Origin of the sequence: Kerstersia similis, assembly GCF_965139615.1 — a bacterium.
Lineage (GTDB): Bacteria > Pseudomonadota > Gammaproteobacteria > Burkholderiales > Burkholderiaceae_B > Kerstersia > Kerstersia similis.
This window is the reverse complement of record NZ_CBCSIQ010000021.1, coordinates 1-57,671: the sequence shown is the minus strand read 5'-3', so window position 1 is coordinate 57,671 and position 57,671 is coordinate 1. Positions and strand designations below refer to the sequence as shown.

The following is a 57,671-nucleotide window of genomic DNA, read 5'->3' as shown; positions in this document are numbered from 1 at the left end:
GAAACTCAAATATTTTTCCCACAAAAGTTTAATCGCGACCTGGCACAACTCCTTACCCAGTCCAGCTCATTGGATAACTATCGGCTGACAGCGGTTGACCAGGACTACACCATCACAGATGTCGTCAACCAGTCAAACACCAGCGGTTTGCAAGCCAAACTCATGGGAATCGAAGAAGGGTTGATTATCAAAAAAGGCGATAGCCTGGATTTCAGCCTGGTGCGTCCAACACTGGATAATGAGCCAGCCATTATTGCCGCCCTGCGTAGCAGCAATACCACCGAACGCGATGCACAACTTGCCATCCTGAAAGAATACAAATTCTCTACCTCTTTCAAGATCAAGGAACGTGCAGGATTTGAGTTCCGGATAGGCATCAATCAGTAAGTATCCATGGCGGGCTTGCTGCACAGGCAAGCCCGCTAAACACCCGATCATCTTCTAACCCGTCAACGAATCATACTCATGGAACAACGAACTTCCTGTAGCCCTTGCTGGCACCACGCTATGTAAAGCGCTGCGCCTTTATCGACCGGTAAAGGCAGATGAGGTATGCCTGTGGATCGCACAGGCTTTTCATTCAGGAGCAGTTCATGAAGCATGTCATTCTTGCTAGTGCATTGATCGCCATCTTTGGTGCCGCCCAGGCACAAACGGTTCCCCCATTCAACAGCGTCGGCAACACGACCAGCGACCTGCCTGACAACCAGGCCCCCTTGCGCGTCGGCGGCGCTACCTTGACGGGCTTCCACGGCCCACTGGATGCGCCTGGGATTGGCTTCAATGATTCATCTCGCCCTGATGGTTATTACATCATCAGCCTGCAAAGCATCAATAATTTCAGCGCCAACGGCAGCGTTTCCTCTGCCGGCAAGATATTCAATCAGTACCGGCTGAATGGCTATGCACACGCTGGCAATCCGCCTACAGGTCCCGCCATCTCAACCAACTTCAATTGGGGCAAGGTCAATGCCTCGGCCAGGCAGGTGTACTACGGGATTGCCACCGATCATGCAGACAGCAAGCCCACGCGCGTTGACACGGCCTTCGAGGTAGGTGACAACATCGGCTTCGTCGTGCCAGTGGCGAAGACGGAGTACGCGGCGGCAGGCTTTGTCGCATTGGCTTCGCGCGCAGCATCCGTTGCGCCCACCACGCTGACGGGTACGCTGACCCTGGAAGCCAACTACCAAAGCCTGCACGGAGAACTCGCTAGGACTGACGGCACGGGTGGCCTGGAAATCAGTGCAAACAATATCAATGCCACCGCTGGTACATTCGACGGCACTTCCCACTATACCAATACAGCACTGGGCTACATCATCGACGGTACGACCAAGGGCCACTTCTATAGCTCGGGCGATACCAGCTCCCTGGCTGGCGTGGCCAGCGGCAGCAACAGCGCCGACAGCTTCGTTGCCTCCTTCGGTGCCACGAAGAAGTAAGCAGACTGCGTAACTGACCTGTCAGTCTTTACGCAATAGCCCCTTCAAGCACAGCGGATGTGCTTTCCCGGAACCTGTTCATGCGGACAGGTTCCGTTTCTGCTTTACAACCCGGCCCGCCCATGTCCTATCTTTCCGTTACCCGAGTCATGGTTTTTTGCTGCCTGTCTTACTGCGTTAGCACCTACGCACAACAAGATACCAGCGACCGGCTTTGGATGCAGTCCGAACAGAATTCTCAACGCTTGCAACAACAGCTGCTGCCTGACGACACAGACTCTCAGGCCAGCGAAGCCTACCAGGCGGCCATAGATGCCATGACACTGACCCCCGAAGGTCGTCTGCAACGATTGACGCTTGAAATACTCAAAGCGGTTAATCACAAGGACTGGTTCGGCGCCAGCAGGTTATTGAGCCAGTACGCCAGAGTACCCCACCATGACCCGGCATTATTTGACTTTGTCTCAGCCAGCCGGCTTGCAGCCAGCGGCGACTACAACCACGCCGTCGATCAATACCGCAAAGTCCTGGAAACCAACCCTTATTTTTCCAGAGGCAGTCTGGACCTGGGGCGAGTCCTGTACACGGACAATCGGCTGCACGATGCCGGCATCGTATTCCGCCAACTAAAAACGCAGGCGCACCCCGATGACATCCGACAATATATCGACCAGTACACCAAGGCCATAGAGGAACGTCAGCAACTGCACGTATCGCTATCTGCCTCATGGGTGCACGAAGATAACCTGAATCAGGCTTCTACTTACGTTGACTCTTGCGCCATGATTTTTGACGGCGCTTGTCACACGAATATCCCCGTCGCAAAAAAAGGGGACAGTGGTCTCTACTATGAAGCCAGTGCGGACAAGCTCTGGTCCCTCGCCGGACACCATAACATTTTGTTCCGCAGCATCAACTACGGCAACCATTACTACCATGAGAACAGCTACGACAATTTCGTGTCCACCAACTATCTGGGTTATCAGTTCAATTCAGCGCGTAATCAAATCCAGGTGTTGCCGTCTTTTGAGTACGACAACGAAGGAGGTCATAAGGCGTACCATGCATTCGGCATGCGTACGAGCTTCCGCCGCCAACTCACGCCTCGCGCACTGGCAGAATTGAGCTACGAATACAAGAACAGACACTTTTCCCACAACTTCTCTTATCTTCAGGGGAACTATCAAGGTATTTCGTTGTTCGGTGTGTATTGGCTGCACCCCAGCACACAACTGTACGGCAATCTGATGTGGCGTGATAACGATGCAAAACAAAAGGTTTTTGCCTATCGTGAAAAAATTGCGCGCGTTGGTATTTTCAAATCTTTTCAGAACCAGATAACGCTCAATATCGCCTATACCTTCCGGCACAAAGAAGCAGAAAGTTCGAATGCTTTCTTCGGTGGGCGGCGTCAGCGGGACAATGAAAATGGTATTTACGTCGGACTCACCGCCCCCTACCTTTCCTGGCACGGACTGACGCCCACTTTCAGCTATGAGTACCGGAAAAACCGTAGCACGATCCCGCATGCCTACACATTTGAAAAAAGCCGCACAATGCTAGGCGTCTCCAAAATCTTCTGATCAAGCGCGATCTACACGATAGCCACACAGAATACTCACAGGCCATACAGAATCTATACACAGGGTTATACACAAGCGTTCCTTGTCCCAAACACACCTAGCCTATCACCCCAACTTCACCACCTTCCCCGTCGCTGCCGCCTGAATGATCGCTTCGGTCACGCGCAGGTTCTGCACGCCGTCGCGCACCGTCACCAATGGCTCGGCTTCGCCGCGCACCACGGCCGCGAAGTGGGCAAGCTGGAAGTCAATGGGGTCGCCACGGCGGACGGCTTCTTCGGAGACGTCAAACGGTTTCCACCACGACCGGTCGGCTTCGCGCGCATAGGTTTTCATGCGCATGGTGGGCACGGCCAGCGAACCCATGGTGCCGGCCAGGGTGTAGCAGTCTTCATCACCATAGGTGGAGTAGGCCGGGTTTTCCTGGCTGGTCTGTTCCCAGCTGCGGGCACTGGCAGCCGTGTCCGACAACATGAACACACCCAGCACGCCGTTGGCAAAGCGCAGGTTGATGGCCGCCGTGTCTTCCACTGCGAAGCCGCGTACCGCGTTCGATGCGAAGGCCTGCACGGCAATGATTTCGCCGCACAGCATGCGCAGATTGTGCACTTCGTGGATCATGTTCAGTAGCACCGGCCCGGCGCCGGGCGCCTTGCGCCAGGGTGCGCTTTCGTAATATTCGTCGGGCTTGAAGAACTGCGCGCTGCCCATGACGGAAACCAGGCGGCCCAGGCGGCCGGACTGCACGATTTCACGCGCCTGCGCCATGATCGGGCTGTGCGTGCGATGGTGGCCGACCAGCACCTTGGCGCCTTCGGCTTGCACCCGCTGCATCAGGGCTTCGCCTTCTTCCACGGTGGCGGTCACCGGCTTTTCCAATAGGATGGGCAGGCCAGCGTCCAGGCACTCATTGGCATGCGCCAGGTGCAACTGGTTGGGGGTAGCCAGGATGACGCCATCCGGCCTTGCCTGCGCCAGCATGTCTTCCAGCGATGCGAACCAGCGCGCCCCCGCCATGTTCGCGAGTTCCTGCGCAGCAGGGGCTGGGTCGATCACAGCCGCCAATTCGCAATCCGCATTGCGCCGGATGCTATCCATATGTGCCTGGCCGATATAGCCAGCGCCAGCGACTGCAATACGGGTCTTGCTCATTACACACTGCTCCTGTTGCTCGGGTTCCTTAGCCTGGTGCCGTACCTGGGGTAACGACACTCGCAGAAGTGTAAAGGCATGGCATCGCAACACCATCTACGCAGCATGAATCCGGATATCACACTGCATTGATAATTCAACCATGAAGCACGCTGGCACCAAGACTGAAGCTGCTGCACCGAGCCGCCTGCATGCCGCTCGGATTTGCCAGGCACCAGACAGTCCATGAGGGCTGCCTGGTGCCTGGGTTCAACCAAGGGGAGTTTCACCGGGCGGACTTTGCGCATTTTCCGCCAGCCGGTTCCGGCGCAGACTGTTCCCTGTTTTCGTTTCATCGAAGCCACAGGATCAGGCATGGTTTTTCCACACACTCCCTCGGGCTTTTCTGAATTGCCGGTCTCTGCACACACCGTTTCTGGAAATGCAGGCTACCGCCCATCCCCCAACGCACCGGCCTGGCGCTGAACAATGATCTCGTGTTCAAGATGCTGTTCTCGCGCCGGCTTGATTTGCTCTCCGACCTGATCAATGCGGTGCGCTACCACGCAGCGCCCATCCGGGTCGTGGAGGTGCTCAACCCGTCCATCCTGCCGGAAGACCTGGAAGGCAAGCAGATCGTGCTCGATATCCTGGCGCAGGACGCAAACGGCCACCGCTTCATGGTTGAAATGCAGTTGAGACGCTACCTGCACTGGCCCGAACGCAACGTCTATTATCTGGCGCGCAATCTTTCCGACCAGCTTCAGCATGGCCGCGACTACCGTCACTTGCGGCCCGCCATCGGTATCAGCCTGCTGGACCATGAACTGTTCCCTGACTACCCGCAACAGGCCGACTGGCACTTCACACTGCGCGATACCCGTCACCCTGGTGTGCAGTTGGGCCAGGCCATGCAAGTGCATATAATCGAATTGCCCAAGGCAGAACGGCTGCACGGCTATCCCTCAGCACTGCCCGATTGGGTTGCCTGCCTGCGCCATAACCTGGATGACGACCGCATGAGCCAGATTACCCATCCTCCCGTGCAGGATGCCTTGAAGCACCTGCAGGGCATGTACTCCGACGAAGCCTTGCGCCTGGCTGCCGAACGCCGCGAACTTGCGCTGATTGATGAACAGGATGCACTGGATTATGCGCGCCTGGAAGGCGAGGGGATCGGCCTGCACAAAGGTGAGCGCATCGGCTTGCATAAAGGCCAGGCCCTCATGCTGAAACGCCTGCTCGAACGACGCTTCGGCCCGTTGCACAAGCATGCCCTGGCCAGGCTGGAAACTGCCAGCGCAACCGAGATCGAACGCTGGTCTGATCAAGTGCTGGATGCCCCATCCCTGGAAATGCTCTTCCAATAAACACAAGAACGCCTATCATTCATTGACAAATCCCCCCTGGCCCTCTACGCTTGCCAGCGTTCCTGGGGGGGCCCACTCAATGGGCTGAGATTCCGCTGTATCGCGGTGACCCTTAGAACCTGATCCGGATCATGCCGGCGAAGGGAAGGGAGTCTGCCCACGCGCGCGCCTGTCCGCTTCTTCAACCCATGGTTGCGCGCCGGGTTGCTGTGCCTTTCCGGTACACGCCTGTTCCCCTTTTTGCGCGCAGCCAGATTTTGCGGCCATCCTGAAGGATCGCCGCAGGAGATGCGCTGTCATGCTCACTGAAAACGCCACCCTGGCCTGGCTGCTGGGTTTCTCGGCGCTCTATGCGCTGGCCGGTGTGGTTTATGCCCGCCGCCAACGCGATAACCTGGAAGACTTCATCGTCGCTCGCAACAGCCAGGGTTCCTTTGCCACCATCCTGACGCTGATGGCCTCCTCGCTGGGCGCCTGGATTCTGTTCTCGCCCCCGCAAGCTGCCACCTGGGGGGGCCTGGCCGCAGTGATCGGCTATGCCCTGGGCTCGATGTCCCCACGACTGATCATGATTCCGCTGGGCCAGCGCATGCGTGAACTCAGCCCGCGCGGCCACACGCTGACCGAGTTCCTGATCGTACGCTATGGCCGTCCGATGTACGTGCTGACGCTGTTGATCATGCTGTTCTATATGTTCATCTCGCTGACGGCGGAAATCACGGCCATCGCCAAGCTGGTCACGCTGCTCGCCCCCATCCCGCTGTGGGTCACTGCGGCCATCGTCATGGGCTTCACGCTGCTCTATACGGCCTATGGCGGCTTGCGCGCCTCCATCTTTACCGACAAGGTGCAGATCGTCATCATCGTGCCGCTGTTGCTGGTCATGCTGTGGCTGGGATGGAAGGCTACCGGCGGCATCAGCGCCACGGCCGAGATACTGCGCCAGCAGGCGCCGCAACTGCTGGATCTGACCAACGCCACCGGCCTCAAGGCGGGCGTCACGTTCTTCGTCGCCATCCTGCTCACCGGCATCTTCCACCAGGGCAACTGGCAGCGTGTTTATTCTGCCAAGGATATCCCGTCTATGCGGCGCGGTTTCCTGCTGGGCGGCGTGCTGGTGGTGCCCTTCATTTTCGTGATGGGCCTGTTCGGCCTGGCCTTCGTCGCCTATCACCCCCAGGGCGATAGTTCGATCGCGCTCTTCACCATCATCATGCCGGATGTGCCGCTCTGGTTCGCCATTGCGCTCATCCCGCTGGGGCTGGCGCTGGTCATGAGCAGCGCCGATACCGTGATCAGCGCGGTCTCCAGCATCATTGCCGTGGATGTCAAACGCCTGGCCCCCCATACCAGCACGACCACGCTGCTGCGCCTGGCGCGCTGGCTCATCATGCTGCTGGCCATTCCCGTGATGATTGTCTCGGCGCAAGGCTATAGCGTGCTGTACCTGTTCCTGCTGGCAGACCTGCTGTGCGCCGCCGCCGCTTTCCCGGTGTTCTACGGCCTCTACAGCCGCCGCCACGACGGCCGCACCGCCACGCTGGGCACCCTGGCCGGCCTGGCAGCTGGCCTGACCTATTTCCCGTCCCCCACGGGCAACATGAATACCCTGCTGGAATCCTTCCTGCTGGCCGCGCTGGTGCCGGTTGCCGTGGTCTGGGTGCTGCAGTTCGTGCTGCCGAAGCGGCAGGAGTTCAAGCTGGAAGAGTTGCATCTGGCGGTGCAGCGACTGGATCAGGATTGATACGCCTCCGGATCCCGCCTCCTGGCTGCCAGTCAGAATCGCCACGGCAATGAAAAACCGCCTGGAGGGATAGCCCTCCAGGCGGTTTCAGACTCACTCTGCAAGCCGTCGTACGGCCCTCGTTCAGTTCTTCTGCGCTGCCTTGAAGATGGTGAATCCATCCGTCGCAGCAGCCAGCAAGCGAACCTCCTTGGCTACCTTCTTGCCGCCAACAGTCGTCACGCTATCGACGATCAGGACACCATTCTGTTTCAAGTGAGACACATAGGCGCAACTGCCGGAAATCACATCGGTATAACTCAGCCCATAGACACCGAACATATTCGATGCCCGATCTGAGGGCAGGTTATCCAGCAATGCTTCCGCCTTGCAGCCCTGGGTGGCGTCCCCAACAATGCGGTAGTTGCCGGTACCGACCGGATTGTTGTCCGTGTCCACCGTCATGACTTCCTCTACGGTCAGGGATTTCAGCACCGGACGGTTGCCAAAAGACAGCCAACCGCCTTCGCCGCTATAGCTCCCGCCATTCAGCACGGCCTGGAACAATTCCGTGCCGGTTTCCGGCGGCGGTTTCACAAAGTTCATCTCCGTCGCGGTCGGCAGGCCACGAATGGCCGTCGATGAGAAATTATTGGAGGGATCATCGTACAGGCCACGCAGCTTGATGGTATCCCCGACGTTTTCCCGACGTAGCGTGCCTGCGAAATGGATACCGCTATAAATGGTATCGCTGTAGCGACGCCAGAACAGCGCGTCATTGGCGTAGAACTGGCCGCTGCTGCCTTCCATCCCCAGGCGCGTGATGCTGTAGAGCACATCGCCATCGCCATTGCCCCGGTACATCAGGTATTCATGGTTAGGCAAGACCACCATATTCACGACCTGGCCGGTAAACGGATCCGTACCTGTCCACGAACCGATCGGATTGTTCTCCGCACTCGCCGTATTATTGGCAAACGTATTGTAGGTACGCGGAATAGAAGTATTGTTTGCCTGCGGCAGGTAGCTGCCGTCCAGAATATAGGTATTGATGTTGCCCAGGCGCGTCGCCAGCCAGATACCGGATTTCTGATAGCTGTCGTCATAACGCACAATTGCCGTACCCGTCAGCACATTCCCGGTCTGTTCGCAGGTATTGCTGGTCGTGGAGCCGAAGTCGTTGTAAAGCGTCATCGTGACGGAATAGAACGGACTGGTCGAGCCGGAGTTGGCGGCGTCGCTGCGCGGCGTCACCGTGCCATAGAAACGGCAGTTACCGCTGCGGCCACTCAGACGTCCGGCCCAATCCACATACAGTGCCCAGCCACCGCCATCCGCCGTGTCGCCTCGATAGGCTCCCTGGATACCGTTGGCGATGAACAGGTTCGAATCCTGGCTGGACAACAAGCCGTTGTACTCCATGCCGAAGGTAATGAACGTCGAAGCAGAATAGGGCGAAGTAAAGCGCCCATCCATCGTGCCGGTTTCGGTATTCCAGGTGGCCGTGGTGCGGCCAGAGACCGTGGCCGTGACCGATGCAATGGAGCGGAATGCGCCTGTTCCCGTCGAAACGGCAGGACGCATGTAATACGTCGCATTGCTGGCGGAGAACCTGGCACCGGATTGAGTCCAGTTGCCGTACAGGCCGTCATAACCGGTTTCGTCGGTACCGCCACGGGCAAAGAAGAAGTTCCCACTGCTGCCCGTCACGCCCGCATTACCTGGGTCAACGATGCCGAACATCGTCTGTCCATCACCGCTTTTCCCCGACCAGACACCTGCCGGATACTGCCGCGTCGTTGAAATAGGCCCTTCACCGATATCGCTGTCATCGCCATCGCCGCCGCCACAAGCAGTCAGCGCCAAGGCGCAAAGAGATAGGGCGGCACTTCGGCTTGCTGCCATACGGAAAATTTCCAGTCCGCTCACATTGACTCCAGATTTTGCTGTCCCGCCGTTCGGATACATAAACAACGGCGGGATCTAGTGTTCACAAAAAAACAAACTACCCATTTCAACGACTAAGGCCCTCAATCGCTATAAATCGACCGGAGCTGCTGAACTGGCATGGCCAGGGGACGGCTTTGCGGTTCGAAGGCATAACGCAGATACAAACCGCCAGTGAATTGACGGTAATCCTTGGCATTATCCAAGCCCAGGTGACCGCCAAAGAACAACTGCGGTGCCACCTGATACTCCATGGCGCCAGAGAAGTTGTAGCCCACGCCAGTCTTGGATTGACCCGCGTAACGTGCCCTGGCGGCATCATCATTCAGATCCGCCAGCGACGCCATGTTCTGCGCCGCCTCATACGCCGCCATTTGCCGCGAGCTGCTGGTCGGGAAATAGTTGGCGGGGTCTTCCTTGAAGTGCTGCAACCCGATACTACCGGCAACACGGTAGCTGAGGCGCTCCTTACGCTGCGACCAGTCTATCGGCACAGACACCGACACAAAATTCTGCGGACTGAAATAACCGCCATGGCCATAGGTGAAGAAACGCCTGTTCTTGCCATAGCCCATGCCAGTCACGTTCACCCCTGTGGTCAGACGGGCATCTTCCTCATCCATCAAATGCACGTACATGCCACCGCCACCTTCGATACGCGTGTTGCTCGCAACATTGTGGCCAGTCAGATAATGGTAGGACCCATAACCATAGAAACCATAGCCTGGCTCGGGTTCATAGGTCAGGTCAACCCGCCCGCCGGTGGCCACGACACCGCCCCATTTATCTCCGGTACGCTCATCCTTGGTGCCGGCGTAGGACAGTACGCTATCCGTGACCGGACGGCGCGACGCCGTGGCCTTATAGGCGAACTCGTCGCCCAGCGGCCCCTGGATCGACACGCCGCCGACGATATTGTTTTCCTGAAAGCCCAACGGGGTCGTCCCGACATCCGCCCGTAGATAATCGTTCTCGTACTTCAGCGCCAGACCCACGCCCTCTTGGCTCTGTGAACCGGGCGAGACCGGCCGGCCGCCGGATTCTGCGATCAGATAGGATTCGTAAGCGGCTTGCGGGCCGCCGCCAAACCGGCTGCTGGCGTCGTAGGTGGCCAGGCTGCGCGCGGTTTCCGGTGTTCCGGCGTCTATGCTGACCATCATTGCATGGACGGAAATCTTGCCGTCGCCCAAAGGCATGCTGGCTTCGATGGGGACACTGTACTCATCCATCTTGCCCAGGCCTTTTTCCCCATCACGCTGGCGTGTATTGACGCCCATCGCAATCGTGGGCGTACGCTCCTGCTTGAGATCCGCAAACTCTTCGTTCAGCGAGCGAGGCCGCTGGGGTGCGACCGGAATGCCGTCCATAGACTCGTCATATTGCCAGCCCGAATCCAGTGGCTGCCCAGCCGAGGCATAGTTATTGCCATAAGCACCGTATGCGCCGGCAGCAGCCACTGCTGGCGCATTGTTCATGGCCATCGCTTGCGCCGCAGGCATCTGGGGCGTGGCCTGTGCCGTACGCGCCGCCTGTGCCGGCCGGGCAACTGCCGCATTGGCTGGCAGGCTACGTGAGCCCGTTGCTGCCGCTGTGCGTGTCGCCGCAGGCGCCACCGCCTGAGCCTGCCCACCCCCGGCGTAGTTCCAGCCCGTGCTGCCCGCCACGGCGCCCCCCGCCTGTACGGGCGGGGGAATGTACGCAGCGCCGGCAGCATAAGGCACGGCCTGGAATGCCGGGGCAGTACCCGCCCTGGCTGCTTGATTATTGACAGGCGCGGGCACCGCCATGGCCGTCGCCGCGCCGCCGCGACGGAACGGATTGCCACCGGCAGCACCTTGCGTGCCAGCGAAGCGATTGCCAGATGCCGCACCCATATTGCCGCGCCGCTGTGCCGCCACGGCCTGATCGTAGTATTTGACCGCCTGGGAATTCTTGCCACGGGCACGGTAGTAGCGTGCCGCAGTGGACAAAACCTCGTAATCATCGGGTGCCTGCTTGAGCGCATTCTTCAATGCGGACTCAGCATAGCGATAATCCTTGGCTTGCTCTGCCACCATGGTGACCGCCAGCAGGGTCGGCACATCTGCCGCATTGATTTCCAGCTCATCCTTATAGATGGCCAGAGCATCGTTGTAATCGCCGTTGTCGGAATACATGCGCGCCAATGCGCTACGGGCATCCTTGCTGACAGACGGTTCCTGCAACAAGGGCTGGAGTACATCGTAAGCACCCGCCAGGTCGCCAGACAGGCGCAAGGCATCGGCCTGGCGCACCACATACGCATCACGCAGCGACTTGAAGCTGGCCTGGTCGGCACGCGACAGCGGCTGTGATGACAGCTGTTGCAAGATACCGGCAAGCTCCGCATCCTGGCCTGTCTTCAGCAACACTGCGGCATATTGCAGCCACAATCCCGGCGGCGGCGCGACCGACCCCACAATGGACTGGCGCAACAATTCCGTTGCCACAGTCGGCTGGCCGACATCGGCATACGCACTGGCCACTACACCCAGCAGCTCCGTATCGCGCCCGGCAACGCCGCGCAGTTCCGAGAGCAATTGCTCGGCCTGCTGTTGCTGGCCTTGACCGGCCAGGGCCAGGGCGCGCTTGCTCTGCTCGTGGATCCAAGCCCGCTTGTGCAGATTGGCCAGATCCGTATTGCGTGCATTGCCAGGCACCCGCTCAAGCAATTGCAGTACCGTCCGCCAATCCTCCTGGGCAGCAGCGAACAGCGCGCTGGCATGCAGGGCATCGGCCGTCGGCGTGCCACTGCTCAGCAAAGCCTGCATCAGGCCCTGGGCCTGCTCAGCCTGACCGATATCCATGTAGAGGCGGGCCAGTTCAAGACGAATCCAGGGGTTGGTCGGATCATTCGCAATCGCGCGCTCCAACGCCACCTTGCCGCTCTGCACATCATTTTGCTGTAACGCCAAACGGGCCTGCCGCATGGCTTCCTCGGCACGCAAGGCCCCGAGATTCCCCATGCCTTCCTGCTGCTCTGGCGTCAGTCGCGCCACCAGCTGCATGGCTTCTTCGGATTTGCCCACCTGCGGCAGCACGGTAATCAAACCGCGCAATGCCTCCGGCTGATCCGGCGTTTGCTTGAGCACATTGCGATACAGGGTTTCAGCCGCCGGATAATCCCCCTGGATATAGAGCACATCTGCCAGATTGTTCTGGCCGGTCGGTTCCTGGCGGTCTATCCGCACAGCCTGGGTCAGCAAGCGCTGCGCCTCGGACAAGCGATTATCTGCCCGTGCCTTGTCAGCGCCACGCACCAGCGACCAATATGTCGCGCTGTCCAGCGCTTCCTTCCAGCGTCCCGCATTGCCGCGCTTGGATGCCTGCGCCAGCAGTACCTGGGCTTCCTCGAAGTTCTTCTGTTTCAGGCGCACCAGCCCGAGCCCGCCTTGCGCATCACCATCATTGGGCCGTGCCGCGAGAACAGACTTGAATTCGAGTTCCGCATTCACCAGGTCATTCTGATCCAGCAGCCGGAAACCCGCTGTCGTACGGTCACGATAGGGATCTCGATTGACCCGCTGTGCCGCTTGCTGCGCTTGTTGCGCCTGCTGGCGCTCCCGGCCTGCCTCGGCGACTTTCTGGCGTATGCCCTGATCATCCGGATAGCTGGCGAGATAGGCATTGTAAAGACGCACATCCGCCGGGCTACCGCCCAGCCATTCCAAAGCCTGGCGCCAGGCCTGACGCGCATCCTCACGCACCGCAGGTTGCTTGATCAGTTCGGACAAGCGCCGAATCCCTTCGGCACGCGTCGAATTGCGGTAAGTCAGGTGGCGCGCCAATGCCAACGCCTTGGATGAATCATTGGGGCTGGCCTGGGCCAAGCGTTCAAAACCTCGTCGCGCTTCTTCCCACCCATCGGCGCTGCCGCCCAGGGTCTGGTAATACTCCATGGCCAGCTCGCCGCTGGGAGGTTGGCCACCGAACGCCTGGCGATACTCATTGGCCGCTTCTTCAACGCGCCCTTGCTGCGCCAGATTACGCGCAGCCTCCAGCTGTCCGCGGTTTCCTGCCAGCTGAATGCTTTGCTCCAACCTGCGAATCAGGCTGCTGCGAGGGTGGGCGCTACGCAACTGGCGCAAATAATCCTCAGCCAGAGAGACATCATTGTCGTCCAACGCCAACTCAGCCATTCCTACCAGGGCATCAGGCTGAGTCGGATCTATGCGCAGCAGCTTCTCCCAGCTTTCCTTGGCGCGCACGGTGTCGTGCCGGCTTTGCCAATAACGGCTCTGCTCAATCAAAACCTGCACGGGATCAGTCGCTTGCTGTGCCAATCCAGGCGCGGCATACCCCAGCACTGCCGCTGCGACGCAAAGACGACCGGCAAGACCGGTAACACGCCTGTTTTTCCTGGATGTTTTCTTGACAGACATCGTCATACGCTCAAAGAAGGAGGGATTGATCTGACACTATAGACGCGCCGGTGACGCCTGCTTATTTCTTGGCCAGGACCAGGGTGCCATCAGCGGCAAAATGATACCGCTGATCCACCCAGCCCAATGCAAAGAGCGCCAGCACCATATCGTAGTAAGGCGGAAAACTTGCGGGAACGCCAGCGGTTTGCGGAATCTGCTGCTCCACGCGTTGCCATTGGCGCTGATACGCCGGTTCATCCTTGAACGCCCGCAAGTACGGCAACAACGCTGCCGAAAAGCCCACCGGGCCATCACCGGAAACTTCTCCGGTCAGGGCCCGCACCTGCTCCGGCGGCCATTCCCTGGATGCCAACACGCGCCGCATGCCGCCCAGGGCATCGAGCGCCCCCTGGAAATAGGGGTCTCGGGGAGACGTCATGCCTGCCCACATGTAGCAGCGAATCGCGTCATAGCTCCCCAGATCCCCCTTATAGGGGTCCAGAATAAACATGCCAGTATCCGGCGCGGTAGCTTGATAGCCCACCCAGTCCGCAATGAAGCCCTGCCGGCAGCACTGGCTCAGCATCGTCATGGTATTTGCGGCAATATCCCGCCACGGGCCTGTTGCATCTGCGCCAGCCAGCCGCCGCAATTGCGGAATCATCAGATAGCTGGGATTCAATCGCCAGACACCTTGTTCCGGATAGGCAAACCCTGTCGGGCCAGGCAACAACATGCTGCCCAGGCCAGGCAGTTTGACGACTTCCTTCTTTTTGACATTGGCCAGCAACTGCTCTGCCGGCTTTCTCAATTCAGGGCGCCGCCACAAACGGGCCGCTTCCAGCAAGGCGTAAACGAACCAAAGATCTGCATCGGAAGCGGCGTTGGCATCCAACACCCCCCAGTTGCCGTCCTCTCGACGCCCCCACTGCCAGGCTGGCAGGCGGTCGTCCAGGCTGCCCTCGAACAGGTTCGCAACACTCCAATTCCAAATAGCGTCGAAACGTTCCTTATCACCAGCGACCAGGGCGAAGAACATGCCATAGGATTGGCCTTCCGATGTCGAATGCATCTGCGGCACGCTGAAATCGACGATGCGGCCATCCGCCTGCACGAATGTCGTCGCAAAATGCTGCCATAGCGGCCACGCATCGGTGGCTTGCGCAGCACCAGCCACCTCTGGCGCAACGAACCAGGGCAGGGCGGCCAACGCCAGCCCCTGGCCCATGAAGCGGCGACGCGCCGGGCCGGAAACCGGCTTGATTTCACCTTCCTCGATTACGCCTGGCGCGGCGCAACCGGCGCGATGGCCGACATCCATCATTATTCTCCCTTCAGTCTCGCCTTAGCTTTGGCACGCATGATCACGTAAATCAGGAAGGCCAACAGCAGGGCGCAACCGAGCGCCAGCAACAGCATCAGCAAAGGCCGGGACGACATGTACCATTGAATGTACTGGAAGAAAGGCAGGCTGCCGGTGTAATAACTAGGCTCGGCCAGCAGACTGACAGCATCCTTGTCTTTCACAATCACCAGGCTGCCCTGGATTTTTGGAATGACATTCACATCCAGCAGGGCTTCTGCCGTTTTCTGTACGCTGCCATTGCGGCCGCTCGATACCAGAACCACGCTGCGGCCCGAACTCAACGGCGATTCGAACCCTGCGATGATGCCATCAGTGGAATCACTCCGGTAGGACAGATTGGCATTGACGTCACGGCGCACGGCCTCGCCATCCCGGTTCCACCATACCAATGCATCACTGACGAAATCCGCAATGCCGAAGCGGCTGGCTTTACCGTCTTCAGCAGCAGGGATGTAGGCCGCCCACTCGCGCAACAACGGCTGATTGGCGCTATTCCCGAACACCAGCAAATCACGGTTTTGCAAAATCCCCAGGTCATTGCCTTGCGCCACCGTCACGCCAACCACGGGGTAGCCGGTCGATTCGCCCATGCGGCCCATCAGGGTCAGATAAGCGGAAAAATCGGAAAGCCCGGGCTGTTCCGGCATGACCACGACCGTCTCGGACAAATCGGCCAGGCGCGTGAACGGAAAACCGGTGTTGCTGAATGCCGCCAGGTCAGGCATGGCGATGAAATGCGAAAAACCGGAGATATCTATCGTTGAGTCCGGCTCTACGCTGCCCTTGACGTTATCGAGCACCACATCGCGGCAGCTGCCTTCCTTCAAGGGGTCGTAGTAGTAATGGAACTGCAACTGAGCGCGCGCCGGCAGCTTGAACAGCGGAATATCGAATTGCTCTTCGACCGGTTGCGAATCCGCCGGCAAAATACGGTTGACCAGACGATCCAGCGAACTCTCGCCGACCTGTCCGGCAGCAGCCAGGGGATAGGATTTCAGGAACTGGTCGCTGACATTGACGTTCAGGCTGGCCTTATGCGACGACATCCGCGGCGTATAGCGGTACTTGAGATCGACGGGGATCCCTTTGTCACGCCAGGCGAACAGATCCGGCGGCAAACGAAAATCCACGCGGATCAAATCCGGCGAATATCCGCTCACCTGCAATTCTTCCAGGTCAGGCACCAGCTCGCCGAACTTCACCGGACGATCGGTACGCAGCCAGTTGGGAGCATCGTAAGGCACGCGTGGCTTGACCTGATCAATCGATGTGATGGTCGCGGTCTGCCCCGACAGCGACACGCCACCCAATGTCAGCGCCTGTGCTGCCAGCTTGATCTCGTTGCTGTCACGCCCCATCACCAGCAGCAGCTTACCCGTGCTGTCACGCGGATTGGTGACGACGGAAAGCGTCGGGCCGCTGATATTCGCAGGTACCGCCACGCCAGCCAGACGCTCCCGGCCCGTCATGAATACCACCGCATTCCCTTGCTCGGGGATGCTGCGCGACACATTGAAACGTGCGCCACGGTAAGCGGCGAGAGAGCCGAACCAGGATGCCGTCGCACCAGCAGCTTCCAGCACGCCGTTGTCCGGGGTGTCAGGGAAGATGAAGGGCAAATCCAGCATATTGATATCGCGCCGGTCAAAAAATGGCAGCGGCAACAGGCTCAAGTCATTCTTCAGCGCAACCGGAATCACATCCAGCGTCAACACGCTGTTATTGCTGACATTGGCCCAGAGCGTCGAATTCAGCGGATCTTCGCACTCAAGCGTGTAATGCCCGATCAACTGTACCGCCAGACGATTGTAGTCAGCGAAATTCTGCACAGGAACGGGCACCTGGCGTTCCAGCACCTGTCCCGCCGTGCTCTTGGGCACCGGAATGGTATCGATCACATCGTCATTGACGATAACCTTCAAGTGGGACAGATCCGGCAAAAGCGCCGGCGAATAGGTGTAGGAAAGATCGACCTTGGCCCCGACAATCACTTCATCGGACCGTACTGAAAATGGCACGCTGTTGATGCCATCCACCCCGCGCAACTGCATGGGGTACACCAGGCCCAGATCCTTCAGCGTCAGCTTGTAAGTCTTGGTACGCGTGCTGGCGACCGCTCGGGAAACAGGTTCCGCGCCATCCTCCGTCACTGTCGGCGGAACGAAAACCCCTTGCTGAGCCTGAACGGCCAGCGACGCTGTCGTCAGCGCCACGGCGGCCAACAGTCGGCGGACATTGCTGCTTGAATTGAATTTCATGGACATGGGCGATGGGCCTGCGACATAGATGAATTTTGGCGAACAGTGACAGTTAATCACCGGTTTCCAACTTGGTACGCTTGGACTCGACCCGGTTGCCTTTCACCAGATCCACCAGCATATTCTTGGTATGAATGAACAGCAGGGCAACTCCCCGCATACTGACACGCAACAAGGAACCCAGCGATGTCAGCGGCTTATCGCGCTTGAGCTTGCCCCAAAACGTCGTCCAGATATCGGCGCGGGCAAAAGTCATGCGGGCAAACTCCACTTCCTGCTGCGGCGTCAGATCAACAAACTGCAGGCCTATATTCCGGCCTCGACTGAAAACGACTTTAGCAGGCAGGGTAGCCTCTTCATTATTGCGATAAATAGACACCATCAGCCGCTCATGCAGCGGTATTTCCACCTCATCCGGCAATCGAATGCCCAATCCCCCCTGGGAGAAATCGACGGTTTCGCAAGCAACGGTGCTGCCCGAAGACAGCTTGAGCATGGATTTGATGCGCATGGAAACACGATGGCTTTCCCGCACCTGCCGGGTTTCACTCGCTGCCGCCACGCAAGCGGCCAGCAACAGGGTGTTATAGACAATCCAGAACAGATTGATGGCCAGCGTTGCCGTTACCCCATGCTCGTCGAAACTCGCGCCGGAAATCAGGTGATAGACCCCGAACCCCACCCCCAGCAAATTCAGCGCCAGCAGGATCAGGTAGGGCTTGGCCATGGTCCAGTCAAAGTAGGCCTTATCGATCACACCGCCCTTGGCGGTCACGTTGAACTTGCCCAACTTGGGATCGATGAAGAAGGCCACCAGCACCGGACGCAGAATGTACCAGGCCAGCACTGACTCATAGACTTCATTCCAGAACGAATGGCGGAATTTACCCTGCACCTGCGAGTTCGTGATCGTCGCCAACAAAATATGCGGCACAGCATAGGCCGTGATCATCAACGCCGACGCATTGAAAACGTGAATGCCAAACAGCAGATACGCCAAGGGCGCCGTCAGGAAAATCAGGCGCGGCAAACCGTAGAAGAAGTGCAGGGCCGCGTTGGTATAGCAAAGCCGCTGCGCCAGCTTCAAGCCTTTGCCCAACAAGGGGCAATCCATGCGGAAAATCTGCGCCATGCCGCGCGCCCAGCGAATACGCTGGCCGATGTGGCCGGACAGACTCTCCGTTGCCAGGCCCGCTGCCTGGGGAATCCCCAGATAGGCAGTGTTGTAGCCCAGGCGCTGCATCTTCAGTGCGGTATGGGCGTCTTCCGTCACGGTTTCCACCGCGATACCGCCCACTTCCAGCAAGGGCTCGCGCTTGATCACCGCGCAAGAGCCGCAGAAGAACGTGGCATTCCAGAGATCATTGCCATCCTGGAGCAAGCCATAGAACAGCTCACCCTCATTGGGCGTGACACGGAAGGTCTGCAGGTTGCGTTCGAAAGGATCGGGCGAATAGAACACGTGAGGCGTCTGGATCATCGATAGTTTGGGATCCTTGAGGAACCACCCCATCGTGATCTGCAGGAACGAGCGTGTCGGAATGTGATCGCAATCAAAAATCGCGATGTAATCGCCCGTCGTATGTTCCAGCGCGGCGTTGATATTGCCGGCCTTGGCATGGAAGTTATTGCTACGCGTCACATGGGTAACACCGGCCTCCGCACAAAACTCGCGGAATTCCTCGCGGCGGCCATCATCCAGCACATATATCTTGATTTTGTCACGCGGCCAGTCCAGCGCCATCGCGTTGAATACGGTCTGCCGAACAATGGCCAGCGGCTCGTTATAGGTCGGAATAAAGATATCGACAGTCGGCCATTGCGAGATGTCTGCCGGTAGCGGCACCGGTTTGCGGTGCAGAGGCCATGCCGACTGGAAATACCCCAGCAGCAGCGTTATCAACGCATACAACTCCGCTATCAGAAGCGTGAAGCCGAAAATAATGTCCAGGATGTGCTCGAACCCCAAGGTCGAAGTCACCCGCCAGTACATGTAACGCAACGACGCGGCAATCGACAGCACGATCATTGCAAACAAAGCAATACGGCCGGGCACGCGCCGCAACAGCAACGCCAGGACAATGGTTGCCACGGCGAAAAATGCCTGCTGCCCCAGCGACAGCGGCACGGTAACGATGATGTAGAACAAAAAGATCGCTAGCGCCACGATTGCGTAGCGCACCCAACGATTGTTCCAGAACGGCAGATCCGCTACCCGTTCTCCCCAGGCAGACAATCTGTTTGCCAGCCCCGGTTCCTGGCGCTTAGCGTGAGAAGACGGAGTTGCGTCCATGCATCAAATTTCCATTAATCAGGTCGAACCGCTGCCAGCCGACCATTGAGCCATTGCGCCGACTCCAGAAAATCACTGGTTGCCTGGCTATGAGGGGCATAATCCAACACGCTGCGGCGACAGGCGATGGCTTCACTCACGGCAGCATCCTTATGTACGACACCAATCACTGAACGGCCAAAATTCTGGCGCATGAGGCCGGTCACATCCTGAGCCAACTGATTGGCTGCATCAAACTGATTGACAAGATACCCTGCCGTATCGAAATCGCTGCGCTGCTCGCAATATTGCGCCAGCATATGCTCCATACTCGGCAAGGTGGCGTAGCTGGCAGCATCCGCCAAGGTGACCACCACGGCAATATGGCATGCCTGCAAGGCATGGCGCATATACACAGAAGCGCCAGGCGGCGTATCTACCAAGACAACCGCATCGTCCAGGAGCCCCATCTGCTCCAATCGGGAGCGCAGCCAATCACCGCTCTGCTGCATTTCCGTCTCAAGCTGTTCGCGCGCGTCATCTTCGATATGGCCGAACGGCAGCAGCGCAACGCCAGCGGCCGTATTCAGGCAGATATCGCGCCAGGGACGCTGACCCAGCGCAGCAGGCGCCAGGCCATCGCCAGCAGCCAGATCCACGCCCAGATGGAAACGCAATGCGCTTTGCGGATCCATATCGACAAGCAGCACCTGATGCCCCGCTCGCTGGAGCGCTACACCGAGATTCACCGTGATTGTTGTCTTGCCAACTCCCCCTTTGGGAGAAACCACAGAGACTATTTTCATAAGCGGTTCAACCGTTGCGCCAGAGAGAATGGTGCCTGTCCATGGGACGCAAGCTCATCGCTCTCCTGAGAAACGCTCTGAGGCTCACGAAACAACTCATGACGCGACGCTTCGGCCTGGCGCACGAAATTCTGTCCAGGATTCAAGGCGCCCAGGGACGCAGGCTCATTCCGGCCGGCAGCAGGGGAGGTAACACCGCTGTCATCAGCTGTCCCCAGAATACGCAACAGCACATCCTGCAGGCCTTTTCCCTGCTTCCGTTCTGGCACGGGGTTTTTGGCAGGCGCAACGGCAGTGTCTTCACCATGCAAGGCGAGCTTGGCCGCAAGGGAAAACCCATCTTCACGGTCCATGGGCTCCTGCACCAAAGGACGAGCACTGGCCACAGGCGCAACCGGCGCCTGAACAGCCGCCCGGGCGCCCCAGACAGGCTCTTGCAGCACGGGAGGCTCGACAGCCTCCTCGGGCTTGGCCCAAGCCCCCAAGGGCGATGGTTTATACCCCTGCTGGGATACAGGTTCCTGTCGCTCCCGCTCCGCAAGAAGACTGACCTCAGGTTCTTCACGCATCACCTTGGGTAGCTGCGGCTCCTGCCGGCGGCCCAAGGGAATATTCAACAAAGAAGCATCATCCGGAGAGCCCGACTTGGCAATGTCCTCTTGCAGAGTCGATAGCAAAGGCCAACGGGCCAACGCCTCACCCGCACGTTCAGCGCGCGTGATCTCTCTGTAGGCATTGGCACTGGCGCCAATCTCCTCGAACAATTTGCTTACGTCGTTACTATCTTTCATAAGTTGAATAGCCTCTCTGCTCCGCAACCGGTCCCTCAGCGGAAAAGTCCTGGCGACCGAGCTGGCGCCGGCTGTGCCGCTGCACGCTCGAGCCTGAACTCCACGCTACCGGTTACATCAATATCGGACGCCTGCTTGACTGCCAGGCGCGGATCAAGCCGCAGGGAAAGGAACCACTGTTGATAGACGCCCTCCAGAAATGCAGGGCTCCATTGGGCGCTTTTTTCGCCCAGTGCGGCTACCAACGGGGAGAAGCAATGCACGATGCGCAACGCACCGGCAGTTTCTTCCAGCACTGTCTGGCCCCACTTGTACTGAGACCAAAATGTGTTCATCTGGTTCTGTAATGCATCCAAGGTCGTTGCCTCACCCAAGGGATGAGCGTCTGCAAAGCTTTGTCCTACCCTGCGAGCAAACACCCGGGCATCGGTTGCACCCAATTGCTCAGACAGCGCATTACCAAAAGCCTCCAGCAGCGGACGCACAGCGACCTCTGATTGCAACTCCCTGAAATACTGGACGAACTTAGCTTCCATCTTGCCTTAACCTTCTTCTGTATCGTTGCGTCGATCCGCATGGCTATCACTCATGCGGCATTGGAGCATGTTGTGGCAGCAACGTTATTCTTCAGCAACAGGTACCGCGAAGAATGGGAAAGCCCCTGCGAGGCTGCCATGAAACAACGACCGCGACTGCATGTTCACGCAGTTACGGTCGCCTGTCTTGTCTAGTGTCAGCCCGTCAAAGTTCACCGGCTTAACCGGTCAACCTTCACGGAATTATCTACGGTATTTCCTTATTTCCCACAATAATGAGATTAAAACCATGCAAACTATTGCAAAATTACTATAAAAGTAACAGAAACCCGTCAACGAACATAAACCCAAGCAGAAATCCGCAGGCATCGCGGAGACCTGACTCAGCAGCGTACAGTCACGAATTGTAAAAGACCCCTATGAACGAAGGGAAAAAACCACCGGGGTTTTGGTTCATGAGGCCTTTATTCTGCAAATTGACAACACTTTTATGCGCTTCTGTTACATCCTGGGCGCATAAAGCACCAGATTTTGCCTGACTTTAACGCAAGTCATTATTAGTCCATACCGAAGACATCACGACTGTACACATTGGCCGCAATATCCTCCAGTTGCTCTGACCGGCGATTGGCCAGCACCACCTCACACCGCGCCTTGAACGCAGCCAGATCCGGCTCGAGCTCGCAGCCCATATAGCGGCCGCCCGACAGCCCAGGCTCATGAATCAGCACTCGCAGCCCGGCAGCAAGCAGCCCCCGGATGATGTCCAGCACAGCAGACTCACGAAAATTGTCAGCGCCTTCTTTCATGACCAGGCGATAGATTCCCACGCAGGACGGCGCACGCGCCACGATGGTCCGCACAATGAACTGCTTGCGCAGGGCATTGGCATCCACGATGGCCCGCATCAGGCAATTCGGCACATCCGCATAATTGGACAGCAGCTGCCGCGTATCCTTGGGCAGACAGTAGCCACCATAACCAAAGGACGGATTGTTGTAGTACATGCCTATGCGGGGGTCCAGGCCTAAACCTTCGATCAACTGACGAGTGTCCAACTGCTTGATCTGCGCGTAGGTATCCAGTTCATTGAAGAAGGCGATACGCATGGCCAGGTAGGTATTCGCGAACAACTTGATCGCTTCCGCCTCGGTCGAATCCGTATAGAGCTCCGGCACATTTTTGCGATGCGCGCCTTCCCTGAGCAAACGCCCGAAATTCCGGGCTGACTCGTCCCGGCCACCGACAATGATGCGCGACGGATGCAGATTGTCCTGCAGGGCACGGCCTTCCCTTAGGAATTCTGGCGAAAAGGTAATGTGCTCGAAGTCGAGTTCCTGCCGCAAACCGATGGTGAAACCCACGGGCACGGTAGATTTGATGATGATCTCCGCATCCGGATTCCACGCCCGCACCGCGGCCGCCACCTGTTTCACGCTACGGGTGTCGAAACCATTGGTCTCCGGATCGTAATCCGTGGGTGTCGCTATCACCACATAGGCAGCGCCCGCAAACGCCTCCTGGGGATCCGTCGTTGCTTTCAGAGACAGGCGGCCGCTCGCCAGGAACGCCCCGATCTCCGGGTCGGCAATCGGAGACTGGCACCGATTGATCATGCCTACCCTACGCTCATCGATGTCGTAGGCCAATACCTCATTGGCTTGCGCCAAAAGTACGGCGTTGGAAAGACCGACGTAACCTGTTCCGGCCACCGCTATTTTCATAAGCCTTGTCGCCTGTTGTGCAGTGAACCCCGCTTCAAGCAGGCTCCTCAGCAGGCCAACCAGCGGGTTCCCCAGCCGTTATAGCCCCACACAATGACGAAGCCATGACGCCACCGCTGGGCTAGCCCAGGCCATGCCAAGACGCTTTGGCAGGAATTTATGCCGCAACACCCCCATTTTGCGTCCGGATGGGAACAACTCCGTGCACAAGCTGTGCATCGATTCTGGATAACTCGACATCGATGCACAAATCCAAAATCCATCCACTTTTCATGCCAGACCTGTCCATGGACTTGCACACATCGATAAGGCCACTCAAGTCTTTGTTTTTATTGTGAAAATCTGCATCGATACACATATCCCCAGGCCTTATCCATCATTATCATTTATATATATCAATATCTATAAACAGCAAGGGATTCTTTTTTTGCCGGCCTCCCTGACAAAATTCAGGAATCGGTGCATCCATAAATCCTGATAAACAGCTTTGGCAGACAACAAGATCAAAGCTTCCCACTTTGGCAAGGACAGACAGCAAACTGGTTTTTCAGTTTGTTACGCTTGCCAAGGTCTATCAGAAAATCATGACAGATCGTTTTCCAACTTCTTTTCCCTGATGTCGCCGGCTTTAAATACGAACTGCAACTTGTTCAGAAATATCCATACTTGAAACAAGACAAGTCATTCTCTAATTCAAATCTTTTGAGATAGATCAAAAGGATACGAGTTGCCATGGGGGTAAACCTGTTGACAACCCCTGCATCGATTCTGGATAACTGGCTGTTTCCATCAGGGAAGAAAAATTGTCCAGAATCGATAAACAGACTGCAAACCGACTTAACAACAAGCACAAACATGTCTTAAGTTATTGATTTTTAAAAGATAAGCTGAGTTGATCGACTTATCCCCAGACACCCATCAGTTACTATCATTTATATATAAAGATATATACAAGAATGACTTCAAAGGAAGTTTTTCCCTTTGCGATCCATGGCTTACGAACAACTGGATAAATAATCAGTATCCATTTTCTAATAACTAATTTTGGTTAGTGTTACAAAGCTGCATGTCACATCGTCGTGGATGGAAAATAAAAATCGTTAATTGCACCCGCAATGAAACATTAATTAATGCTATATTCGGGAAAACGCGGAGTGGATTTTTATTAATATTCTCTGTATTCTGCGTTTGCTGATGTAGTCAGCCGTATTAAACCCGTTCCCGACTCAATACGTATTGAGTATGACTTTATATGGGTATCTCCATATAAAAGAATTGGTTTGTTGTATATTTTTTTTCATCAGGATACTTATCATGGCTCAAACGGGCAAAGTGAAGTGGTTTAACGCGGAAAAGGGATTTGGCTTTATTACGCCGGACGCTGGTGGTAGCGATGTATTCGCCCATTTTTCCGCCATTCAAGGTCGCGGCTATCGCAGCCTGAATGAAGGTCAAGCAGTTGAATTTGATGTCAAGGACGGCCCCAAGGGTCTGCAGGCAGAAAATATTCAGCCGCTCTGACGCATCACTTTGAACCGTTTGCTCCCCAGGAGTAGTGGTTCAGTATGAAACCCATGTTCTTATGGACATGGGTTTTTCATTTGGTGATCCGGTTTATGAATCACCATTCAGAAATTTCTTATCCGTTATTCCCATCACTGTGGTCTGCGCATCGATGGGATAGGTAGCCATTGGCGATAGCTGCATCAATAATCCACTTGCTTGCATCGTCTGTCGTGATACTCACTTGGCTGCGGCATGAATACTTCGATGTTAATGACTTCATCGATGCATCGATGGAGTGTCTTTTGAAATGCACTGCATCCCTTCGCAAGGGAAAACATCGATAATGTTCCACGTGAAACATATCGATGATCGAGGGCATCGTTAAACATTGCTGCGATGTGCCGCTTGTAATGGGAGACATGTTGGCATTTTGCCGCACCCTTCTGTGTTTCCCTGTTTTTTTGATGCTTATGTTTCACGTGAAACATTCGAAGTGGATGACGAGTCTATAATTCTTTTTTTAGGATGCTCGTCGCCATGTTATACCCCACAGAATTTGATGTGATTGTCGTGGGCGGAGGTCATGCAGGTACTGAGGCAGCGATGGCAGCTGCTCGGGCTGGTTGCTCCACGCTTTTACTGACACACAATATCGAAACTCTTGGACAAATGTCCTGCAATCCGTCCATAGGCGGCATTGGGAAGGGACACCTTGTCAAAGAGGTTGATGCACTGGGCGGCATCATGGGGATATGTGCGGATGAAGCAGGCATTCAGTTCCGTACCTTGAATAGCTCCAAGGGCCCGGCGGTCCGTGCGACTCGTGCCCAGATTGATAGGGTGCTCTATCGCCGCGCTGTTCGTCATCGCCTGGAAAACCAAGCCAACCTTTGGCTGTTTCAACAAGCTGTTGATGATTTGATGGTTGAAGGGGACAGGGTTGTTGGCGCTGTCACTCAGTTAGGCATCAAGTTCCGCGCGCGTAGTGTGGTACTGACAACGGGAACCTTCTTGAACGGTTTGGTTCACGTCGGCTTAAGTAACTATTCCGCTGGTCGGGCAGGGGATCCTCCTGCTATTACTTTAGGTCAACGTCTTAAAGAGTTGAAGTTGCCTCAAGGGCGCCTGAAAACCGGTACGCCGCCACGCATCGATGGGCGTAGTATTGATTTTTCACGGCTGGAGCGTCAGGATGGGGACACGGATCCAATTCCGGTATTCTCCTATCTCGGGTCTGCTGCCTTGCATCCACAGCAATTGCCTTGCTGGATTACACATACCAACACGCGCACGCACGATATCATCCGTGGTGGCCTGGATCGCTCGCCCATGTATAGTGGCGTCATTGAGGGGATAGGTCCTAGGTATTGCCCATCGATCGAAGATAAAATCCATCGATTTGCAGACAAGGATTCCCACCAGGTATTCCTTGAGCCTGAAGGTCTGGAAACCAACGAGTACTACCCTAACGGGGTATCAACCAGTTTGCCTTTTGATGTGCAGCTGGAGCTGGTGCATAGTCTTCCTGGCTTGGAAAATGCGCATATCCTGCGTCCGGGCTATGCGATCGAATATGACTATTTTGATCCGCGTGGTTTGCATGCCTCGCTGGAGAGCCGTCATATCAAAGGGTTGTTTTTTGCCGGACAGATCAATGGCACCACGGGCTATGAAGAAGCTGCGGCACAGGGATTGCTGGCCGGTATCAATGCCTCTTTGCTGGTGAAGGGGGAGTCGCCCTGGACTCCGCGTCGGGATGAGGCTTATTTGGGAGTTCTGGTTGATGATCTCGTTACCCGGGGAGTCACCGAACCCTATCGTATGTTTACTTCCCGGGCAGAATATCGCCTGAGCATGCGTGAAGACAACGCTGATATGCGTTTGACGGAAATTGGGCGACGCCTAGGGGTGGTGGATGATTTGCGTTGGCAGCGTTTTTCTGAAAAGCGAGATGCTGTTTCACGTGAAACAATGCGCTTGCGCAAGACGGTGATTACGCCTCGGTTGTTGACGCCTGAAATCGCGGAGCCTTTGCTGGGCAAGGCGATTGAAAAAGAATATACCTTGGCTGAACTGCTGCGCAGGCCTGATATGGACTATCACCGGCTGGTAGCGGTGACGGCCGCCGATGGAACGGCGTTCGGGCCTGAAGTCCCCTTGGCGGAAGACGAAGCGGAACAGGTTTCGATCCAGGTCAAGTATGAGGGGTACATCAATCGGCAACAAGACGAAATTCGTCGCTTGTCCAATTATGAAACCCAGCCTATTCCTGAAGAGTTGGATTATGACGCCGTGTCCGGCCTGTCGTTTGAGGTTCGGCAACGGCTGCGTGATGCCCGGCCGGCAACCTTGGGGCAGGCCGCTCGCATATCGAGCGTGACCCCCGCCGCCATCTCCTTGTTGATGGTGCATCTCAAGCGTATGCATTATCAGAAGAACAAAGCGGAGAAGCAGTAATGGCGGGCATGAGTCTTGCAGCTGGCACTGTGGCTCGGGTTGTCTCGGTTGGACGGGAACTGGGCCTGGATTTGTCGCAATCTCAGGCGGAAATGCTGTGCCGCTATATTGAGTTGATGTTGCGCTGGAACAAGACATACAACCTGACAGCGATTCGTGACCCTCAGAAAATGCTGGTGCAGCATTTGTACGATAGTCTGAGTGTTGTGGCGCCATTGGTACGGTATGCGGGCGCAAAGCCGCTTTCCATCATGGACGTCGGTTCTGGTGGCGGTTTGCCGGGCGTGGTCCTGGCAATTGTCCGTCCCGACTGGACGGTGCTGTGTGTGGATGCGGTTGAAAAAAAGACAGCTTTTATCCGTCAGGTGGCAGGTACCCTGAAATTGGAAAATTTGTCATCGCGTCATGCTCGTATCGAAAGCTTGCCTGCCCAGCAGTGCGATGTCGTGATATCCCGGGCTTTCGCGTCGCTGGTGGATTTCACCAGTTGGTCTGGACATCATGTGCGAGAGGGCGGCTATATGGTCGCGATGAAAGGCAAAGTGCCGGATGATGAAATCAACGCTCTCGACACCGTGGGTGATTGGAAGCTTGAGAGAATAGAAACGCTGCGGGTGCCGGAACTGGAAGGAGAGCGTTGCCTGCTGTGGTTGCATGCCAGCCCAGGCAGTGTTTCAGCAGAAGCCGTATCTGGTGTCGAGCCAGCAAGGGACTCCCAACCCGAATCTCAGTATTCCCAGGATGGGCGCGCAGGCGTCCAGACGGTACAGCAAGGAAATCGTTGAATGAAAACAGTGAAAAAAATCCGGGCGGCGAAAATTTTCTGCATCGCCAACCAGAAGGGCGGCGTGGGCAAGACCACGACCGCAATCAACCTTGCTGCGGGGCTGGCACAGCACAAGAAAAAAGTGCTGCTGGTCGATCTGGACCCTCAAGGGAATGCCACCATGGGAAGTGGCGTTGATAAGCATGCGCTGAAGGATACGCTGTACCAGGTGTTGATCGGTACCGCAGATATTGCCTCCACCATCGTATCGGCGGGTGACAGCGGCTATGACGTTCTGCCCTCCAATCGGGAGTTGGCCGGTGCGGAAATGGATCTGATGGAAATGACCGACCGCGAACAGCGCCTGAAACAGGCTTTGTCGCAAGTGTCGGGTGAGTACGATTTCATCCTGATTGATTGCCCGCCGACCTTGTCGCTTTTGACGCTTAATGGCCTGGCATGTGCAAATGGGGTATTGATCCCGATGCAGTGCGAGTATTTTGCGCTGGAGGGCTTGTCGGATCTGGTGAACACCGTAAAACGGGTGCATCACAACATCAATCCCGAGTTGCGTCTGATCGGTTTGCTGCGTGTCATGTTTGATCCGCGAGTGACCTTGCAGCAGCAGGTCTCCGCGCAGTTGGAAGCGCACTTTGGCGACAAGGTGTTCAAGACGGTCATTCCACGCAACGTGCGTTTGGCCGAAGCGCCCAGCTATGGTTTGCCTGGCGTGGTCTATGACCGCAATTCGCGTGGCGCCAAGGCCTATGTTGCCTTTGGTGCGGAAATGATCAAGCGTGTGAACGCGAAGAGTTGAACAGGAGTTGAGGATGGCCAGCAAAGCTGACAAGAACGTGGGTACCGCAACAGCGCCGGCGCAGTCGCCAGCCAAGCGTACGACGACCCGGACGGCGGCTGCTGCCAAGGCAGTGGCCAAGACCAGCGCCAAGCCAGCGCCCAAGGCTGCTGTCGCTGCCAAAAAGGCGCGTGGCCTGGGGCGTGGTCTGGATGCGCTGCTGGGAGGGGATATCCCGGCCCTGGCTGCCATTACCGAGTCGGCCGCCCAGACGAGCACGCCAGGCGCGTCTCCTTCGGTCCTGGCCCTGGATCAACTGGTGCCGGGCAAGTATCAGCCACGTACACGGATGGACGAAGGCGCGCTCAATGAGCTGGCGGCATCCATCCGTGAGCAGGGCATCATGCAGCCCGTGCTGGTACGCCCATTGACGGGCCCGGATGCCGGCAAGTACGAAATCATCGCTGGTGAACGGCGTTTCCGTGCTGCGGGTATCGCCGGGCTCAAGGAAGTCCCTGTGTTGGTTCGGGAGGTCCCGGATGAACATGCCGCCATCATGGCGCTGGTGGAAAACATTCAGCGCGAGGATCTGAATCCTCTGGAAGAGGCTCATGGTGTGCGGCGTCTGCTGGATGAATTTGGGCTGACGCATGAACTGGCTGCGCAGGCAATCGGACGTTCTCGTTCGGCAACCAGCAACCTGTTGCGCTTGCTGAATCTGGCTGGCCCGGTGCAAACCATGTTGCTGGCGGGTGACATCGACATGGGGCATGCCCGTGCCTTGCTGTCCCTGGATGCCGCCAGGCAGATCCAGCTTGCCAATTTCATCGTGGCCAAGGCGTTGACGGTACGTGAAGCTGAAAAACTCGTAGCGCGTGCCTTGCAGGAAGATGCCGGCACGCTCACGGAGTCCACGCGGACGCGCAAGGCTCCCAGCCGGGATGTCCTGCGTTTGGAAGAGGCGCTGTCCGATCAGCTGGGTACCAAGGTAACGCTCAAGATCGGCGCTCGTGAACGTGGCAAGATCGTGATTGATTTCCATGGCTGGGAACATCTGTCCGCCTTGCTGGAAAAACAGGGCCTGGGCAGCGTGCTGGATGCCTGAGCCCATGCGCCGCCGCATACTGGTGCTGGCCACGGGCGGCACCATTGCGGGCCGCCAGGCGGCCCATGGGGGCTACCAGGCCGGGCAGATGGCCGGGCAGGCGTTGCTGGCACAGGCCGGCCTGGAAAACAGTGGCTTGCATGTCGAGGTAGAGGATATTGCCTGTGTTGGCAGCCAGGATATGAGTCTGGCGATCTGGCACAGGCTGGCCGCCCGAATCCTGGCTGCAGCGGCACAAGGAGAGGTGGACGGGGTTGTCGTGGCGCATGGGACGGATACCCTGGAGGAAACTGCATTTTTTCTGTCTCGGGTATTGCGCCTGCCTTTTCACGTTGTCCTGACAGGTGCAATGCGGCCGGCCGATGCCGCTGACGCCGATGGCCCGGTCAATCTGCGCCATGCTGTCCTGCTGGCGGCTGAACCGGCTGCAGGCGATGGTCAGGTCATGGTAGTGTTTGGTGGGGAAATCCACGCTGCGCAATGGGTCAGGAAAATCGCGGCGAGCAGTCTGCGCGCTTTTGCCTCTCCTGATGCCGGCCCGCTGGGCGTCGTTATTGGCAAGGATATTTGCTGGACCCCCGGCATGTCGGCGCCGCACGCCCGTTGCTATGCGCTGCCTGTGGATGCCGGAAGCTGGCCCAAGGTAGGCATCCTGTATGCCTATGCAGGCATGGATTGCGCCCAGGTGCAGGCCAGCCTGGATTTGGGGTGGGATGGCTGGGTGCTGGCCGGGATGGGCAACGGGAACGCGCCGCAGGCCTGTCTGGCTGCGCTGGCCGATGCCGCCAGGCAAGGAACCGTGGTGGTACGTTCGCGCCGCTGCCTGACGGGCTGGGTGACGCGTGCGGCAGAAGTCGATGACGATGCTATGGGTTTTGTTGCAGCGGGCTTGTACGACGCTTTGCAGGCTCGGACGCTGCTGATGCTTGCCATGGCTGAAACGCGCGAGCGCAGCGTCATTCAGGCGCATTTCCTTTGAGCAGGCCCGCAGTCCTACGGCCTGCCTTCAGGGCTTAGGGTACGACGCGGGTATTCAAAGCATAGGGCCCGTCGCAAAGCTGCTCCTTGAGGAATTCAATGGCAACTTTGACCTTGGCGGAATTGGCCGAGCGATTGCTGGTCGTGGCCCAGACATCCGCAAATTCCTGGTAGGCGGGCAGAATCTGAATGACGCTGCCATCTTCGATGTAGCGCGCGATATCCCAGACTGACAGCATGAAAATGCCCAGCCCTCGGATTCCCCAGGTGCGTACGACATCACTGTGATTGGAGCCATAACGCCCATTCACCTTGACGGTCTCCAGGCCTTTGGGGCCGTGCAGGCGCCAGACGCCGAATGCCTGTTCCCGGTCGCGGAACACCAGGCATTCATGTTGGGCCAGGTCCGCCAGGGTCTGGGGCATGCCGCGTTTGGCAATGTAGGAGGGCGCCGCACACAGAATGCGGCGGCTGGGCGTGATCCGGTGTGCGATCAGGTGCGGTTGCTTGGGGTCGCCGACGCGGATATCGATGTCATAGCCTTCTTCCAGAATATCGACATGGCGATCCAGCAGCTCGAGCCAGATTTCCAGTTTTGGATAGCGCTCTTCCAGCATCGCGAGAATATGTGCGACATGATGGCGTCCCAGCCGCATGCTGGTGGCGATACGTAGCAGTCCGGAGGGTTCCAGCTTGCTGCTGGCAACCAGCTCCGTCATGGAAGTCATGTTTTCAATGATGCGGCGCGCATAGTCATAGACCATCTCGCCTTCTTCCGTGATATGAATGCGGCGAGTGGTTCGATGAAACAGCCGGATACCCAGTTGCTGTTCCAGAATGGCGATGCGTTTGCTGACATAGGCCGGCGATTTGCCTATGTCTTTGGCGGCCGCGGCGAAGCTGCCCAGCCGGGCCGCGATGGAAAAAACACGCAGATCCATAAGGGCTGGTTCATTATTCATGATTCGTGTCTTTTGAATTAATGAATTTGATAATTATATTCGCTTGGTCAGCTATTACACTGCTTTGTCAGCTGAATTTCAGTCTGCCAGTGCAGGCTATGCCGGTATCGGGCGCTATGCTTAGCTGCTTTGTGCCGCCCGGGCGGAGGAATCAATGCCCGAACCCGCTTTGATCCAGCCGGTTCAACGGTGGTGCAGCTTGCGTAGCCCTGGTGCACAGACCGGGCTTTTTCCTTTTTCTCCTTATTGGATTTTGGATTTTTCCCATGGCAAGCATCCTTGTTATCAATGGTCCCAACCTGAATCTGTTGGGTACGCGTGAACCCGCTGTCTATGGCCATGAAACGCTGGCGGACGTTGAGCGGCTTTGCCAGGAAGAGGGGGCCAAGTTCGGCCTGGAAGTCGAATGCCGCCAGAGCAACCATGAAGGTGTCCTGGTGGACTGGATCCAGGAGGCCGGGCGCGAAATCGCGGCAGGGCGCTGCATTGGTGTGGTCATGAACCCTGGCGCCTATACCCATACTTCTATCGCTTTGCATGATGCAATCAAGGGGGCAGCCGTGCGCCTGATTGAATTGCATATTTCCAATGTGCATGCGCGCGAATCGTTCCGTCACCACTCCTATATCTCGCCTGCGGCGCGGGGCATCATTGTGGGGATGGGCGTTGACGGTTATGCCTTGGCCATTCAGGCCCTGGTGCGCCTGCAAGGCAAGTAATTCCGGCCCTGATGCCGGTGCGCAGGCGCCGGCAGGCCGATGTTGTAGAGAAGACCAGATATGCGTAGATCGATTGCAACCGTTTCCCTGAGTGGAACCCTGCGGGAAAAGCTGGAAGCAATTTCCGCCGCCGGTTTTGATGGCATCGAATTGTTCGAAAACGATTTCATCCACTTCCAGGGATCGGCCCGCGACCTGCGTCATATGGCGGCCGATCTTGGCTTGACGGTAGATCTGTACCAGCCTTTCCGTGATTTCGAAGCCATGCCGGATGCCTTGCTGGCGCGCAGTCTGGAGCGGGCCGAACGCAAGTTCGACATCATGCAGGAAATGGGCTGCGGCCTGGTGCTGTGCTGCTCCAATACGTCTGCGCATGCCATTGATGATCCGGCGCTGGCCGCCGACCAGTTGGCTGAGCTGGCCGAGCGCGCGGCTCGCCGCAATCTTCGTATCGGCTACGAGGCGCTATCCTGGGGGCGCCATGTCCGGCTCTACGGCCAGGCATGGGACATCGTCAAGCGGGCGGATCATCCGCATCTGGGCCTGATCCTTGATAGTTTCCATACTCTGTCGCTGAAGGATGATCCCGCCGGTATCGCCGATATTCCAGGGGATCGTATTTTTTTCCTGCAAATGGCCGATGCGCCCTTGCTGACACTGGATGTCATTGATTGGGCCCGCCATCACCGCTGTTTCCCGGGGCAGGGAAAGCTGGATGTCGAAAATTTCTTTCTGCAGACGTTGCTGGCAGGCTATAGCGGGCCGCTTTCCCTGGAAATCTTCAATGACGTGTTCCGCGAAACGCCGAATCGGCGTACGGCGCTGGATGCCATGCGTTCCTTGCTGTATCTGGAAAGCTGGGGCCGCGAGCGCCTGGCCCGGCCAGGGGCAGGGGAGAATGCAGCCAGGTTCCAGGCGACGGCAGCACGGATTGAATTGTTCAACCCCCCTCCTGCACCGGTATTTTCCGGTGTGAGCTTTGTGGAGTTCGCCGTTGATGAGGCATCTGCCGCCGGGCTGGGAGCCGTATTCGAGCGCATGGGGTTCCGGCGCGCGGGGGCGCATCGTTCCAAACAGGCAGTGCTGTATCGCCAGGGCGAGGTGGCATTAATCCTCAACGCCCAGCCAGGGTCGTTTGCGCGCGAACGTTTTGGCAGTTTCGGCGCATCCGTATGCGCGCTGGGTGTCTATACGCAGGATCCGGTAGGGGCGCTCAGTCGGGCACAGGCCTTGCAATCAGCCCGTTTTGAGAGTCCTGTGGGGGCCGGGGAGGTGGTGTTGCCAGCCATTGTTTCTCCCGGCGGTATCGTGGTCTATTTCGTGCCGGAAAAACTGGCGCCCAACGGCTTGTTCGACGCGGATTTTGTCTTGGAAGAGACGGGGGGCGCTGCCGGTGCCGGACCTGCCGCCATTGATAAGCTGGATTATCTGGCCCTGGGCATGAATATCGGCCAGCGCGATACCTGGACGCTGTTCGCGCGGGCGGTGCTGGGGTTGAAGCAGGGCGACAATCTGCAATTCGCCGACCCCTATGGCCTGGTGGATATCACCAGTGCCGCCAATGCCGATGGCAGCCTCAGGCTGGTGCTGACGGTCTCGCAGAGCCTGAGCACGGATACGGCAAGAGCAGCACAGCAGCAGGGAGGGGTTGCCGTGCATCATCTGGCGTTTTCCAGTAATGACATATTCGCCACCGTACGTGCCTGGAAAGCGGCGGGAATCGCCATGACGCCTGTTTCACAGAACTACTACGATGATCTGGCCAGCCGCCTTGATCTTGCTCCGGCCTTGCTGGAACGGTTGCGCGAGCATGGCGTGCTTTATGATCGGGATGCAGGCGGTGAATACCTGCACTGCTATACCGATAATCTTGCCGGGCACTTTTTCTGTGAAGCAGTGCAACGCCTGGGCGATTATGCCGGCATGGGTGTGCTCAATGCTTCGGCGCGGGTGGCTGCCAGAGCGCAGGCCGGCCGGGTGTGACGCAGCTTGCCGCCAGGATGTGGCGGCCTTGGGCGCACCGTTTTCCCATACCAACTAGAACCGAGGTGGCTCCCATGAAACAAATCCCCAAAATTTTCGTCGGCCTGATGGCTGGCCTGGTACTTGGCGCGGCTGCCAATGCCGGCCCTCGCCTGGATACGATCATGGACAGCAAGGTCCTGCGAGTCGGTACGCCGGGGGACTATCGGCCCTTTGCCATGAAGACCGAGGCGGGCAGCTATGAGGGACTGGATATCGACCTTATCGAGCAGCTGGCCAAGGATCTGGGCTTGAAGGTGGAGTATGTGCAGACGTCCTGGCCGAATCTGATGCCTGACCTGCAGGCCAATCGTTTTGATGTGGCTGTCGGTGGCATCACTCGCAATGCAGCGCGTATCGGCAAAGCGGAAATGCTGCCGGGTTATGCGCCTTTTGGCAAAGTGGCATTGGTGCGCACCAGTGACGCCCAGCGCTACCAGTCGCTGGATGACCTGAACCAGCCGAAAGTGAAGGTGATCAAAAATCCGGGTGGAACCAATGAGGCTTTCGTGCTGGCCAATCTGGGGCAGGCGCAAGTCAGTACCCATGAAAAGAACGCCGAAATTCCGGGTCTGATCGCCGAGGGCAAGGGGGATGTCATGATCACGGAAACCTACGAGGCCTTGCATTACAGCAAGGCCGATCCGCGCTTGACGGCGCTGTTCATCGAAACACCCCTGACGCCTCAGAACTACCTGGGTTTCATGCTGCCGGCCGATGATCCCGATTATGTACGGGTCATGGAATTTGCCTGGGATCTGATGGACAAGCGTGGCGGCTTGAAGCAGGCCAGCGACCATTGGCTGAAATAGGCGCATCCCGGTACAATGCCGCCGGCCTGTGAGTTGAGGCATGGCTGTTTGATCACAGCCGGCAGGCAGCTGCCAGTGGACTTTTTGCAGGTTGGGTCGTTCGGGTATCAGAAGCCGGATGATCGAGTGTCGGCAGGGCAACAGGGGATATCCGTTGTCCTGAGCGCACAAATGCAAATATTTTCTCGTTTTTATTAAATTGTGCTTGACGCGGGAAAAGAACAAGTCCATAATTTTGAATTCTACGGAGAGGTGCCCGAGTGGTTAAAGGGGGCAGACTGTAAATCTGTTGGCTTACGCCTACGTTGGTTCGAATCCAACCCTCTCCACCAAGTTTCTGAAACGCCCGCGCAATGGTGTCGCTTTAAGTGATGCAAAAGGCGGGCGTTGATGTAGCGGGTAAGGTAGTCGCGTAAGTCCTCGTCGAGTGAGGCTGGTCAGCTAGGCTGATTCGTGATTGCGGGTGTAGCTCAATGGTAGAGCAGAAGCCTTCCAAGCTTACGACGAGGGTTCGATTCCCTTCACCCGCTCCAGTAGTTATTGTTCCGCCGTCGCAAGTGCGGTGGGATCAATGCCCATGTGGCTCAGTGGTAGAGCACTCCCTTGGTAAGGGAGAGGTCACGCGTTCGATCCGCGTCATGGGCACCACTCTCCTTTCGTTGTTAATCACTCTCACACGCTTCTTATTCCAGGGCAGGAGTCCGTCATGGCAAAAGGTAAGTTTGAACGCACCAAGCCGCACGTGAACGTCGGCACGATCGGTCACGTTGACCACGGCAAGACGACGCTGACGGCGGCAATCGCCACGGTGCTGTCCAAGCAATTTGGCGGCGAAGCCAAGGGCTACGACCAGATCGACAACGCGCCGGAAGAAAAGGCACGTGGCATCACGATCAACACCTCGCACGTGGAATACGAAACGAAGGCGCGCCACTACGCGCACGTTGACTGCCCGGGCCACGCTGACTATGTGAAGAACATGATCACGGGNGCNGCGCAGATGGACGGCGCGATCCTGGTGGTGTCGTCGGCTGACGGCCCCATGCCGCAAACGCGCGAGCACATTCTGCTGAGCCGTCAGGTTGGCGTGCCGTACATCATCGTGTTCCTGAACAAGGCTGACATGGTTGATGACGCCGAGCTGCTGGAACTGGTCGAAATGGAAGTGCGCGAGCTGCTGTCCAAGTACGACTTCCCGGGCGACGACACCCCGATCATCAAGGGTTCGGCCAAGCTGGCGCTGGAAGGCGACCANTCGGAAATGGGCGAGCCGGCGATTCTGCGNCTGGCCGACGCACTGGATTCGTACATCCCGACGCCTGAGCGCGCTGTGGACGGCACGTTCCTGATGCCTGTGGAAGACGTGTTCTCGATCTCGGGTCGTGGCACCGTGGTGACGGGTCGTGTTGAGCGCGGCATCATCAAGGTCGGCGAAGAAATCGAAATCGTCGGTATCCGTGACACCGTGAAGACGACTTGCACGGGCGTGGAAATGTTCCGCAAGCTGCTGGATCAAGGNCAGGCTGGCGACAACGTCGGTATCCTGCTGCGCGGCACCAAGCGTGAAGAAGTCGAGCGCGGCCAAGTGCTGGCCAAGCCGGGTTCGATCAAGCCGCACACGGAATTCACCGCCGAGGTGTACATCCTGTCCAAGGAAGAAGGCGGCCGTCACACCCCGTTCTTCAACGGCTATCGTCCCCAGTTCTACTTCCGTACCACGGACGTGACGGGCACGATCGACCTGCCGGCTGACAAGGAAATGGTTCTGCCGGGCGACAACGTCTCCATCGTTGTGAAGTTGCTGGCTCCCATCGCCATGGAAGAAGGCCTGCGTTTCGCCATCCGTGAAGGCGGTCGTACCGTCGGCGCCGGCGTCGTTGCCAGCATCATCAAGTAAGTTGTGTTGAAAATGCAGCTGGTGTTAAAATACCAGCTGCATTTTTTGCTGTCTTGTAGTAATATATAAGGCTATCCATTTCCCGGGTGGTCTTGCTGCCAGGTAATCGTAGGGGCATAGCTCAATTGGCAGAGCGTCGGTCTCCAAAACCGAAGGTTGTGGGTTCGATTCCTACTGCCCCTGCCACACAACCCTTGTGTGGTTTCTCCCTATCTGGCTCGCGGCGTCAGAAAATGTCCAATACCAATGTAGAAACCGTTAGCCGTACCGCTGATCGCGTCAAGCTCGTCTTGGCCGTTTTGGTCGTCGTTGCTGGCATTTACGGATTTTCGGCGCTGAGTGCGCAGCCTCTGGTCGCGCGGGTGTCCGTTTTCCTGGGTTCGCTGGTCCTGGCTGCCGTCATCGTCTGGTTCAGTGAGCCGGGCCGTCGTTTCGCCGGCTTTGCGCATGCCTCCTACGAGGAAGTGCGCCGCCGTGTGACCTGGCCGACGCGCAAGGAAACCGTGCAGATGACGGGCGTGGTGTTCGCGTTCGTTATCGTCATGTCCATCCTGTTGTGGTTTGTGGACAAGCTTATTCAGTGGGGTCTGTATGACCTCCTCATGGGCTGGAACTAAGGACGCGTAATGAGTAAGCGTTGGTATGTCGTCCATGTGTATTCCGGCATGGAGAAAAGTGTTAATCGTGCGCTGGTGGAACGTATCCAGCGCGCGGATCTGGAAAACTCCTTTGGTCGTATCCTCGTTCCTTCCGAAGAAGTCGTGGAAGTGAAGGGCGGCCAGAAGTCGATCACCGAGCGCCGTATTTATCCGGGCTATGTGCTGGTCGAAATGGAGCTGACGGATGAAACCTGGCACTTGGTGAAGAGTACGCCTCGCGTGACGGGCTTCCTGGGTGGCACCGGTAACCGGCCGACGCCGATTTCCGAGCGCGAAGTCCAGGGCATCCTGTCACAAATGGAAGAGGGTGGTGAAAAGCCCCGTCCAAAGATTCTGTTCGAAGTGGGCGAAATGGTGCGCGTCAAGGAAGGTCCGTTCGCGGATTTCAATGGCAGCGTCGAAGACGTCAACTACGAGAAAAGCAAAGTCCGCGTCACGGTCACGATTTTCGGTCGTGCCACGCCGGTCGAGCTGGATTTCAGCCAGGTCGAAAAGACCTGAGCTTCTGAGGGAAGCGTGCTTCAGCTGGTCTGGGGGCGCTTCCGATTTTCAACATCGGGGAGTTTCCCGTTCCGGGAAACGTTTGTACCCGTCTGGAGTTAAAGATGGCGAAGAAAATCGTCGGCTTTATCAAGCTGCAGGTTCCGGCTGGTAAGGCTAATCCTTCCCCCCCTATCGGTCCGGCGCTGGGTCAGCGCGGTCTGAACATCATGGAATTCTGCAAGGCGTTCAACGCCAAGACGCAGAGCCTGGAGCCGGGTCTGCCCATCCCCGTGGTCATCACTGCCTACGCGGACAAGAGCTTCACCTTCATCATGAAGACCCCGCCCGCGACCATTCTGATCAAGAAGGCCGCTGGTGTGCAAAAGGGTTCGCCCAAGCCCCATACCGACAAGGTCGGCACGCTGACGCGCGCCCAGGCTGAAGAAATCGCCAAGACCAAGGCGCCTGACCTGACCGCTGCCGATCTGGACGCCGCTGTGCGCACGATCGCTGGTAGCGCTGCCAGCATGGGTATTACGGTTGAAGGAGTGATCTGACATGGCTAAGCTTTCCAAGCGCACCGCTGCTCTGCGTGCCAAGATCGACCGCACCAAGCTGTACCCCGTCGCTGACGCGCTGGCCCTGATCAAGGACACTGCGACTGCCAAGTTCGACGAATCCGTCGATGTGGCCGTGCAGCTGGGTATCGACCCCCGCAAGTCGGACCAACTGGTTCGTGGCTCCGTGGTTCTGCCTGCCGGTACCGGCAAGAGCGTCCGCGTTGCTGTTTTCGCCCAAGGCGAAAAAGCGGAAGCCGCCAAGGCTGCCGGCGCCGACATCGTTGGCCTGGAAGACCTGGCCGAGCGTATCAAGGGTGGTCAGATCGACTTCGACGTGGTCATTGCTTCGCCCGATACGATGCGTGTCGTCGGTGCCCTGGGTCAAGTCCTGGGCCCCCGTGGCCTGATGCCGAACCCGAAGGTCGGCACCGTGACCCCGGACGTCGTCACCGCTGTCAAGAATGCCAAGGCTGGCCAAGTGCAATACCGTACCGACAAGGCCGGTATCATCCACGCCACCATCGGCCGTGCTTCGTTCGACGTGGCTCAGCTGCAGACCAACCTGGCTGCTCTGATCGACGCGCTGAACAAGGCTCGTCCCGCTGCCGCCAAGGGCGTTTACCTGCGTAAGGTTGCCGTGTCCTCCACCATGGGTGGCGGCGCACGTGTGGAAGTCGCTTCGCTGACTGCCGCCTGATAGTAGGTTTGTTGTAAAGACTTTGGGCTTCATCCGGGCCTTGTGCCCGGATGCTGCTGTCAAAGACCGCTGGAATGCCCGGCAGCCGCCACATCGCTTGCGATGTGTACGTCAACCGGGGATTTAATGATGCAGGTAGCTGTGTCTCCAGCGTAGACGGCGTCCCACGGAAGATTTCTTGTAGTTCAAGAACTCGTCCAGGTTCGCCGCATTCGGTACGACATCGGGATTTTCCTGGTGTCCTTTGATGGAGTGTTCAACCGTGAGTCTCAATCGTCAAGAGAAAGCGGCAGTTATCGAAGAAGTTTCGGCCGAACTGGTCGAAGCCAAGTCGATCGTTGTCGCTGAGTATCGTGGTCTGGACGTCGCCTCCGTCACCGTACTGCGCAAGAATGCGCGCCAATCGGGCGTCTATCTGCGTGTTCTGAAGAACACGCTGGTGCGTCGCGCTGTTGCCGGCACGGCTTTCGAGCCGCTGTCCGAGCAACTGACCGGTCCGCTGATGTACGCCATCAGCAATGATCCGGTTGCGGCCGCCAAGGTGCTGAGTGACTTCGCTAAGACCAACGACAAGCTGGTCATCAAGGGCGGTTCGCTGCCCAATAGCGTGCTCGACGTTGAAGGTGTGAAGGCCCTGGCCTCCCTGCCGTCGCGTGAAGAGCTGCTGGCGAAGCTGCTGGGCACCATGCAAGCCCCGATTGCGCAATTTGCACGTACGCTCAACGAAGTGCCGACCAAGTTCGTGCGTGGCCTCGCGGCCGTGCGCGACCAGAAGGCCGAAGCCTGATCAGGCTTCCCCTCTGGAAATGGTCGGTATCAATTGAACGACTGAGCGACAACCATACCCTGGCATTATCCAATTTTGGAGTTCTTTGAAAATGGCACTGAATAAAGCTGAAATCCTCGAAGCCATCGCTGGCCTCACCGTGCTCGAACTGTCCGAGCTGATCAAGGATCTGGAAGAAAAGTTTGGCGTGTCGGCTGCTGCCGCCGCTGTTGCTGTGGCCGCTCCGGCTGCTGGCGCTGCTGCTCCCGCAGCTGAAGAAAAGACCGAATTTGACGTCGTGCTGCTCGAAGCCGGCGCCAACAAGGTCAGCGTCATCAAGGCCGTGCGTGAACTGACGGGCCTGGGCCTGAAGGAAGCCAAGGACCTGGTCGATGGCGCTCCCAAGACCGTGAAGGAAGCGCTGGCCAAGGCTGACGCCGAAGCCGCCAAGAAGAAGCTGGAAGAAGCCGGCGCCAAGGTCGAACTGAAGTAAGACCTGCGTTTTGCTGCCCGGAGAGGTCTTGGTGCCTCCTCCGGGCTTTTGCGTTTCCAGGAAACCCATCTGGCCAGCTGGGTTTTGTCCCGCAGTCGGATTTCCTGGAGTCGTACCTGGGGCCGTGGTTTGACGGTCCATGCAACCTCGAGTCGGAGTGCTCATGCCTTACTCGTTTACCGAAAAAAAGCGCATCCGCAAAAATTTTGCCAAGCGGGAAGACGTTCAGAACGTGCCGTACCTGCTGGCAACGCAGCTGCAGTCCTTCCGGACGTTTTTGCAGGCGGAAGTGTCCTCATCCGAGCGCAAGGATGAAGGCCTGCAAGCCGCTTTTTCTTCTATTTTCCCGATCGTCAGCCATAATCAGATGGCTCGTCTGGAATTCGTCAGCTACACGCTCGGCGAACCGGTCTTCGACGTAAAGGAATGCCAGCAACGTGGTCTGACCTATGCGTCGCCGCTGCGCGCCAAAGTCCGCCTGGTGCTGCTCGACCGTGAAGTGAGCAAACCGACAGTCAAGGAAGTGAAGGAACAGGAAGTCTATATGGGCGAAATTCCGCTCATGACCGACACCGGTTCGTTCGTCATCAACGGTACTGAGCGCGTCATCGTGTCGCAGCTGCACCGTTCGCCCGGCGTGTTCTTCGAGCACGATCGCGGCAAGACCCATAGCTCCGGCAAGCTGTTGTTCTCTGCTCGCGTGATTCCCTACCGCGGCTCTTGGCTGGACTTCGAGTTCGACCCCAAGGATCTGTTGTTCTTCCGCGTTGACCGCCGTCGCAAGATGCCGGTGTCGATCCTGCTGAAGGCCATTGGCATGACGCCGGAATCCATTCTGGCCTACTTCTTCGATTTCGACCACTTCGACCTGAAGAGCGAAGGCGGCATGATGGAGTTCGTGCCGGAACGCTGGAAGGGTGAAGTGGCGCGCTTTGACATCACCGACCGCGAAGGTACGGTGCTTGTCGAGAAGGACAAGCGTATCAATGCCAAGCATCTGCGCGATATCGCCAAGGCGGGTATCGAGTGGATTTCCGTGCCCGAGGACTTCCTCGTGGGCCGTGTGCTGGCCAAGAACATCGTTGACCCGGATACCGGCGAAGTGCTGGCCAACGCCAACGACGAAATCACCGAGAGCCTGCTGGAAAACCTGCGCAGCGCTGGCGTGCCGTCCATCCAGACGCTGTACACCAACGATCTGGACCGCGGCCCCTACATCTCGATGACGCTGCGTACCGACGATACGGCAGACCAGAATGCTGCCCGCGTCGCGATCTACCGCATGATGCGTCCTGGCGAGCCGCCCACGGAAGAAGCTGTCGAGGCCCTGTTCAACCGTCTGTTCTACAGCGAAGAGTCGTATGACCTGTCGCGCGTGGGCCGGATGAAGGTCAACAGCCGCCTGAACCGCGAAAACGTGCTGGAAGGCCCGACCACGCTGACCAACGAAGATATCGTTGAAACCATCAAGCTGCTGGTCGAGTTGCGTAACGGCCGCGGCCAGATCGACGATATCGACCACTTGGGCAATCGTCGCGTGCGCTGTGTGGGCGAACTGGCCGAGAACCAGTTCCGTGCCGGCCTGGTGCGTGTCGAGCGCGCCGTCAAGGAACGTCTGGGCCAGGCCGAGACCGAAAACCTGATGCCGCACGACCTGATCAACTCCAAGCCGATTTCTGCGGCCATCAAGGAGTTCTTCGGTTCCAGCCAGCTGTCGCAGTTCATGGACCAGACCAACCCGCTGTCGGAAATCACGCACAAGCGTCGTGTGTCCGCACTGGGCCCGGGCGGTCTGACCCGCGAGCGCGCCGGCTTCGAAGTGCGCGACGTGCACCCGACCCACTACGGCCGCGTGTGCCCCATCGAAACGCCTGAAGGCCCGAACATCGGCCTGATCAACTCGATGGCTCTGTACGCCCGCCTGAACGAATATGGCTTCCTGGAGACGCCGTATCGCAAGGTTGAGGACGGCCGCGTCACCGACAAGATCGACTACCTGTCGGCCATCGAGGAAAACCGCTACGTCATCGCCCAGGCCAACGCGCGCCTGGATGAAGAAAACCGTTTCATGGACGATCTGGTTGCCTGCCGTGAAGATGGCGAAACCATGATGACGTCCGGTGCCAACGTGCATTACATGGACGTTGCGCCGTCGCAGATCGTGTCCGTGGCGGCTTCGCTGATTCCGTTCCTGGAGCACGATGACGCCAACCGAGCACTGATGGGCGCCAACATGCAACGCCAGGCCGTGCCCTGCCTGCGTCCGGAGAAGCCTCTGGTCGGTACCGGCATCGAGCGCACCGTGGCTGTTGACTCGGGTACGACCGTGCAGGCCCGCCGTGGCGGTATCGTCGATTACGTCGATGCCGAGCGCGTGGTGATCCGTGTCAACGACGAAGAAAACGTCGCTGGCGAAGTCGGCGTCGATATCTACAACCTGATCAAGTACACGCGTTCCAACCAGAACACCAATATCAACCAGCGCCCCATCGTGCGTCGTGGTGATCTGGTGGCTCGTGGCGACGTGCTGGCTGATGGCGCTTCGACCGATCTGGGCGAACTGGCGCTGGGCCAGAACATGCTGATCGCGTTCATGCCCTGGAACGGCTACAACTTCGAGGATTCGATCCTGATCTCCGAGAACGTTGTTGCCAATGACCGCTATACCTCGGTGCACATCGAGGAACTGACGGTCGTGGCGCGCGATACCAAGCTGGGTGCTGAAGAAATCACGCGCGATATCAGCAACCTGCCTGAAGTGCAGCTGAACCGCCTGGATGATTCCGGCATCGTGCACATCGGCGCGGAAGTGCGTGCTGATGACGTGCTGGTCGGCAAGGTGACGCCCAAGGGCGAAACCCAGCTGACGCCGGAAGAAAAGCTGCTGCGCGCGATTTTCGGCGAGAAGGCTTCCGATGTGAAGGACACCTCGCTGCGCGTGCCCTCGGGCATGGTCGGCACCGTCATCGACGTGCAGGTGTTCACGCGTGAAGGCATCGTGCGCGACAAGCGCGCCCAGTCCATCATCGACGATGAACTGCGCCGCTATCGCCAGGACCTGAACGACCAGCTGCGTATCGTCGAGAACGATACCTTCGATCGTATCGAGAAGCTGCTGGTCGGCAAGACCGTCAATGGCGGCCCGCGCAAGCTGGCCAAGGGTTCCGTGCTGAGCAAGGAATACCTGGCTGACCTGACCGACCGCTGGCAGTGGTTCGACATCCGCCTGGCCGACGAGCAACACGCGCTGGTGCTGGAGCAGGCCAAGGAATCGCTGGAGCAGAAACGCCACCAGTTCGATCTGGCCTTCGAAGAGAAGCGCAAGAAGCTGACGCAAGGCGATGAGCTGCCTCCGGGCGTGCTGAAGATGGTCAAGGTGTACCTGGCCGTCAAGCGCCGCCTGCAGCCTGGCGACAAGATGGCAGGCCGCCACGGTAACAAGGGTGTGGTGTCACGCATCCTGCCGGTGGAAGACATGCCCCACATGGCTGACGGTACGCCGGCCGACATCGTGCTGAACCCGCTGGGCGTGCCTTCGCGGATGAACGTCGGTCAGGTGCTGGAAGTTCACCTGGGCTGGGCTGCCAAGGGTCTGGGCCATCGTGTCGCCGAAATGCTGGCCGATGAGCGCAAGATCGAAGTCGCCAAGCTGCGTGCCTTCTTCGACAAGGTGTACAACGGTTCCGGCACGCCGGCCGCGCTGGATACCCTGACGGATGATGAAATCATCACGATGGCGTACAACCTGAAGAACGGCGTGCCCCTGGCAACGCCGGTGTTCGACGGCGCCAGCGAGGAAGACATCGAGCAGATGCTGCGTCTGGCCTACCCGGATGACATCGCCGAGAAGCTGCGCCTGACCGATAGCCGCACGCAAGCGTGGCTGATCGACGGCCGCACCGGCGAACCGTTCGAGCGCCCCGTCACCGTCGGCTACATGCACTATCTGAAGCTGCACCACTTGGTCGATGACAAGATGCACGCACGTTCGACCGGCCCGTACTCGCTGGTGACCCAGCAGCCGCTGGGTGGTAAGGCGCAATTCGGTGGCCAGCGTTTCGGGGAGATGGAAGTGTGGGCGCTGGAAGCCTACGGCGCCTCCTACACCCTGCAGGAAATGCTGACGGTGAAGTCCGACGATATCAATGGCCGTACCAAGGTCTATGAGAACATCGTCAAGGGCGATCACACCATCGACGCCGGCATGCCCGAGTCGTTCAACGTGCTGGTCAAGGAAATTCGTTCCCTGGCCATCGACATGGATTTGGAGCGTAACTAATGAAAGCGCTACTCGACCTTTTCAAACAGGTTTCGCAGGATGATCAGTTCGACGCGATCAAGGTCGGCCTGGCGTCGCCCGAAAAGATCCGTTCCTGGTCCTTCGGCGAGGTGCGCAAGCCCGAAACCATCAACTACCGCACGTTCAAGCCCGAGCGCGACGGCCTGTTCTGCGCCAAGATCTTTGGCCCGGTCAAGGACTACGAGTGCTTGTGCGGCAAGTACAAGCGCCTGAAGCATCGTGGCGTCATTTGCGAGAAGTGCGGTGTTGAAGTCACCGTGGCCAAGGTGCGCCGCGAGCGCATGGGCCACATCGAGCTGGCCAGCCCGGTCGCGCACATCTGGTTCCTGAAGAGCCTGCCGTCCCGTCTGGGCATGGTGCTCGACATGACGCTGCGCGACATCGAGCGCGTGCTGTACTTCGAAGCCTGGTGCGTGATCGAACCCGGCATGACGCCGCTCAAGCGCGGCCAGATCATGTCGGACGACGATTACCTCGCCAAGACCGAGGAATACGGTGACGACTTCCGTGCCCTGATGGGCGCGGAAGCCGTGCGCGAACTGCTGCGCTCCATCGACATCGACCGCGAAGTGGAAACGCTGCGCGGCGAGTTGAAGGCCACTTCGTCCGACGCCAAGATCAAGAAGATTTCCAAGCGCCTGAAGGTGCTGGAAGGCTTCCAGAAGTCCGGCATCAAGCCTGACTGGATGATCATGGAAGTGCTGCCCGTGCTGCCGCCGGACCTGCGTCCGCTGGTGCCGCTGGATGGCGGCCGCTTCGCGACCTCCGATCTGAACGATCTGTACCGCCGCGTCATCAACCGCAACAACCGCCTGAAGCGCCTGCTGGAACTGAAGGCGCCGGAAATCATCCTGCGCAACGAAAAGCGCATGCTGCAGGAAGCGGTGGATTCGTTGCTGGACAACGGCCGTCGCGGCAAGGCCATGACGGGCGCCAACAAGCGCCAGCTGAAGTCGCTGGCCGACATGATCAAGGGCAAGGGCGGTCGTTTCCGTCAGAACCTGCTGGGCAAGCGCGTGGACTACTCGGGCCGTTCGGTCATCGTGGTGGGCCCGCAGCTGCGTCTGCACCAGTGCGGTCTGCCCAAACTGATGGCGCTGGAACTGTTCAAGCCGTTCATCTTCAACCGCCTGGAAGCGATGGGTCTCACGACCACCATCAAGGCGGCCAAGAAGATGGTCGAAAGCCATGAACCGGTGGTGTGGGATATCCTCGAAGAGGTCATCCGCGAACACCCGGTGATGCTGAACCGGGCGCCGACGCTGCACCGTCTGGGCATTCAGGCATTCGAACCGACCCTGATCGAAGGCAAGGCCATCCAGCTGCACCCGCTGGTCTGCGCGGCGTTCAACGCCGACTTCGACGGTGACCAGATGGCCGTGCACGTGCCGCTTTCGCTGGAAGCCCAGCTGGAAGCGCGCACCCTGATGCTGGCCTCGAACAACGTGCTGTTCCCCGCCAGCGGCGAGCCGTCCATCGTGCCGTCGCAGGATATCGTGCTGGGTCTGTACTACGCGACCCGCGAGCGTATCAACGGCAAGGGCGAAGGCATGTTCATGACGGACATCGCCGAAGTCCAGCGCGCCTACGACAACGGTGAAGTCGAGCTGCACAGCCGCATCACCGTGCGCCTGAACGAGTATGTGAAGGACGAGAACGGCGAATTCCAGCCGGTGCTGCGCCGCTTCCAGACGACCGTCGGCCGCGCGCTGCTGTCCGAGATCCTGCCCAAGGGCCTGCCCTTCGAGTCGCTCAACCGCGCCTTGAAGAAGAAGGAAATCTCGCGCCTGATCAACCAGTCGTTCCGCCGCTGCGGCCTGCGCGCCACGGTGATCTTCGCTGACAAGCTGATGCAGTCGGGTTTCCGCCTGTCCACGCGCGCTGGTATCTCCATCGCCATGGGCGACATGGTGATCCCGGACGTCAAGGTCAAGATCCTGGACGAAGCCAGCGCCGAAGTGAAGGAAATCGACAAGCAGTATTCCTCCGGTCTGGTGACGGCGCAGGAACGCTACAACAACGTCGTGGATATCTGGGGCAAGGCTGGCGATAAGGTCGGCAAGGCGATGATGGAGCAGCTGGCTACCGAGCCGGTGCTGGATCGTCATGGCAAGGAAGTGCGCCAGGAATCGTTCAACTCCATCTACATGATGGCTGACTCCGGCGCCCGGGGTTCCGCTGCACAGATCCGCCAGCTGGCCGGTATGCGCGGCCTGATGGCTAAGCCTGACGGCTCCATCATTGAAACGCCCATTACCGCCAACTTCCGCGAAGGCCTGAACGTACTGCAGTACTTCATCTCCACTCACGGGGCGCGTAAAGGTCTGGCCGATACGGCACTGAAGACGGCAAACTCGGGTTACCTGACGCGCCGTCTGGTGGACGTTACGCAGGATCTGGTGATTCGCGGTGACGATTGCGGTACCTCGCACGGCTACGTCATGCGCGCGTTGGTCGAAGGCGGTGAGGTTATCGAAGCCCTGCGCGACCGTGTGCTGGGCCGCGTGGCTGCGATTGACATCGTCAATCCGGATACCCAGGAAACCGTGATCCCGGCCGGCACCATGCTGGACGAAGATGCGGTCGAACTGATCGACGCCGTGGGCGTGGACGAGATCAAGGTCCGCACGCCGCTGACCTGCGAAACCCGTCACGGCCTGTGCGCCAAGTGCTATGGCCGCGACCTGGGTCGTGGTTCGCTGGTCAACGTTGGCGAAGCGGTCGGCGTCATCGCCGCCCAGTCCATCGGTGAGCCCGGCACGCAGCTGACGATGCGTACCTTCCACATCGGGGGCGCGGCATCGCGTGCGGCACTGGCCAGCGGCGTGGAAACCAAGGTGAGCGGCCGTGTCGCATTCGCCAGTTCCATGCGCTATGTCACCAACGTCAAGGGCGAGCGCGTGGCGATCTCCCGTTCCGGTGAAATCGTCATCTCGGATGACAACGGCCGCGAACGCGAACGCCACAAGGTGCCTTACGGCGCCACCGTGCTGGTGGGTGACGGCGACGTTGCCCAGGCCGGTACGCGTCTGGCATCGTGGGATCCGCTGACGCGCCCCATCGTGTCGGAATACGTTGGCAAGGTGCGCTTCGAGAACATCGAAGAAGGCGTGACCGTTGCCAAGCAGGTCGATGAAGTCACCGGCCTGTCCACGCTGGTTGTCATTACGCCCAAGACGCGTGGCGGCAAACAGGCGCTGCGTCCGCAGATCAAGCTGCTCAATGAGCAGAATGAGGAAGTCCGCATCCCCGGCACCGATCACCTGGTGAACATTTCGTTCCCGGTGGGCGCGCTGATCACGGTGCGCGACGGCCAGGACGTTTCCATCGGTGAAGTGCTGGCGCGTATTCCGCAGGAATCGCAGAAGACCCGCGATATTACCGGGGGTCTGCCGCGCGTGGCCGAGCTGTTCGAAGCCCGTTCGCCCAAGGATGCCGGTCTGCTGGCCGAAGTCACGGGTACGGTTTCGTTCGGCAAGGACACCAAGGGCAAGCAACGTCTGGTCATCACCGACATGGAAGGCGTGGCGCACGAGTTCCTGATTCCGAAGGAAAAGCAGGTACTGGTGCACGACGGCCAGGTCGTGAACAAGGGTGAAATGATCGTTGACGGTCCGGCCGACCCGCACGATATCCTGCGTCTGCAAGGGATCGAAGCGCTGGCGTCCTACATCGTTGACGAAGTCCAGGACGTGTACCGTCTGCAAGGCGTGAAGATCAACGACAAGCACATTGAAGTGATCGTGCGCCAGATGCTGCGCCGCGTGCATGTCGTGGATGCCGGTGATACCGACTTCATTCCTGGCGAACAGGTCGAGCGTTCGGAACTGCTCAACGCCAACGATCGCATGGATGCCGAGGGCCTGCGCCCCGCTACCTACGAAAACGTGCTGTTGGGTATTACCAAGGCTTCGCTCTCGACCGATTCGTTCATCTCGGCGGCTTCCTTCCAGGAAACCACCCGGGTGCTGACCGAAGCGGCCATCATGGGCAAGCGCGACGACCTGCGCGGCTTGAAGGAAAACGTCATTGTGGGCCGCCTGATCCCGGCAGGTACCGGTCTGGCTTACCACGGTGCACGCAAGGAGAAGGAGAGCTTCGAGGCTGCAGAGCGCGAAGCCGCCCGTGCGCTGGCCAACCCGTTCGAGGACGATCCGCTGCCGCCCAGCGGCAACCCGTTCGAAAACGTGTCCCTGCAGGCCAGCAATCCCGAAACGCCCGAGGAGTAATCCCCGTACAAGATTCCGCCGCGTGATACGCGGCGGGCTTGACTCCCCCATGTTGCCTCGGGCGGCATGGGGGTTTGTTTTTTATGGAGTTGTCATGACGCCGGTTCATATCGAGACCATGCGGCTGGAAGACCTGGATGCCGTTCTGGACTTGCAGGCCCAGGTTTACGATGCCGATATTCTTGAAGATGCGGATTTCTATGCCAACCGTCTGGCATTGGCGGGGACGAGCTGCTGGGTGGCTCGCGCCGGAAATACCAGCGTGTGCGGTTATCTGATTTCCTATCCCTGGGACGAAGGCCTGCCGCCTGCGCTCAATGCGCCGCTGCAAGGCTTGCCGCAACCTGCCGATACCTGGTTCCTGCACGATTGTGCCGTGGCACCCCGCATGGCCGGACAAGGCGTGGCCAGCCGCTTGTTGAGCTTTGGCAGGCAATGGGCGCAGGTCGCCGGCATGCGGCGCGCAGCGCTGGTTTCGCTGGGCCATGCCCGGGCCTATTGGCTGCGCCATGGTTTTGCGCCAGTCGAGGTGCAGCCTGGCAGCCCGGTAGAGCACAAGCTGGCGGGCTATGGCGCGGGCGCCAGCTGGATGACCCTGGCGCTCTGAGCCGGCCATGCCCGGGATTATCTTTTAAATAGAGACATTGAATTGTTTTAAGGCATATTTATTGCCTGATTGTTCATCCCTACAATTCACTCCATCGGTTCTGTGCTGGCACGCATGCACATGCGGCAGCACAGACGCACTGGTGGTATCACCAGTGATTGTCACCCGCCCGGAAGCGTTGGCGCCCACCAGGGATGGTCAGCGGAGTCGGGCTGATAGAGGAGTGAATCATGTCTGCCAAGCAAGCTGTATTGTTCGTTTCGCATGGCTCCCCGACCTTTGCCGTGGAGCCGGGGCTGGCTGGCCCGCAACTGCGCCAGTTGGGGGTAGCATTGGCCCGCCCGTCTGCCATCGTAGTGATCTCGCCGCACTGGATGACGCGGGGTGGCGCCTTGATCAGCGCGGCCACGCAACAGGAAACCATCCATGATTTCGGCGGGTTCCCGGCAGAGCTTTATACCTTGCAATATCCTGCCCAGGGGGCGCCGGCATTGGCGGCCCGTGTGGCAACACTGTTGCAGCAGGCTGGTATTGCAACCGGCCTGGATGAGACGCGTGGCCTGGATCATGGCGCCTGGGTGCCTTTGCGCTATTTGTATCCCGATGCCGATGTACCGGTGTTCCAGGTCGCCTTGCCGTATCCGCTGGATACCCATGCGGCACTGGCCTTGGGCCGCGCCTTGCGGCCGTTGCGGGATGAAGGCGTGCTGTTGCTGGCTTCGGGCAGCCTGACCCATAACCTGTACGAGATCAGCCGCGAGGCAGGTGCATCCGGTACGGGCGATGCCGAGGCCTATGCTTTGGCCTTCACCCATTGGGTCAGGGAGACGGTCCAGGCAGGGGATTGGCAACGGCTGGCAGACTATCGCCGCCTGGCGCCGGAAGCCGTGCGCGCCCATCCTACGGACGAACATTTCTTGCCTTTGTTGATTGCCGCGGGGGCGACGGAAGACAGTGAAGCGGTGCAAGTGTTTGATGGTGGTGTAACGTATGGCGTGCTGGCAATGGAGTCATATGCCTGGGGCGTACCGGCACAAGCCCGTCCACAGTAAAGAGGAAAACAATCATGAATGATCGTCAACAAACTGCCGTGGCCGTGAATACCGCGCCGTATGCCGCGTTGCTGCTGCGCTTGGCGCTGGGCATCATGTATCTGGCACACGGTTTGACCAAACTGCTGGTATTTACCTTGCCAGGCACTGCCGGTTTCTTCGAGTCTGTCGGTTTTCCGGGCTGGATGGCGTACCCGGTCACGGCATTTGAATTGCTGGGTGGCGTGGCCTTGATCCTGGGTATTTTCCCGCGGTGGGTGGCTGCGATTGCCGCAGTGCAGTTGCTGGCGGCGGCAACCGTGCATTTCAGTAACGGCTGGAGCTTCTCCAACCCGAATGGCGGCTGGGAGTATCCGGTGTTTCTGGCAGTCGCTGCGGCGGCGCTGGCGCTGCTGGGTGACGGCGCCTATGCGCTCAAGCGTTCACGCGACTGAACGCCGCGATCTTCGTATCGCGGTTCGAGTAGCCAGCCCCTGATCCAGGGGCTGTTTTTTTTCGCTGAAAGAAAAGTTATCCACAGATTTTGCAAATATCGCTGAGTTTCTGCAAGCAACCTGTGGAAAACTATTTTGCCGGGTCTGGCAGGACATGGGCGGAAGCAGGCCGGGGAGGCGGTGCGTCGGGCCGCAGGGGCCGATGGACATGTTGTACGAATGGCGCCATCTTGCCCATTCGTGCGGGAAAAGTGCGAGACAGGATTTCGTTATTTTCTAATAAATCCATATTTCATGCGGCTTTCCAGGTAGGGATGAAATCCTGCATGGCTGTTTCCAGCGCCTGCCTGGCAGACCAGAATTCTTGCCGAGAGGGGGGGTGTGGCGCGTCTGACGCTTTCGATTTTCCGGGGCAGATCGCTGGCGCCATAAGGATGTGCCGACCTGGGAACGGGACGGGAAGCCTGGAGGCAAGCCACTGCGCAAGGAGGTACTGTACGGACTTCCAGGCTTGTCCGGGCCGATGTTCTTCACACTTTTATCCACAGGCTGAATGAGCCGTGATGATTTCCCGGCATAACTGATAGTGGAATTTGTGAAGCCCGGATTCAGGCTTCTGCAAGCTTCATAAATTAGAATCCGATTCCAATTTCCAAAAATAAGGAAAAATTCGGAAAAAGGAATTTCATTCCGGATTCTGCCAGGCATCACACAGCCCCCTGCCTGGCATAAGAATGGGCGTTGACGCTGGTGCATGCCAGCAGCTCCGCTCTCAAGAGAGTGGAATAGAGGAGCACATATGACAAAGAGCGATACCGGGCATGCGGAACATGCCATCCAGACCCGTCGCGCGACGGCAAGCGGCTGGTTGGGTTCTGTACTCGAATACTACGATTTCTTCATTTACGCCACGGCGGCAGCCTTGGTGTTTCCACAGATTTTCTTTCCCAGCACCGATCCGAAAGTTGCCATTGTGGCGTCACTGGCCACCTATGGTGTCGGGTATGTGGCGCGTCCTATCGGCGCTTTCGTCCTGGGGCATTGGGGAGACACGAAAGGCCGCAAGAATGTCCTGCTGACATGTATGTTCCTGATGGGCTTTTCCACGATTGCCGTGGGCCTGCTCCCGACATATAACCAGGCGGGCCTGTTGGCGCCAACCTTGCTGGTTTTGCTGCGTCTGGTGCAGGGTTTTGCCGTTGCCGGTGAAATCTCGGGGGCCAGCTCGATGATTCTGGAGCACTCGCCGTTTGGCCGCCGTGGCTTTTTTGCCAGCTTCACGCTGCAAGGGGTGCAGGTCGGCCAGATCCTGGCGGCGGCCGTGTTCCTGCCGCTGGCGCACTACATGCCGGAAGATGCCTTCAACAGCTGGGGCTGGCGCATTCCGTTCCTGCTGAGCTTCATTGTCATCATCATGGGCTATATCATCCGCCGCAAGGTGGACGAGACTCCGATTTTCCGTGAGGAAGCCAAGGATGGCGCCCCGCTGCGCACGCCGGTTCTGGACGCGTTCAAATACTACTGGCGCGATATGCTGCGTGTTGCCTGCATGGCCCTGATGAACGTCATTCCCGTGATCGCCACGATTTTCGGTGCGGCATATGCGGTGCAGCCGGCGTATGGCATCGGCTTCGCCAAGGATGTCTATCTCTGGATTCCTGTGCTGGGCAACTGCCTGGCCGTGCTGATCATTCCGTTCGTGGGTAACCTCTCCGATCGTATCGGCCGCCGTCCGCCGATTATTGTCGGGGCATTGGTGTCGGGCCTGCTGGCATTCGCCTATCTCTATGCCATCAGCATCAAGAGCGTGCCGCTGGCCATCACTTTCTCGCTGCTGATGTGGGGGGTGGTTTACCAAGGCTACAACGCCATTTTCCCGAGCTACTTTCCCGAACTGTTCCCGGCCCGTACCCGCGTTTCGGCCATGGCTATCGCGCAGAATACCGGCACGACCATTTCCGCGCTGCTGCCCGCGCTGTTTACCATCGTGGCGCCGCCGGAGTCGCGCAGCATTCCGCTGGTCGTCGGTTCCATCGCCTTTGGTGTGACGGTGATAGCCGCCATGGCGGCCTGGACCGCGCGGGAAACGTACCGGATTCGCAGTCATGAACTGGGCGAACCGAATGCCAAACCTGTGCCCAAGGACGAGTACGACCGCTTGCGTGCCGAAGCGATTGCCAAGGCGCGTGCCGCCAAGGGCTGAAACGGCAAAGCGCAGGCCGCAGATGGGCTGGCCGTGAGCCGCGTCGGCGTCTCGCGGTTGCCGCCATAGACAAGGCCAGCCTGCCGGCTGGCCTTTTTCATGCTGCCTGCTGCCGCAGCACAGCGCACGCCTATCCCACGGTACGCGTCAGCAGCGGTGATTCCCGGCTGGCACGGCCAAGCGCCGAGGCAGTTTCCAGGGCGACGGGAAGCAAGGCCTGCATGCGTTCCTGTGTGAAACGGAAAGACGGGCCGGTAATACACAAGGCGCCCAGCGCCTGACGGCTGACCGGGCTGAATACAGGCACGGCCAGGGCGCTCATGCCCTGCTCATTGGAGTCGAATATCATAGCGTGGCCTTGCGCCCGGACTTTCTCCAACTGGGCCAGCACTGCCTGGAGGGAGCGTGGCGCATGCGGGCCTTGGGTGGGTTCAGGCGCCAGCCCCTGTTCCGCGATGAGACGCAGGGCCTGATCTTCCGGCAGGGTGGCCAGCCAGGCCAGGCCTGTTGCGGTTGCGGCGAGGTTCACGATACAGCCTGGGCCGGGCTCATAACGCAAACCGGGCCCGGCGCCTTGGGCCTTCGCAATCCAGATCAATTGCTCGCGATTGACGACGGCCAGGCGCACCAGCTCGCCGCTTTGCCGGGCGGCATAGTCCAGTGGCGGCTGCACGGCGTCGGTCAGGCCTGTCGCAGCCAGATAGTCCAGCGCGACGGAAATAATCTTCACCGTCAGGCAGAAACGGCCATCATGGGTATGGCTGACATAGCCCATATGCTGCAGATCGCTCAGCAAGCGATGGATGGCGGTCTTGGGAATCGCGAGGCGTTCCGCAATTTCCGACATGGGCAGCCCGTCTGAAGCATGGGCCAGCAATTCGACGACTCGCAAGGCTCGGTCGCGGGAGGGGGGCATTTGCAACGATCCTATCAAATAAGGCTGTCTCGCAATGGAGACGCGGCATCTTACGTATCCGGTGGGGCGATTTGCAAGGCTGGCACGCCGCTTGGGGCGAGAGCCAGCCTGCACGCGTACCGCTGCCGTGCTTGGCCTTGGATCTGCATCCTATGTCAAATAGAACGAGATTCCAAGCGCTAAGCCCGGCGGCAGAAGTCAGGCATCGGAACTGCCGGCCTGGACGGCTTCATGCAAGTCGCCTGGCCTGGCGGATGCTGCGGGAGACCCTGGCAAGGCTGTCATACCTGCCAAATGTCTGCCGACAGCCTGTTGAGTGCTTGCCTTTATCTCCTGCTTGCGGGAAATCTGAAACCTGGCTGAATTAGGGGAATCCCCGATGGTTGATTGGGTGAATCTTGTTTCAAATAGAATCCAGTTCCAAATATTAATCAGGTTCCGAATTTGCCGGGGAGAGCGCGGCAACGAACCCAAAAACGCAAAGGGGATGACAGGAATGGCAATCATGAAACGCTGCTTGGGCGCGCTGGTGCTGGCCGGTATTCTGGGGGCGGCGGCTGCGCCGGCACAGGCCGACGATTATCCGCGCCGTGATATTACGGCGATCGTACCCTGGGGGGCGGGTGGCGCGACGGACGTTGCCATGCGCGCGCTGGCGCCGCTGGCTGAAGACGAGCTGGGCAAGAAACTGGTCATCCAGAACCGGACCGGTGGTTCGGGTGCCGTTGGTGCAAATTTCGTCCTGCGCCAGCAACCCGACGGCTACACCGTTCTCATGGCGGCGGAACCGCAGGCCCTGTTCCGTGTCTTGAACCTGGCGCCCTTCGACTTCGGCGAATTCACGCCCATCAATATCGTGTCGATCAACGACTCCATCCTGCTGGTGGCCAATCCCAAAGTACCGGCCAATACCACACAGGAGCTGTTCGAGTACGTCAAGGCCAACCCCAAGAAGATCAAGCAATACATTGCCGGGCAGGGCACCGTGCCCTTCACGATCAATGCCATGATCAACGACGTCACGCCTTTTGAAACGACCCTCGTTCCGTTTGATGGCGATGGCCCGGCAATTGCCGCGCTGCAGGGCGGCCATGCCGATATCGGCTTCATTGCTTCCGGCGCCGTCCTGGAACATGTGAAGGCGGGCCGCCTGAAGGCACTGGGTGTATTGCGTACCGAGCCCTTCGGCGACATTCCGCCGATGACGCAAGCCGCTGCGCTCAGCGGGCTGGAGCGCCACCTGCCATGGGGCCCGTTCTATGGGGTCTTCGTCCGCAAGGAAACGCCGGATGCCATCAAGGCGAAACTGTCGGAGGCTTTTTCCAAGGCGGCCGCATCGCCGGATTACCTGAAGTTCAACGCAGACCGCGGTACGCGGGTGCTCAACCTGAGCGGCCAGGAGGCCCAGGATTTCCTCGACAAGTGGCAATCCACCACGGCCTGGCTGTATGACTCGGTCGGCGCAGCCAAGACCAGCCCCGAGGCGCTGGGAATTCCCAAGCCTTGATGACAGGTGGCAGGCAGGCCCATTTCCCTGGGGAAATGGCCGCAGCCTGAATTCCGACAAGCACGGCAGGAGGATGTCCGGCAGGTGTTGCCACACTTGCCGGACGCCTTGCCTGAGCGCACGGAAAAGAGAGATATTCGATGAAGCAACAAGCACAGCGCCAGGCAGGCGAACTGGTGTTCGTCATCCTGTTATTGGGACTGGCGGCCTTCCTCCTTTGGCACGCCTACGACATTTCCGGCTTTGAGTCCCTGGCGTCCGCCGGGTCCTTTCCCATGGCGGCAGCCTTTCTGATGGTGATCTGCGCCCTGCATTTTGTCTGGCGCACGATCAAGGCATCGCCGGCATTTACCGGCTCTGTCGCAGCCGAGTTCTTTCGCAAGGTACTTCCGCCGGTCGTGCTTTGGGTCAGCCTGGCCATGCTGGCCTATATGGTGTTGATGGAACGCCTGGGGTTCCTGCTGTCCTCCTATCTGTTCCTGGTCTGCACCATGCTGCTGCTGGGCAGCCGCAGGTTGTGGATAACGCTGCTGGTTCCGGCAGTATTCCTGGGTGTGATTCACCTGGTCTTTGAAACCCTGTTCTCCGTCATCCTGCCAGCGGGCACCTGGTTGCAAGGGATCTGAAATGAACGATGCATTGCAATATTTCCTGATCGCCTGGACGGATCCCAAGCTGCTGATGATGGCGGCAATCGGTACGTTCGCAGGCATCTACATTGGCGCCATTCCTGGCCTGTCGGTCACCATGGCGGTCTCCATCCTGATTTCCTTCACCTTCAAATGGCCGGTGAATGAAGCGCTGGTGCTGATTGCCGGGATTTACCTGGGCGGCGTCTATGGCGGCTCGCGCGCCTCCATCCTGCTGAACATCCCTGGCGGGCCGGCGCAGATCGCCACTTCGCTGGATGGTTATCCGATTGCCAAGCGGGGCGAGGCCGGCCTGGCCATCGGCCTGACGACCGTGGTATCGGTGATCGGCGGCTTCATCGCTATCGCGGTGCTGGCCATCGCCGCGCCCGTGGTGTCGGAATTCGCGCTGACCTTCGGGCCTCGTGAATACCTGCTGCTGGCGGCCTGGGGCCTGCTGCTGGTAGGCAGCCTGTCCGGCGGTTCGATCTCCAAGGGCATGTTTGCCGGCGCGCTGGGTGTGTTGATTGGTTCGGTCGGCCTGGATCCGCTGACGGCGCAGCCGCGCTTCACTTTCGGCAGCCTGGAACTGACGGCGGGGATTTCTTACATCGCCGCGATGATCGGCTTTTTCGGCGTGGCGGAAATTCTGGCGCAGCTGCATGAGCTCAATGCGAAGACCGTCAAGCAGAACGTCAGCAAGATCATTCCGCCATGGAAGATGATTCGCAAGTATTTGCCCTTGACTGTGCGCAGTTCGGCGGTTGGCATCGGGGTGGGGG

42 protein-coding genes, 4 tRNA genes, 4 pseudogenes and 1 riboswitch (1 of these 51 running past the window's edge) are annotated in these 57,671 nt (G+C 58.5%); of the genes and pseudogenes, 37 read left to right on the top strand and 13 right to left on the bottom strand.

The window, feature by feature from the left end:
- From ACNA1V_RS13055 to ACNA1V_RS13045, 3 genes are all read left to right on the top strand, one after another.
- Positions 1-387, top strand: partial view of a PKD domain-containing protein gene (locus tag ACNA1V_RS13055; RefSeq protein WP_415834041.1) — the final stretch only. 2,049 nt of this gene lie to the left of the window's left edge; the window shows 387 of its 2,436 coding nt (coding positions 2,050-2,436); the start codon falls outside the window, past its left edge; it ends in the stop codon at positions 385-387.
- A gap of 206 nt (positions 388-593) precedes the next feature.
- Positions 594-1,445: a hypothetical protein gene (locus ACNA1V_RS13050; RefSeq protein ID WP_415834040.1), complete on the top strand. Its 852-nt coding sequence runs from the start codon at positions 594-596 to the stop codon at positions 1,443-1,445.
- A 122-nt stretch (positions 1,446-1,567) separates the two neighbouring features.
- Positions 1,568-3,028: a surface lipoprotein assembly modifier gene (locus tag ACNA1V_RS13045; protein WP_415834039.1), complete on the top strand. Its 1,461-nt coding sequence runs from the start codon at positions 1,568-1,570 to the stop codon at positions 3,026-3,028.
- Between the two features lie 105 nt (positions 3,029-3,133).
- Here the strand turns inward: ACNA1V_RS13045 and ACNA1V_RS13040 are convergent, their stop codons facing one another.
- Entirely contained in the window at positions 3,134-4,180 is a 1,047-nt protein-coding gene (locus ACNA1V_RS13040) for a Gfo/Idh/MocA family protein (RefSeq protein ID WP_415834038.1), read from the bottom strand.
- Positions 4,181-4,656: 476 nt separating this feature from the next.
- Here ACNA1V_RS13040 and ACNA1V_RS13035 point away from each other — a divergent pair, with 476 nt between their 5' ends.
- Both ACNA1V_RS13035 and ACNA1V_RS13030 read left to right on the top strand, forming a co-directional pair.
- Positions 4,657-5,529, top strand: a complete 873-nt coding sequence (locus tag ACNA1V_RS13035; RefSeq protein WP_415834037.1) for an Rpn family recombination-promoting nuclease/putative transposase — start codon at positions 4,657-4,659, stop codon at positions 5,527-5,529.
- A gap of 54 nt (positions 5,530-5,583) precedes the next feature.
- Positions 5,584-5,692, top strand: a riboswitch (TPP riboswitch).
- Between the two features lie 135 nt (positions 5,693-5,827).
- Complete coding sequence (locus tag ACNA1V_RS13030) at positions 5,828-7,273, top strand: sodium:solute symporter family protein (RefSeq protein ID WP_415834036.1); 1,446 nt, start codon at positions 5,828-5,830, stop codon at positions 7,271-7,273.
- A 123-nt stretch (positions 7,274-7,396) separates the two neighbouring features.
- On the opposite strand, the gene ACNA1V_RS13025 is transcribed toward ACNA1V_RS13030, so the two are convergent.
- The 9 genes from ACNA1V_RS13025 to ACNA1V_RS12985 all read right to left on the bottom strand — a co-directional run bounded on the left by ACNA1V_RS13025 (position 7,397) and on the right by ACNA1V_RS12985 (position 23,334).
- Positions 7,397-9,157, bottom strand: coding sequence for a hypothetical protein (locus ACNA1V_RS13025; protein ID WP_415834035.1), 1,761 nt, complete (start codon positions 9,155-9,157; stop codon positions 7,397-7,399).
- Positions 9,158-9,282: 125 nt separating this feature from the next.
- Entirely contained in the window at positions 9,283-13,476 is a 4,194-nt protein-coding gene (locus tag ACNA1V_RS13020; RefSeq protein ID WP_415834034.1) for a cellulose biosynthesis protein BcsC, read from the bottom strand.
- Positions 13,477-13,660: 184 nt separating this feature from the next.
- Positions 13,661-14,905, bottom strand: coding sequence for a cellulose synthase complex periplasmic endoglucanase BcsZ (gene bcsZ, locus ACNA1V_RS13015; RefSeq protein ID WP_415834033.1), 1,245 nt, complete (start codon positions 14,903-14,905; stop codon positions 13,661-13,663).
- Positions 14,905-17,211: a cellulose biosynthesis cyclic di-GMP-binding regulatory protein BcsB gene (bcsB, locus tag ACNA1V_RS13010; RefSeq protein WP_415834032.1), complete on the bottom strand. Its 2,307-nt coding sequence runs from the start codon at positions 17,209-17,211 to the stop codon at positions 14,905-14,907. Before bcsB ends, bcsZ begins: the two co-directional genes overlap by 1 nt.
- Before the next feature lie 46 nt (positions 17,212-17,257).
- Positions 17,258-19,498, bottom strand: a complete 2,241-nt coding sequence (gene bcsA / locus ACNA1V_RS13005) for a UDP-forming cellulose synthase catalytic subunit (protein WP_415834031.1) — start codon at positions 19,496-19,498, stop codon at positions 17,258-17,260.
- Positions 19,499-19,512: 14 nt separating this feature from the next.
- Positions 19,513-20,283, bottom strand: a complete 771-nt coding sequence (gene bcsQ / locus ACNA1V_RS13000; protein ID WP_415834030.1) for a cellulose biosynthesis protein BcsQ — start codon at positions 20,281-20,283, stop codon at positions 19,513-19,515.
- The gene (gene bcsR / locus ACNA1V_RS12995) at positions 20,280-21,074 is read right to left on the bottom strand and encodes a BcsR/BcsP family cellulose biosynthesis protein (RefSeq protein WP_415834029.1); all 795 of its coding nucleotides are present in this window, start codon (positions 21,072-21,074) and stop codon (positions 20,280-20,282) included. Before bcsR ends, bcsQ begins: the two co-directional genes overlap by 4 nt.
- A gap of 35 nt (positions 21,075-21,109) precedes the next feature.
- On the bottom strand, positions 21,110-21,610 hold the full coding sequence (bcsD, locus tag ACNA1V_RS12990; protein WP_415834028.1) for a cellulose biosynthesis protein BcsD: 501 nt from the start codon (positions 21,608-21,610) through the stop codon (positions 21,110-21,112).
- A 557-nt stretch (positions 21,611-22,167) separates the two neighbouring features.
- A complete protein-coding gene (locus ACNA1V_RS12985; protein WP_415834027.1) occupies positions 22,168-23,334 on the bottom strand; it encodes a nucleotide sugar dehydrogenase in 1,167 nt (388 codons plus the stop codon).
- A gap of 1,314 nt (positions 23,335-24,648) precedes the next feature.
- On the opposite strand from ACNA1V_RS12985, the gene ACNA1V_RS12980 reads away from it, so the two are divergent.
- The 6 genes and pseudogenes from ACNA1V_RS12980 to ACNA1V_RS12955 all read left to right on the top strand — a co-directional run bounded on the left by ACNA1V_RS12980 (position 24,649) and on the right by ACNA1V_RS12955 (position 30,943).
- A complete protein-coding gene (locus tag ACNA1V_RS12980; RefSeq protein ID WP_068373478.1) occupies positions 24,649-24,855 on the top strand; it encodes a cold-shock protein in 207 nt (68 codons plus the stop codon).
- Positions 24,856-25,377: 522 nt separating this feature from the next.
- Positions 25,378-27,297: a tRNA uridine-5-carboxymethylaminomethyl(34) synthesis enzyme MnmG gene (gene mnmG, locus ACNA1V_RS12975; RefSeq protein WP_415834026.1), complete on the top strand. Its 1,920-nt coding sequence runs from the start codon at positions 25,378-25,380 to the stop codon at positions 27,295-27,297.
- A pseudogene (rsmG, locus tag ACNA1V_RS12970) lies at positions 27,297-27,971 on the top strand (16S rRNA (guanine(527)-N(7))-methyltransferase RsmG); the annotation flags it as partial. The gene mnmG and the pseudogene rsmG, both read left to right, overlap by 1 nt.
- A 111-nt stretch (positions 27,972-28,082) precedes the next feature.
- Positions 28,083-28,880, top strand: coding sequence for a ParA family protein (locus ACNA1V_RS12965; RefSeq protein ID WP_415834025.1), 798 nt, complete (start codon positions 28,083-28,085; stop codon positions 28,878-28,880).
- Between the two features lie 13 nt (positions 28,881-28,893).
- Entirely contained in the window at positions 28,894-29,964 is a 1,071-nt protein-coding gene (locus ACNA1V_RS12960) for a ParB/RepB/Spo0J family partition protein (protein WP_415834024.1), read from the top strand.
- Between the two features lie 4 nt (positions 29,965-29,968).
- Entirely contained in the window at positions 29,969-30,943 is a 975-nt protein-coding gene (locus ACNA1V_RS12955; protein WP_415834023.1) for an asparaginase, read from the top strand.
- 34 nt (positions 30,944-30,977) lie between these two features.
- Here the strand turns inward: ACNA1V_RS12955 and ACNA1V_RS12950 are convergent, their stop codons facing one another.
- Positions 30,978-31,904: a LysR family transcriptional regulator gene (locus ACNA1V_RS12950; protein WP_415834022.1), complete on the bottom strand. Its 927-nt coding sequence runs from the start codon at positions 31,902-31,904 to the stop codon at positions 30,978-30,980.
- A 266-nt stretch (positions 31,905-32,170) separates the two neighbouring features.
- On the opposite strand from ACNA1V_RS12950, the gene aroQ reads away from it, so the two are divergent.
- The 23 genes and pseudogenes from aroQ to ACNA1V_RS12835 all read left to right on the top strand — a co-directional run bounded on the left by aroQ (position 32,171) and on the right by ACNA1V_RS12835 (position 53,837).
- Positions 32,171-32,623, top strand: a complete 453-nt coding sequence (gene aroQ / locus ACNA1V_RS12945; RefSeq protein ID WP_415834021.1) for a type II 3-dehydroquinate dehydratase — start codon at positions 32,171-32,173, stop codon at positions 32,621-32,623.
- Positions 32,624-32,683: 60 nt separating this feature from the next.
- Complete coding sequence (locus ACNA1V_RS12940) at positions 32,684-34,606, top strand: bifunctional sugar phosphate isomerase/epimerase/4-hydroxyphenylpyruvate dioxygenase family protein (RefSeq protein ID WP_415834019.1); 1,923 nt, start codon at positions 32,684-32,686, stop codon at positions 34,604-34,606.
- Between the two features lie 74 nt (positions 34,607-34,680).
- Complete coding sequence (locus tag ACNA1V_RS12935; protein ID WP_415834018.1) at positions 34,681-35,457, top strand: transporter substrate-binding domain-containing protein; 777 nt, start codon at positions 34,681-34,683, stop codon at positions 35,455-35,457.
- A gap of 246 nt (positions 35,458-35,703) precedes the next feature.
- Positions 35,704-35,789, top strand: a tRNA-Tyr gene (locus ACNA1V_RS12930).
- Positions 35,790-35,916: 127 nt separating this feature from the next.
- Positions 35,917-35,990: transfer RNA gene (locus ACNA1V_RS12925), tRNA-Gly, on the top strand.
- Between the two features lie 40 nt (positions 35,991-36,030).
- Positions 36,031-36,105 (top strand) — tRNA-Thr (locus tag ACNA1V_RS12920).
- A 58-nt stretch (positions 36,106-36,163) separates the two neighbouring features.
- Positions 36,164-36,447, top strand: a pseudogene (locus ACNA1V_RS12915) (GTP-binding protein); the annotation flags it as partial.
- A gap of 1 nt (position 36,448) precedes the next feature.
- Positions 36,449-36,711 (top strand): annotated as a pseudogene (locus ACNA1V_RS12910) (GTP-binding protein); the annotation flags it as partial.
- Between the two features lie 31 nt (positions 36,712-36,742).
- Positions 36,743-36,975 (top strand): annotated as a pseudogene (locus tag ACNA1V_RS12905) (EF-Tu/IF-2/RF-3 family GTPase); the annotation flags it as partial.
- A gap of 1 nt (position 36,976) precedes the next feature.
- The coding region (locus ACNA1V_RS12900) for an EF-Tu C-terminal domain-related protein (RefSeq protein ID WP_462937408.1) at positions 36,977-37,354 on the top strand (378 nt) is incomplete at its 5' end.
- 110 nt (positions 37,355-37,464) lie between these two features.
- Positions 37,465-37,540, top strand: a tRNA-Trp gene (locus ACNA1V_RS12895).
- A gap of 47 nt (positions 37,541-37,587) precedes the next feature.
- Entirely contained in the window at positions 37,588-37,971 is a 384-nt protein-coding gene (gene secE / locus ACNA1V_RS12890) for a preprotein translocase subunit SecE (RefSeq protein WP_415834017.1), read from the top strand.
- Positions 37,972-37,980: 9 nt separating this feature from the next.
- Positions 37,981-38,514, top strand: a complete 534-nt coding sequence (nusG, locus tag ACNA1V_RS12885; RefSeq protein ID WP_068373387.1) for a transcription termination/antitermination protein NusG — start codon at positions 37,981-37,983, stop codon at positions 38,512-38,514.
- A 104-nt stretch (positions 38,515-38,618) separates the two neighbouring features.
- The gene (rplK, locus tag ACNA1V_RS12880; protein WP_068373384.1) at positions 38,619-39,053 is read left to right on the top strand and encodes a 50S ribosomal protein L11; all 435 of its coding nucleotides are present in this window, start codon (positions 38,619-38,621) and stop codon (positions 39,051-39,053) included.
- Position 39,054: 1 nt separating this feature from the next.
- A complete protein-coding gene (gene rplA, locus ACNA1V_RS12875) occupies positions 39,055-39,753 on the top strand; it encodes a 50S ribosomal protein L1 (RefSeq protein ID WP_415834016.1) in 699 nt (232 codons plus the stop codon).
- Between the two features lie 262 nt (positions 39,754-40,015).
- Entirely contained in the window at positions 40,016-40,540 is a 525-nt protein-coding gene (gene rplJ / locus ACNA1V_RS12870) for a 50S ribosomal protein L10 (protein ID WP_415834015.1), read from the top strand.
- Positions 40,541-40,631: 91 nt separating this feature from the next.
- Positions 40,632-41,012, top strand: a complete 381-nt coding sequence (rplL, locus tag ACNA1V_RS12865; RefSeq protein ID WP_068373374.1) for a 50S ribosomal protein L7/L12 — start codon at positions 40,632-40,634, stop codon at positions 41,010-41,012.
- 163 nt (positions 41,013-41,175) lie between these two features.
- Positions 41,176-45,291, top strand: a complete 4,116-nt coding sequence (gene rpoB / locus ACNA1V_RS12860; protein WP_415834014.1) for a DNA-directed RNA polymerase subunit beta — start codon at positions 41,176-41,178, stop codon at positions 45,289-45,291.
- Positions 45,291-49,541 carry a DNA-directed RNA polymerase subunit beta' gene (gene rpoC, locus ACNA1V_RS12855; protein ID WP_415834013.1) on the top strand — a complete coding sequence of 1,417 codons (4,251 nt, stop codon included), beginning with the start codon at positions 45,291-45,293 and terminating at the stop codon, positions 49,539-49,541. The genes rpoB and rpoC overlap by 1 nt, the downstream gene beginning before the upstream one ends.
- Before the next feature lie 94 nt (positions 49,542-49,635).
- Positions 49,636-50,148, top strand: a complete 513-nt coding sequence (locus tag ACNA1V_RS12850; RefSeq protein ID WP_415834012.1) for a GNAT family N-acetyltransferase — start codon at positions 49,636-49,638, stop codon at positions 50,146-50,148.
- A gap of 230 nt (positions 50,149-50,378) precedes the next feature.
- Positions 50,379-51,200 carry a dioxygenase family protein gene (locus ACNA1V_RS12845; RefSeq protein WP_415834011.1) on the top strand — a complete coding sequence of 274 codons (822 nt, stop codon included), beginning with the start codon at positions 50,379-50,381 and terminating at the stop codon, positions 51,198-51,200.
- A gap of 14 nt (positions 51,201-51,214) precedes the next feature.
- Positions 51,215-51,634, top strand: a complete 420-nt coding sequence (locus ACNA1V_RS12840; RefSeq protein WP_415834010.1) for a DoxX family protein — start codon at positions 51,215-51,217, stop codon at positions 51,632-51,634.
- 799 nt (positions 51,635-52,433) lie between these two features.
- The gene (locus tag ACNA1V_RS12835) at positions 52,434-53,837 is read left to right on the top strand and encodes an MFS transporter (RefSeq protein WP_415834009.1); all 1,404 of its coding nucleotides are present in this window, start codon (positions 52,434-52,436) and stop codon (positions 53,835-53,837) included.
- Between the two features lie 130 nt (positions 53,838-53,967).
- On the opposite strand, the gene ACNA1V_RS12830 is transcribed toward ACNA1V_RS12835, so the two are convergent.
- A complete protein-coding gene (locus tag ACNA1V_RS12830) occupies positions 53,968-54,753 on the bottom strand; it encodes an IclR family transcriptional regulator (RefSeq protein ID WP_415834008.1) in 786 nt (261 codons plus the stop codon).
- 198 nt (positions 54,754-54,951) lie between these two features.
- Positions 54,952-55,260, bottom strand: coding sequence for a hypothetical protein (locus ACNA1V_RS12825; protein ID WP_415834007.1), 309 nt, complete (start codon positions 55,258-55,260; stop codon positions 54,952-54,954).
- Between ACNA1V_RS12825 and ACNA1V_RS12820 the strand changes: the two genes are divergently transcribed.
- From ACNA1V_RS12820 to ACNA1V_RS12810, 3 genes are all read left to right on the top strand, one after another.
- Positions 55,259-56,260, top strand: coding sequence for a tripartite tricarboxylate transporter substrate binding protein (locus ACNA1V_RS12820; protein ID WP_415834006.1), 1,002 nt, complete (start codon positions 55,259-55,261; stop codon positions 56,258-56,260). The two genes, ACNA1V_RS12825 and ACNA1V_RS12820, sit on opposite strands and share 2 nt — an antisense overlap.
- A gap of 140 nt (positions 56,261-56,400) precedes the next feature.
- Positions 56,401-56,886: a tripartite tricarboxylate transporter TctB family protein gene (locus ACNA1V_RS12815; protein ID WP_415834005.1), complete on the top strand. Its 486-nt coding sequence runs from the start codon at positions 56,401-56,403 to the stop codon at positions 56,884-56,886.
- Position 56,887: 1 nt separating this feature from the next.
- The coding region (locus tag ACNA1V_RS12810; protein ID WP_415834004.1) for a tripartite tricarboxylate transporter permease at positions 56,888-57,671 on the top strand (784 nt) is incomplete at its 3' end.

Excerpts from the sequence above, each read along its gene's own strand:
- ACNA1V_RS12980 (WP_068373478.1), top strand. The coding sequence starts at position 24,649 with ATGGCTCAAACGGGCAAAGTGAAGTGGTTTAACGCGGAAAAGGGATTT.
- rplA (WP_415834016.1), top strand. The coding sequence starts at position 39,055 with ATGGCTAAGCTTTCCAAGCGCACCGCTGCTCTGCGTGCCAAGATCGAC.
- ACNA1V_RS12965 (WP_415834025.1), top strand. The coding sequence starts at position 28,083 with ATGAAAACAGTGAAAAAAATCCGGGCGGCGAAAATTTTCTGCATCGCC.
- ACNA1V_RS12950 (WP_415834022.1), bottom strand. The coding sequence starts at position 31,904 with ATGAATAATGAACCAGCCCTTATGGATCTGCGTGTTTTTTCCATCGCG.
- ACNA1V_RS12815 (WP_415834005.1), top strand. The coding sequence starts at position 56,401 with ATGAAGCAACAAGCACAGCGCCAGGCAGGCGAACTGGTGTTCGTCATC.
- ACNA1V_RS12940 (WP_415834019.1), top strand. The coding sequence starts at position 32,684 with ATGCGTAGATCGATTGCAACCGTTTCCCTGAGTGGAACCCTGCGGGAA.
- mnmG (WP_415834026.1), top strand. The coding sequence starts at position 25,378 with ATGTTATACCCCACAGAATTTGATGTGATTGTCGTGGGCGGAGGTCAT.
- rplL (WP_068373374.1), top strand. The coding sequence starts at position 40,632 with ATGGCACTGAATAAAGCTGAAATCCTCGAAGCCATCGCTGGCCTCACC.
- ACNA1V_RS12845 (WP_415834011.1), top strand. The coding sequence starts at position 50,379 with ATGTCTGCCAAGCAAGCTGTATTGTTCGTTTCGCATGGCTCCCCGACC.
- ACNA1V_RS12955 (WP_415834023.1), top strand. The coding sequence starts at position 29,969 with ATGCGCCGCCGCATACTGGTGCTGGCCACGGGCGGCACCATTGCGGGC.
- ACNA1V_RS12840 (WP_415834010.1), top strand. The coding sequence starts at position 51,215 with ATGAATGATCGTCAACAAACTGCCGTGGCCGTGAATACCGCGCCGTAT.
- ACNA1V_RS12830 (WP_415834008.1), bottom strand. The coding sequence starts at position 54,753 with ATGCCCCCCTCCCGCGACCGAGCCTTGCGAGTCGTCGAATTGCTGGCC.
- ACNA1V_RS13030 (WP_415834036.1), top strand. The coding sequence starts at position 5,828 with ATGCTCACTGAAAACGCCACCCTGGCCTGGCTGCTGGGTTTCTCGGCG.
- ACNA1V_RS13040 (WP_415834038.1), bottom strand. The coding sequence starts at position 4,180 with ATGAGCAAGACCCGTATTGCAGTCGCTGGCGCTGGCTATATCGGCCAG.
- ACNA1V_RS13045 (WP_415834039.1), top strand. The coding sequence starts at position 1,568 with ATGTCCTATCTTTCCGTTACCCGAGTCATGGTTTTTTGCTGCCTGTCT.
- ACNA1V_RS13025 (WP_415834035.1), bottom strand. The coding sequence starts at position 9,157 with ATGGCAGCAAGCCGAAGTGCCGCCCTATCTCTTTGCGCCTTGGCGCTG.
- ACNA1V_RS12960 (WP_415834024.1), top strand. The coding sequence starts at position 28,894 with ATGGCCAGCAAAGCTGACAAGAACGTGGGTACCGCAACAGCGCCGGCG.
- rplK (WP_068373384.1), top strand. The coding sequence starts at position 38,619 with ATGGCGAAGAAAATCGTCGGCTTTATCAAGCTGCAGGTTCCGGCTGGT.
- ACNA1V_RS12820 (WP_415834006.1), top strand. The coding sequence starts at position 55,259 with ATGAAACGCTGCTTGGGCGCGCTGGTGCTGGCCGGTATTCTGGGGGCG.
- bcsA (WP_415834031.1), bottom strand. The coding sequence starts at position 19,498 with ATGGACGCAACTCCGTCTTCTCACGCTAAGCGCCAGGAACCGGGGCTG.
- rpoB (WP_415834014.1), top strand. The coding sequence starts at position 41,176 with ATGCCTTACTCGTTTACCGAAAAAAAGCGCATCCGCAAAAATTTTGCC.
- bcsR (WP_415834029.1), bottom strand. The coding sequence starts at position 21,074 with ATGAAAGATAGTAACGACGTAAGCAAATTGTTCGAGGAGATTGGCGCC.
- bcsB (WP_415834032.1), bottom strand. The coding sequence starts at position 17,211 with ATGTCCATGAAATTCAATTCAAGCAGCAATGTCCGCCGACTGTTGGCC.
- bcsD (WP_415834028.1), bottom strand. The coding sequence starts at position 21,610 with ATGGAAGCTAAGTTCGTCCAGTATTTCAGGGAGTTGCAATCAGAGGTC.
- ACNA1V_RS12850 (WP_415834012.1), top strand. The coding sequence starts at position 49,636 with ATGACGCCGGTTCATATCGAGACCATGCGGCTGGAAGACCTGGATGCC.
- ACNA1V_RS12835 (WP_415834009.1), top strand. The coding sequence starts at position 52,434 with ATGACAAAGAGCGATACCGGGCATGCGGAACATGCCATCCAGACCCGT.
- bcsQ (WP_415834030.1), bottom strand. The coding sequence starts at position 20,283 with ATGAAAATAGTCTCTGTGGTTTCTCCCAAAGGGGGAGTTGGCAAGACA.
- ACNA1V_RS12825 (WP_415834007.1), bottom strand. The coding sequence starts at position 55,260 with ATGATTGCCATTCCTGTCATCCCCTTTGCGTTTTTGGGTTCGTTGCCG.
- ACNA1V_RS13050 (WP_415834040.1), top strand. The coding sequence starts at position 594 with ATGAAGCATGTCATTCTTGCTAGTGCATTGATCGCCATCTTTGGTGCC.
- nusG (WP_068373387.1), top strand. The coding sequence starts at position 37,981 with ATGAGTAAGCGTTGGTATGTCGTCCATGTGTATTCCGGCATGGAGAAA.
- ACNA1V_RS12985 (WP_415834027.1), bottom strand. The coding sequence starts at position 23,334 with ATGAAAATAGCGGTGGCCGGAACAGGTTACGTCGGTCTTTCCAACGCC.
- bcsZ (WP_415834033.1), bottom strand. The coding sequence starts at position 14,905 with ATGATGGATGTCGGCCATCGCGCCGGTTGCGCCGCGCCAGGCGTAATC.
- aroQ (WP_415834021.1), top strand. The coding sequence starts at position 32,171 with ATGGCAAGCATCCTTGTTATCAATGGTCCCAACCTGAATCTGTTGGGT.
- rpoC (WP_415834013.1), top strand. The coding sequence starts at position 45,291 with ATGAAAGCGCTACTCGACCTTTTCAAACAGGTTTCGCAGGATGATCAG.
- secE (WP_415834017.1), top strand. The coding sequence starts at position 37,588 with ATGTCCAATACCAATGTAGAAACCGTTAGCCGTACCGCTGATCGCGTC.
- ACNA1V_RS12935 (WP_415834018.1), top strand. The coding sequence starts at position 34,681 with ATGAAACAAATCCCCAAAATTTTCGTCGGCCTGATGGCTGGCCTGGTA.